This window comes from Moorena sp. SIO3E8 (assembly GCF_010692445.1).
GTDB classification, from domain to species: Bacteria; Cyanobacteriota; Cyanobacteriia; order Cyanobacteriales; family Coleofasciculaceae; genus Moorena; species Moorena bouillonii.
Window position 1 is genome coordinate 1 of record NZ_JAAHHM010000010.1, and the last position, 57671, is coordinate 57671.

46 protein-coding genes are annotated in these 57671 nt (G+C 43.6%); 26 read left to right on the forward strand and 20 right to left on the reverse strand.

Annotated elements, in window-relative coordinates:
- Positions 1 to 39: 39 nt before the first annotated feature.
- Positions 40 to 1086 (reverse strand): hypothetical protein, encoded by a 1047-nt coding sequence (locus F6K46_RS06315; protein ID WP_293054910.1) that lies wholly within the window; start codon positions 1084 to 1086, stop codon positions 40 to 42.
- A 545-nt stretch (positions 1087 to 1631) separates the two neighbouring features.
- Between F6K46_RS06315 and F6K46_RS06320 the strand changes: the two genes are divergently transcribed.
- A complete protein-coding gene (locus F6K46_RS06320) occupies positions 1632 to 1856 on the forward strand; it encodes a hypothetical protein (RefSeq protein WP_293054912.1) in 225 nt (74 codons plus the stop codon).
- On the forward strand, positions 1857 to 3755 hold the full coding sequence (locus F6K46_RS06325; RefSeq protein WP_293054914.1) for a DUF4157 domain-containing protein: 1899 nt from the start codon (positions 1857 to 1859) through the stop codon (positions 3753 to 3755).
- Positions 3756 to 4443: 688 nt separating this feature from the next.
- On the opposite strand, the gene F6K46_RS06330 is transcribed toward F6K46_RS06325, so the two are convergent.
- Positions 4444 to 4863, reverse strand: coding sequence for a transposase (locus F6K46_RS06330; RefSeq protein ID WP_293054916.1), 420 nt, complete (start codon positions 4861 to 4863; stop codon positions 4444 to 4446).
- Between the two features lie 70 nt (positions 4864 to 4933).
- Here F6K46_RS06330 and F6K46_RS06335 point away from each other — a divergent pair, with 70 nt between their 5' ends.
- The 8 genes from F6K46_RS06335 (at position 4934) to F6K46_RS06370 (ending at position 7728) form a co-directional block, all read left to right on the forward strand.
- Positions 4934 to 5152: a hypothetical protein gene (locus F6K46_RS06335; RefSeq protein ID WP_293054918.1), complete on the forward strand. Its 219-nt coding sequence runs from the start codon at positions 4934 to 4936 to the stop codon at positions 5150 to 5152.
- A 128-nt stretch (positions 5153 to 5280) separates the two neighbouring features.
- Complete coding sequence (locus F6K46_RS06340; protein ID WP_075899552.1) at positions 5281 to 5553, forward strand: BrnT family toxin; 273 nt, start codon at positions 5281 to 5283, stop codon at positions 5551 to 5553.
- A complete protein-coding gene (locus tag F6K46_RS06345) occupies positions 5537 to 5812 on the forward strand; it encodes a BrnA antitoxin family protein (protein WP_293054921.1) in 276 nt (91 codons plus the stop codon). The genes F6K46_RS06340 and F6K46_RS06345 overlap by 17 nt, the downstream gene beginning before the upstream one ends.
- The gene (locus F6K46_RS06350) at positions 5799 to 5945 is read left to right on the forward strand and encodes a hypothetical protein (RefSeq protein ID WP_293054923.1); all 147 of its coding nucleotides are present in this window, start codon (positions 5799 to 5801) and stop codon (positions 5943 to 5945) included. Before F6K46_RS06345 ends, F6K46_RS06350 begins: the two co-directional genes overlap by 14 nt.
- Positions 5945 to 6316 carry a XisH family protein gene (locus tag F6K46_RS06355; RefSeq protein ID WP_293054925.1) on the forward strand — a complete coding sequence of 124 codons (372 nt, stop codon included), beginning with the start codon at positions 5945 to 5947 and terminating at the stop codon, positions 6314 to 6316. Before F6K46_RS06350 ends, F6K46_RS06355 begins: the two co-directional genes overlap by 1 nt.
- Positions 6317 to 6514: 198 nt before the next feature.
- Positions 6515 to 6859: a XisI protein gene (locus F6K46_RS06360; protein ID WP_075899546.1), complete on the forward strand. Its 345-nt coding sequence runs from the start codon at positions 6515 to 6517 to the stop codon at positions 6857 to 6859.
- A 282-nt stretch (positions 6860 to 7141) separates the two neighbouring features.
- The gene (locus F6K46_RS06365; protein WP_229415303.1) at positions 7142 to 7450 is read left to right on the forward strand and encodes a Uma2 family endonuclease; all 309 of its coding nucleotides are present in this window, start codon (positions 7142 to 7144) and stop codon (positions 7448 to 7450) included.
- Positions 7451 to 7554: 104 nt separating this feature from the next.
- Complete coding sequence (locus F6K46_RS06370; protein ID WP_229415302.1) at positions 7555 to 7728, forward strand: hypothetical protein; 174 nt, start codon at positions 7555 to 7557, stop codon at positions 7726 to 7728.
- A gap of 190 nt (positions 7729 to 7918) precedes the next feature.
- Here F6K46_RS06370 and F6K46_RS06375 read toward each other — a convergent pair whose 3' ends face one another.
- Positions 7919 to 8200, reverse strand: coding sequence for a hypothetical protein (locus F6K46_RS06375; RefSeq protein WP_293054930.1), 282 nt, complete (start codon positions 8198 to 8200; stop codon positions 7919 to 7921).
- 246 nt (positions 8201 to 8446) lie between these two features.
- Here F6K46_RS06375 and F6K46_RS06380 point away from each other — a divergent pair, with 246 nt between their 5' ends.
- The 3 genes from F6K46_RS06380 to F6K46_RS06390 are packed head-to-tail and all read left to right on the forward strand — an operon-like array spanning position 8447 to position 11144.
- On the forward strand, positions 8447 to 8644 hold the full coding sequence (locus F6K46_RS06380; RefSeq protein WP_293054932.1) for a hypothetical protein: 198 nt from the start codon (positions 8447 to 8449) through the stop codon (positions 8642 to 8644).
- Positions 8644 to 10119 (forward strand): mechanosensitive ion channel domain-containing protein, encoded by a 1476-nt coding sequence (locus F6K46_RS06385; protein WP_293054934.1) that lies wholly within the window; start codon positions 8644 to 8646, stop codon positions 10117 to 10119. Before F6K46_RS06380 ends, F6K46_RS06385 begins: the two co-directional genes overlap by 1 nt.
- Positions 10120 to 10133: 14 nt before the next feature.
- Positions 10134 to 11144: a hypothetical protein gene (locus tag F6K46_RS06390; RefSeq protein ID WP_293054936.1), complete on the forward strand. Its 1011-nt coding sequence runs from the start codon at positions 10134 to 10136 to the stop codon at positions 11142 to 11144.
- A gap of 110 nt (positions 11145 to 11254) precedes the next feature.
- On the opposite strand, the gene F6K46_RS06395 is transcribed toward F6K46_RS06390, so the two are convergent.
- Complete coding sequence (locus F6K46_RS06395) at positions 11255 to 12163, reverse strand: ion transporter (RefSeq protein WP_293055370.1); 909 nt, start codon at positions 12161 to 12163, stop codon at positions 11255 to 11257.
- Between the two features lie 289 nt (positions 12164 to 12452).
- Here F6K46_RS06395 and F6K46_RS06400 point away from each other — a divergent pair, with 289 nt between their 5' ends.
- Positions 12453 to 12800, forward strand: a complete 348-nt coding sequence (locus F6K46_RS06400; protein WP_293054938.1) for a hypothetical protein — start codon at positions 12453 to 12455, stop codon at positions 12798 to 12800.
- 10 nt (positions 12801 to 12810) lie between these two features.
- On the opposite strand, the gene F6K46_RS06405 is transcribed toward F6K46_RS06400, so the two are convergent.
- The 9 genes from F6K46_RS06405 to F6K46_RS06445 form a co-directional block, all read right to left on the reverse strand.
- On the reverse strand, positions 12811 to 14328 hold the full coding sequence (locus F6K46_RS06405; RefSeq protein WP_075901044.1) for an adenylate/guanylate cyclase domain-containing protein: 1518 nt from the start codon (positions 14326 to 14328) through the stop codon (positions 12811 to 12813).
- A gap of 226 nt (positions 14329 to 14554) precedes the next feature.
- Complete coding sequence (locus tag F6K46_RS06410; protein WP_075901042.1) at positions 14555 to 15565, reverse strand: chemotaxis response regulator protein-glutamate methylesterase; 1011 nt, start codon at positions 15563 to 15565, stop codon at positions 14555 to 14557.
- A 243-nt stretch (positions 15566 to 15808) separates the two neighbouring features.
- Positions 15809 to 18379: a hybrid sensor histidine kinase/response regulator gene (locus F6K46_RS06415; protein WP_293054942.1), complete on the reverse strand. Its 2571-nt coding sequence runs from the start codon at positions 18377 to 18379 to the stop codon at positions 15809 to 15811.
- Positions 18380 to 18485: 106 nt separating this feature from the next.
- Positions 18486 to 18620: a hypothetical protein gene (locus F6K46_RS06420; protein WP_293116844.1), complete on the reverse strand. Its 135-nt coding sequence runs from the start codon at positions 18618 to 18620 to the stop codon at positions 18486 to 18488.
- Between the two features lie 12 nt (positions 18621 to 18632).
- A complete protein-coding gene (locus F6K46_RS06425; protein ID WP_075899532.1) occupies positions 18633 to 19385 on the reverse strand; it encodes a chemotaxis protein CheW in 753 nt (250 codons plus the stop codon).
- 762 nt (positions 19386 to 20147) lie between these two features.
- Positions 20148 to 20801, reverse strand: coding sequence for an ABC transporter substrate-binding protein (locus tag F6K46_RS06430; protein ID WP_075899528.1), 654 nt, complete (start codon positions 20799 to 20801; stop codon positions 20148 to 20150).
- Positions 20802 to 21064: 263 nt separating this feature from the next.
- Entirely contained in the window at positions 21065 to 22738 is a 1674-nt protein-coding gene (locus F6K46_RS06435; RefSeq protein ID WP_075899526.1) for a methyl-accepting chemotaxis protein, read from the reverse strand.
- A 23-nt stretch (positions 22739 to 22761) separates the two neighbouring features.
- Complete coding sequence (locus F6K46_RS06440) at positions 22762 to 24114, reverse strand: CheR family methyltransferase (protein WP_293054946.1); 1353 nt, start codon at positions 24112 to 24114, stop codon at positions 22762 to 22764.
- 38 nt (positions 24115 to 24152) lie between these two features.
- Entirely contained in the window at positions 24153 to 24611 is a 459-nt protein-coding gene (locus tag F6K46_RS06445) for a chemotaxis protein CheW (RefSeq protein ID WP_366510686.1), read from the reverse strand.
- A gap of 170 nt (positions 24612 to 24781) precedes the next feature.
- Here F6K46_RS06445 and F6K46_RS06450 point away from each other — a divergent pair, with 170 nt between their 5' ends.
- Positions 24782 to 24913 carry a hypothetical protein gene (locus tag F6K46_RS06450; protein ID WP_293054948.1) on the forward strand — a complete coding sequence of 44 codons (132 nt, stop codon included), beginning with the start codon at positions 24782 to 24784 and terminating at the stop codon, positions 24911 to 24913.
- 645 nt (positions 24914 to 25558) lie between these two features.
- Complete coding sequence (locus tag F6K46_RS06455; RefSeq protein ID WP_293054950.1) at positions 25559 to 27061, forward strand: mechanosensitive ion channel domain-containing protein; 1503 nt, start codon at positions 25559 to 25561, stop codon at positions 27059 to 27061.
- Positions 27062 to 27227: 166 nt separating this feature from the next.
- Here the strand turns inward: F6K46_RS06455 and F6K46_RS06460 are convergent, their stop codons facing one another.
- The 3 genes from F6K46_RS06460 to F6K46_RS06470 form a co-directional block, all read right to left on the reverse strand.
- Positions 27228 to 29366 carry a CHASE2 domain-containing protein gene (locus tag F6K46_RS06460; protein WP_293054952.1) on the reverse strand — a complete coding sequence of 713 codons (2139 nt, stop codon included), beginning with the start codon at positions 29364 to 29366 and terminating at the stop codon, positions 27228 to 27230.
- 130 nt (positions 29367 to 29496) lie between these two features.
- Complete coding sequence (locus tag F6K46_RS06465) at positions 29497 to 30504, reverse strand: DUF928 domain-containing protein (RefSeq protein WP_293116847.1); 1008 nt, start codon at positions 30502 to 30504, stop codon at positions 29497 to 29499.
- Positions 30505 to 30531: 27 nt separating this feature from the next.
- Positions 30532 to 33222, reverse strand: coding sequence for a CHAT domain-containing protein (locus tag F6K46_RS06470; RefSeq protein ID WP_293116850.1), 2691 nt, complete (start codon positions 33220 to 33222; stop codon positions 30532 to 30534).
- A 330-nt stretch (positions 33223 to 33552) separates the two neighbouring features.
- On the opposite strand from F6K46_RS06470, the gene F6K46_RS06475 reads away from it, so the two are divergent.
- The 5 genes from F6K46_RS06475 (at position 33553) to F6K46_RS06495 (ending at position 44856) form a co-directional block, all read left to right on the forward strand.
- On the forward strand, positions 33553 to 37755 hold the full coding sequence (locus tag F6K46_RS06475; RefSeq protein ID WP_293116853.1) for a filamentous hemagglutinin N-terminal domain-containing protein: 4203 nt from the start codon (positions 33553 to 33555) through the stop codon (positions 37753 to 37755).
- Positions 37756 to 38184: 429 nt separating this feature from the next.
- Positions 38185 to 38346: a hypothetical protein gene (locus tag F6K46_RS06480; RefSeq protein WP_158069483.1), complete on the forward strand. Its 162-nt coding sequence runs from the start codon at positions 38185 to 38187 to the stop codon at positions 38344 to 38346.
- Between the two features lie 761 nt (positions 38347 to 39107).
- Positions 39108 to 39305, forward strand: coding sequence for a hypothetical protein (locus F6K46_RS06485; RefSeq protein ID WP_293066673.1), 198 nt, complete (start codon positions 39108 to 39110; stop codon positions 39303 to 39305).
- Positions 39306 to 39976: 671 nt separating this feature from the next.
- A complete protein-coding gene (locus F6K46_RS06490; protein ID WP_143727514.1) occupies positions 39977 to 40177 on the forward strand; it encodes a hypothetical protein in 201 nt (66 codons plus the stop codon).
- A gap of 581 nt (positions 40178 to 40758) precedes the next feature.
- Positions 40759 to 44856 carry a filamentous hemagglutinin N-terminal domain-containing protein gene (locus F6K46_RS06495; protein ID WP_293066670.1) on the forward strand — a complete coding sequence of 1366 codons (4098 nt, stop codon included), beginning with the start codon at positions 40759 to 40761 and terminating at the stop codon, positions 44854 to 44856.
- Between the two features lie 234 nt (positions 44857 to 45090).
- Here the strand turns inward: F6K46_RS06495 and F6K46_RS06500 are convergent, their stop codons facing one another.
- Positions 45091 to 46059: a carbohydrate kinase gene (locus F6K46_RS06500; RefSeq protein ID WP_293066668.1), complete on the reverse strand. Its 969-nt coding sequence runs from the start codon at positions 46057 to 46059 to the stop codon at positions 45091 to 45093.
- 614 nt (positions 46060 to 46673) lie between these two features.
- Here F6K46_RS06500 and F6K46_RS06505 point away from each other — a divergent pair.
- From F6K46_RS06505 to iscB, 4 genes are all read left to right on the forward strand, one after another.
- Positions 46674 to 47387: a hypothetical protein gene (locus F6K46_RS06505; RefSeq protein ID WP_293066665.1), complete on the forward strand. Its 714-nt coding sequence runs from the start codon at positions 46674 to 46676 to the stop codon at positions 47385 to 47387.
- Positions 47388 to 47991: 604 nt separating this feature from the next.
- On the forward strand, positions 47992 to 48273 hold the full coding sequence (locus F6K46_RS06510) for a transposase (RefSeq protein WP_293116857.1): 282 nt from the start codon (positions 47992 to 47994) through the stop codon (positions 48271 to 48273).
- Positions 48274 to 48698: 425 nt separating this feature from the next.
- Complete coding sequence (bchH, locus tag F6K46_RS06515) at positions 48699 to 52592, forward strand: magnesium chelatase subunit H (protein WP_293051336.1); 3894 nt, start codon at positions 48699 to 48701, stop codon at positions 52590 to 52592.
- Positions 52593 to 52794: 202 nt separating this feature from the next.
- A complete protein-coding gene (gene iscB, locus F6K46_RS06520; RefSeq protein WP_293051333.1) occupies positions 52795 to 54069 on the forward strand; it encodes an RNA-guided endonuclease IscB in 1275 nt (424 codons plus the stop codon).
- 294 nt (positions 54070 to 54363) lie between these two features.
- Here the strand turns inward: iscB and F6K46_RS06525 are convergent, their stop codons facing one another.
- Positions 54364 to 54513 (reverse strand): hypothetical protein, encoded by a 150-nt coding sequence (locus F6K46_RS06525; RefSeq protein ID WP_293051330.1) that lies wholly within the window; start codon positions 54511 to 54513, stop codon positions 54364 to 54366.
- A gap of 330 nt (positions 54514 to 54843) precedes the next feature.
- Here F6K46_RS06525 and F6K46_RS06530 point away from each other — a divergent pair, with 330 nt between their 5' ends.
- Entirely contained in the window at positions 54844 to 55320 is a 477-nt protein-coding gene (locus F6K46_RS06530; RefSeq protein WP_293051327.1) for a CYTH domain-containing protein, read from the forward strand.
- A 64-nt stretch (positions 55321 to 55384) separates the two neighbouring features.
- Here the strand turns inward: F6K46_RS06530 and F6K46_RS06535 are convergent, their stop codons facing one another.
- Together F6K46_RS06535 and F6K46_RS06540 are read right to left on the reverse strand one after the other, a co-directional pair.
- Entirely contained in the window at positions 55385 to 56371 is a 987-nt protein-coding gene (locus tag F6K46_RS06535; protein ID WP_293116860.1) for a DUF4351 domain-containing protein, read from the reverse strand.
- A 138-nt stretch (positions 56372 to 56509) separates the two neighbouring features.
- Entirely contained in the window at positions 56510 to 57484 is a 975-nt protein-coding gene (locus tag F6K46_RS06540) for a DUF4351 domain-containing protein (RefSeq protein WP_293116864.1), read from the reverse strand.
- Between the last annotated feature and the right edge of the window lie 187 nt (positions 57485 to 57671).

The following is a 57671-nucleotide window of genomic DNA, read 5'->3' on the forward strand; positions in this document are numbered from 1 at the left end:
GCAACTCCTCAGTTTGACAACTAATACAATTGTTTCAACTTATAGTTCCACACCAACGACAAACAAAGGATATTTTCCACATCTGCTCACTATTTTGTAAACAAATATTAAGTTCGCCAGCGGTATCAATTCTGGGGGACTTTGAAATCTGTCTCCCCCAGGTTCCCCTCCTGGGAGGGGGTAGGGGTGGGTTAGGGCGCTAGGGGGGCTAGATCCGGGATTTTGTGGGAATTTTGAATTTTTAATTTTGAATTGATCACAAGCGGCTTGAATAGTAGCAGTATTGAGGTTAAACTGTACGGCGATGCGCTCAATTTGACCGTTAAGTTCTGCGGCTGCTGACCCTATATGGTATTCCCACAGGTCATATTGTTCCTGGTGGCTCAATGGGGGGATGTCTAGGTTAACAACAGTCCGCTGACAGTCAATTTTTCGGTCATAGCAGCTGAGGATTAAACGAGTATTGTTACTATCAATAAATTGGATCAGAGCATACTCCCGCCCTGGCTCAGAAAAATTATAACTATCGCAGTCAATAAACAGGACACTATTGCTCAGAAGGGCTTCCCTTTGCCAACGCTTCGCGAGTTGGTACACTTCCTGGGGCTTGGTGGTCAGAGCGGCAGGCGAGAGAGTGTGTAACTTTTTCCCCAAATCCTGACAAGTGGCGGAGGCAATTTGGTATTTAGTGGTTCGATCCGAGCCAGATAATTGCACCACGGGATAGCTATTTCTCCCCTCGCCGCCAGACCAAATGCTTATCAATTGCGACCCTATACTTAACTGAGAGGGAGGCAAAAAAACCGGGTTAGTCTGAGGCGGTTGGGGTATGATCTTGCCTGCTAATTCCTGGTCTGTGGCATATTCTCCTAACAGAAAGCAGAGGATTTGCTGGTCAATATGGAGGGGGGACTTGGTTAGGATTCTTCCTGGTTCAATGTGGAGCAGTTGCCAGTATTGTAAAGGGCTATGGGGAGAAAGGACATCCCAACTGGCTCCGGGCAGGGCGTCCATAGCTAAACTTATTGTAGGATAGTTTTTGTGAGGATGATTTTTTTGGGCAATGGCCACCAAAGACTGGAACATAGGTTCTATTTCCTGGCCCACGCACATGAGCAGGATATCCCTTTCAATTGGGGTTAGATTGAATAGGAGACAAAGTTGAGCCAGGGCAGAAGTATCGTCAACAAATTCAGTAACGATTTGTTGATTTTATTTCCCTTCTATGTAGTTTTATAAATAGTTACGAACTCGATCGATTTCTTGTAACAAAGAACTAAAATTAGTGTGATACCAGTTGGTTAGAGAAAGGGGTGCCATGTCGCGCTCCATTAAGACGGTGGGTACGACTGATATTGTTTTCTAATAGGGTACAAGGTAAGTAAGCAATCAGCCGTCAGCAATCAGCTATCAGCGGTCGGGGGGAGGCGTCACAGCGTCGAAGCCGGTGCCATGCCTAATTTTGTGCTCGCTGGCTCTATTACGGCCTAGGTCGTACTTTTTAAGACGAGCATGCTTGGATTTTCAACCAGGCGTACCAGCACCCCCCAGCTTGTTTTCTACCTCCCATTGATTAGCTGACGGCTGACAGCTGATAGCTGAATACTTACTAGAGAAAAAAGGAACTAGCTATGCGCACTACTCATACCTATAAACCGAAATATTCTCACTCTACTTCTAGGACAATTGCTCAAAAAAAGAAAGACGAAAGACGGAATGGTTTAAGAGAAATTTTGGATGCAGAGGAAAGGGAGTGGAACGCGGAAGAGGCGGTCGGGGAATGGGGAAGTATGAGTGCGAAGGTGATGCGCACCTTAGAATCAGGAGTAACCCAACCGGAAAGGGGAAGGAGATAAATGGGGCTGCAACCAAAGCTAACTATAGGAAAGCCGGGTGATAAATACGAGCAAGAGGCAGATCGAGTAGCGCGTCAGGTTGTACAGCAGATTAATTCACCACAGAAAGGTACGATTGAGGGTGAGGAGAAGGGTACGCCACAACAAGAAATACAGAGGAAAGCATTAACAGGGGGATTAAATGCACCGAACAATTTAGAAGGTGCCATAAAGGAAGCAAGAGGAAGGGGAAAGCCACTGGAAGAAAGGATGAGAATACCGATGGAGAGGGCGATGGGGGCGGATTTTAGTGGGGTGCGGGTGCATACGGATGCTCAGTCAGACCAGTTGAATAAATCGATTCAGGCCAAGGCGTTTACGACGGGGCAGGATGTGTTTTTTAGGCAGGGGGCGTATGAGCCGGGGAGTAGAAGAGGGCAGGAGTTGATCGCTCATGAGTTGACCCATGTGGTACAGCAGAATGGAGGGGCAGTGCAGCGTAGGCCAATACAACCGCAGCAGTTACACCATCGACCCGCATGCGAAACCCCATCGGCATCGGTGTGCGATAGCGCTAACAAGCCAAATGCAGAAAACACCGGGACGCGCATAGAGACAACTGAGGAGCCGCAAAACCCAACCGGCACGCGCTATCACCTTAAAACAGGCATTGAAAACCTCACAGGCCATGGGTGGGATGAAAAAACATGTCCTTATAATTTTGATAAACCAGGGGCGGTCAAAGCCCAAGCGTTCACACAGGGAAAGGTTTTTAACGTCGCCCCCGTACGAGAAATAAAACTACCACTTGGAACCGGGCATGTAGTCGAACAAAAACATGGCAGGGTGAAAGCAGATCAAAAACCAATAGACCAGATAATGATGAGCGTGGAGCATGGACGGGAGTATGAATCTCCAGTGTTGGGAATCCAAGCCACGCACAGGGCTATTACTTGTGCGGAAACCCGTACTAAAGGAATTCCACAATTACCAACAACACAAACCGAATTCACTCACCAATACTTTGGCTTGCCCCACGACAAGTCAACGGTAAAATCAAAGCAAATACAACGCACCAAAGATGATCAGCCCAAACCTCAGCCGAAAGGAACGGTGCAACAAGGAAAATTTATTATATGGCATAAAAATGACGCGATCCCAGGAATGACCACTATCGGTGCAGGACCATGTATTGTTATCTCACTAACATGGAAGGAAGAAGGGATTTGCGGATTAGCGCATCTGGACAGTGATTGCGACGTGGATGCGACAATAGAATATATGCTACTCAGTGCATATGAACGTGCATATATTGTAGCATATAGAGAGAATAATTCGACGCCTGGATACGTTAAATTTATTAGCAAATGCGAGGCCAAGTTAGCAGCTGGGCAAGGACAAGAGGGTACCGGATTAATAGGAATGAGAGGGTCAAGGGAAAGCGAAAAAATACTGCAGGAAGGGCAAATACTGCATCAGAAAGCCCGAGAATATCTAAATTTAGTTGGGGTAAGTAGCATTGAAAAGTTAACAAATAAGGGGCGAAAAGTTGCTACAGATTTCTTGACTATGGATACCAAACCATATGATTTAAAACCAATGATGAAGCTAGAGTCACGGCTAAAGTTTGACCCGTTGACTATTTGCTCAGATCAACCGGTAGAGGAAATTTCTAAAATTGAGGATATAGACCAGCTTAATTCACTCCTTCAAGCAGTAATATATAGTTATATAAATCAAAAAGAGCAAGTGCAATTGCCCCATACGAATAAAGTACAAACAATATGCCTGTACAATTTAGCGTATATCATTGCGCATCGCGTCAAACAGCTCCAGCATCCGGCACTTGAAAGCAGGTTGATGGATGTGGTGACAAAGGAATATATAAATTTCTGGATAAGAAGCCTAGGCGAAAAGTGATGATTGTCCCCGTAAAGGCGGGATGGCGTAAGTGCGATCGCTGATAAAGTAGGTGCGGCTCGTTCCTAGGAGGAGCTTCCTGAAACAGGAAGGGTATAACTAGGGGGAATCGCGGGGAATAGCCCGAATTCCTAACTATTTGCTGGATGGTGGTGAAAGTCCACCCCTTTAAGAGATAAGTGACTGTGCGATTCGTTGACTAGAAACCACACCCTATAAAGGTATGGGAGATTAGCTGATCTTGTAGATCTTGTAGGGTGGGCAAATTGAGATGATAACTGTACTAATTGGCAAACTATCATTATTTGCCCACCCTACCCGACTACTTAATTTAGTAGGGTGGGCAAATTGAGATGATAACTGTACTAATTGGCAAACTATCATTATTTGCCCACCCTACCCGACTATTTTGTTGCTTAATAATGGTTATATTGATGAAGTAGTAGGGTGGGCAAATGGACATGATTGGTGATCAATTGGTAATACGTAGAATATTAGCCCACCCTACCCCACATTCATAATTTGCCCACCCTACTCCCCTGCAAAATCTTCTAAATCGCTAAAATCTAGAACTTGTGGTAAATTCCTGCCACAACAACACCCCCAATCGGGTCGATACTTGCCTCGCTCCACCCATTTGTGAAAACTGGAATATTCCCACAAATGAGGACAAGACACCAAACCATGTTTAACTGGATGTAGCGTGAATATAATCTAAATGTCGGTGTAAATCATGGTCATTACGAATTGTATGCTCCCAAAACCGACGTTGCCAGACATTGCTTTCTCGATGCTTACGACGAGAAGCAGAAACATCTACCTCAAATGAGCGTTTTCCCCGTAAAGAGCGGGTAAATAACACCTTAAACCGAGAGACTCGCATAGAATAATTAGAATCATCCGGTGGTAACGACCAGATAAAATGAAGATGATCCGGTAAAACAACCGCTGCTGTGATGTCAAAGGGTTTTTCTGTCCGCATTTTTGCGATCGCCTTCCGTAACAGAAATATATTCTCAACATCTGAAAATAGAGGAATACGGCGATAAGTGACTATTGTCAGAAAAAATACTCCTCCTGGCACATAAGAACGACGATAGTTCGACATATTGAGATTTTGATGGTGGCGAGCATCCTCTGTTTCAGTTTAATCCCGATTCAGAGTGCGTACGCGGATCTTGAATGGTTATGCAAATGGTCAAGCGGTTCGAGATGAAATTGCCTTCCGTTTAGTATTTGCCCACCCTACCCGTTCCGAATGCGATCGCACTCTTGTAGTTTGGTGGGCAAATGGTCAAGCGGTTCGTGATCAAATTGCCTTCCGTTTAGTATTTGCCCACCCTACCCGTTCCGAATGGTCAAGTTTGGTGGGCAAATGGTCAAGCGGTTCGAGATGAAATTGCCTTCCGTTTAGTATTTGCCCACCCTACCGAACCGAATGCGATCGCACTAAAGCAACATTTAAGGCTTGCCACGCCACACCATGAATCTTGACTAGACTTTCAGTTATACATATAATATATGTATGACCTTGGAATATGATCCAAGAATTGCAAAAACCAATTGGCAAAAGCATGGTGTTTCCTTTGCGGAAGCTGAAATGGTGTTTTTCGATCCCCAAGCCATTCATGACATTGATCCAGATTCGATTAGTGAAGAACGTTTCATCGCAGTGGGAATAGGAAACTCTGGATTACCATTGGTCGTTGTATATACCATGCGCGGTGAGGTGATTCGATTAATTTCTGCTCGTCGCGCCACAAAACAGGAGACAAAAGCTTATGAGAAAGGAATATGATTTTTCTAAAGGAAAACGAGGAGCCGTAATTCCTTCTAAAGGAAAAACACGCATTACTATTTATCTCGATGATGAAATTCTAGCCAATTTTCGAGAACAGGCCGAAACGGCTGGAATTGGTTATCAGACTCTGATAAATGAAGCTTTAAAAAAACATCTTCTACTGCCAAATGAGCAACCTCTGACCCAAGGGGATCTACGCCGTATTCTTCGTGAAGAATTATCAGATAAAGTAGGGTGGGCAAATGGACATGATTGATGATGAAATTGCCAAGCTCTCAGAATTTGCCGACCCTACCCTAAGGAATGCTCGCTTTACCCCCTACTTCATTCGTCACCTCCGCCAACACTTTAAATACCACAGGTTTTGTGATGCAAGGGAGCAAGAGTAATGGCAAAAGACTTATTTCATGATGTTGTCAAAAATGCCTTAATTAAAGATGGTTGGCAAATTACCGATGATCCGTTTTTTTTGAAAGTCGGCGGAGTAGAATTTTTTATTGATCTGGGGGCCGAAAAACTAATAGCGGCAGAAAGAAATGGTCAGCGGATCGCAGTGGAAATCAAAAGTTTTATTAATCCCTCCTCTATTACAGACTTCCACCTTGCCATTGGTCAATTCATTAACTATCGAGTAGCCTTAAAGGTAAAAGATCCAGAACGACAATTATTTTTGGCGGTTCCAGATACCACCTACCAAAGGTTTTTTCATAAGGATTTTCCTCAAATGGTTATTCAATATTACCAACTTAAACTATTATAGCGTTTCTCATACCTTTGAGGTACACATTATTTTTTTTCTATTCCCTATTCCCTATTCCCTATTCCCTATTCCCTATTCCCTATTCCCTATTCCCTATTCCCTGCTCCCTGCTCCCTGCTCCCTAAAACCCAGAGATTTGTACCTCATGGGTATAATACTTGCTATAAGTTATGACATTGATAATGAGGTAATTGTATCATGGAAAAGCTAGAAAAGCTTCAAACTTATCGCAGCATAATCAAGCAACTACTCAGTCAATATGCCAGTTACAAACCCTCTCATGGTGACCTTGAAATTCATAGCATTTTTGATACGGAAAACGACCATTATCAAGTAATGGCCATCGGCTGGGACAAGAAAGAAAGAGTTTATGGCTGTTCAGTTCATTTAGAGATAAAAAATGGCAAGATCTGGATTCAGAATAACAATACTGAATGGGATATTGGTCAAGATATGGTTAATATGAACGTTCCCAAAAATGATATTGTTATTGGGTTTCAGCCACCTTCTATGCGGCAATACTCAGGCTATGGCACAAAGTAAGCATATGCGCTACGCGCACGCTGCGCGAACAGCGGTCAGCGGTCAGCCGTCAGTGCCTACGCGTAGCGTGGCCGTAGGCCAATCGCTCTTGTAGGGTGCTTCGCGGTGAAATGTAACGCACCATCTATATACAAATTGAAACCAAAATATCCTTAACCAATACAATGGTGCGTTACGGCTTAAACTATGGCAATATCATCTATTTTTATCAACCAAACCGCCTAACGCACCCTACAAAATCTACCTGGAATATTGCTAAGCATTCTTCTGCTAACAAAATTCATGCAATCACCCAGCATTACTAACTCCTTAAACGCTTTTCTCCAACAACCGAATATAGAAGCATCTCCTGCTTGGGAATTCATCCATGGACACCCGAAGCAAAAGCCTATGCCAACATTGTTTCATTCCCGCCTCCAACGCAACCTCGTAAACGCCATCAACAATCAAACCCATGCTTGCGTTGCGATTCAAGAACTCCGGTGCATCATTCCTCCCTTATCCCCTGTACCAGATATTGTCGTTGTTAAAAGCGATCGCCTCAGGGATCAAGATGGCCCCCGGTCAGGTTCACGCCTTCTGGTTAATTGAAATTCGTTCCCCTGACCAAAGCACATTAGACCTACAGAACAAAATTTTGCACTTTAGGTGCGCTTTCCGCATCTAATTATTAAATTCGCCACGGGTCGCACCTCTTGAGCAACGGGACTCAGCTGGCTTGGCTAATCGATATTCAGCGACAGCAAATCTGGGTTTGGGAAAACCAGGAACTACCACTGGTGTTTGCCGGAACTGACATACTCCCCACCCTTGACAATATCTCAGACTTTACAGTAGACGCAATAATTGGAATGACCCGACAGCGATAATGTAAGTATTCAGCTATCAGGTATCAGCTATACCAAAGGGAACAGCGGATCTGGGAACAGATCTTGTAGGGTGGGCAAATGGACATGATTCTTTATCAAATTGCCTTCCGTACAGAATTTGCCCACCCTACCGAACCGAATGCGATCGCACTGATGCTATTTGATCAATCAACATACAGCGGTTTGCACTTCAGTTAGGTACAAAGTTTTGGGTTTTTAGGGAGCAGGGACTTCGGAGCAGGGACTTCGGAGCAGGGAGCAGGGAAGAGGGAAGAGGGAAGAGGAGAAACAATGTGTACCTGATAGTTATGTAATCCGCCGTAAGAGGAATTATATCAGTAGTAGGGTGGGCAAATGGACATGATTGATCATGAAATTGCCAAGGGATCAGAATTTGCCCACCCGAGCCTACGGAATGCGTACGCACTACTGCTGGTTGTAGGGTGGGCAAATAGATATGATTGGTGATCAATTGGTATTACTAGGATAATTTGCCCACCCTAAACTAGTAGCGTACGCACTTTGGGAACAGTAGTAGGGTGGGCAAATGGACATGATTGGTGATGAAATTGTATTAATTTGATATATTGCCCACCCAAAGCCTATCTTTGGGAACAGTAGTAGGGTGGGCAAATGGACATGATTGGTGATCAATTGGTATTACTAGGATAATTTGCCCACCCTACACTAGTAGCGTACGCACTGGTCGGGGTTAGGGGTGGGTCCCGATTCCCGATTCCCGATTCCCGATTCCCGATTCCCGATTCCCCATTCCCGATTCCCGATTCCCGATTCCCGATTCCCGATTCCCCATTCCCGATTCCCCATTACCTATCTCCAAAGTAAAAAACCTACCCCTGAAAGCCCCGCGCCCCCGCTCCAAACTCTTCCCCTGTTCCCTGTTAAACACTTCTGATGACTTGGATTATTACACAGATACAAAAATTCGGGAATGCCATCTCTAAGGTGTTTACCGCCAAGCTATTTGAATTTGGTGGCCAAGCCTTTTCTCTGAGTTTCTTAGGCAAATTCCTGTTTTTATGTATCATCGCTATTCTGATATCCCGTACCATCAAAGCTCTGATTAAACATTGGTTACTGAGCCGTTTCAGGATGGATCGGGGTACTCGGGAAGCCCTCGCTTCTATTATCGGTTACATTCTAAGTATCTTAGGGTTTTTAATCGTTCTACAAACGTCAGGGATTAACCTAAGTTCTTTAGCAATCTTTGCTGGTGCTCTCGGTATTGGCTTTGGAATTGGACTACAAGATCTAGCTAGCAATTTTATCAGTGGTCTGACTATCCTGCTTGATCAACCGATTAAAGTGGGAGACTATATAGAAATCGATAATCTGTCAGGAACTGTGGAAAAAATATCGATTCGCTCTACAGTAATACGAACCATTCACAACGTTTGTGTTATTATTCCCAATAACAGTTTTGTCCAAAACAATGTCATTAACTGGAGCTACGAAAACCCTACAAGTCGTCTCCAAATTCCCATCAATTTTCCCGATGAATTAGATCCCCTTGTGATCACAGAGCTGCTGTTAGCGGCTGCCCGCCAAGAACCTCGAGTTTTATCTTCTCCCTCTCCCCAAGTTTGGTTCAAGGGGTATGGAGAGGAAGGGATGGATTTTGAACTTTTGGTTTGGATCGATAAACCAGCAGAGAGCCAAGGGATTAAAAGTGCTTTGTATTATCTGATTGATACTGAATTGCGATCGCGCCACATCGAACCCGGCCACCCTGAGCGAAACTTGCGTATTCACAATCCAGAAGCCTTAGTCTCCCTGTTTCGGCAATTACAAACCCCCGGGGTGACTAATGGCTCCTCCTCAACCCACAAGCAATCAGCTACAGCTAAACGCAAACCCAAGTCTAAATCCGCTAAAGCCTGGAAGCTGGCAGATCTATTGCGGCAAGTAAGTTATTTTCAAAACTGCAGCGATATCGAACTGCGACATATCATTGAAGAGGGCTATCGGAAAACTCTCCCAGCTTACGAAACCATCTGTCGGGAAAACGATCCAGGGGACTCATTTTATATTATCCTATCTGGAAAAGTGGAAGTGTTTGTAGAATCGATTGGAAAACGAGTCGCTACCCGTAAGTCTGGGGAATTTATCGGGGAGATGTCTCTGCTGATGGGTACTCCCCGTACTGCTACTCTTCGTACCCTAGAAGAGACGATGCTGTTTGTGGTGGATCGAGACAATTTACAAAGTCTATTGGCTAAGCACGAAGAATTAGCTGACCGAATTTCTGAAGAATTATCCAAACGTCAAGAGACATTGGAACGCTTAGGAATAACTGTTAGTAGCACAGAGGAAGACGAAACTCCTTTCGCGGAAATTCGCAAACGTATTCAATCAATTTTTGGTATTTAAAACCGATAGTTATCATGAATAAAATAAATCAGGATAATCAGTATCTATTACACCCATCAATTGATGATTTAGCTCAGCTTCCTAGCTCCTTTATCGAAGCAGTCACTAGGGTGAAAACCTTTGCTCTGTTGGAAATGGAAAAAGAAACGGAGCGAAAACAGCTTTACTATCATAATTGTGACCATGTTAAGGGAGTGCAGCGTAGGGCTGATCGGATTTTCCAAGCCATCAGACCCTATTGGGAAGCCTGTCTGGACAATGATATAGCAGCAGACTATCTGAGCAGAATGAAACAGTTAATCGATCTGTGCGCCATTGCTCACGATATGGTACAAGAGTTTCTCCCTCAAATCAAACCCCATACTTCTAGACGGCGAGAAAATGGTGTGAGCGAAGCCGCTACAATTACTAAGCTTTTGGATTACATCAAAAATCAGAATGAATGGATAAGCAAGCAAACTTCTAACCATCTGACCTTGTTTACCGATTCAGATTTACAAATCATTACAGAAGCCATTAATGCTACCATTTGTTGGTATGATAGTTTAGACAATACAATTTACCAACCTGACCTCTACTCTTCTGATAAAAACTTATCTCTGGTAGCTCGGATTATTGCTTTGGCTGATTTAGGCACTTTGGGAATGGAAGGAATTGAAGCATTTAACCAGGAAGGCAGTCTGCTATTTCTAGAAGAAAATCCTGATATTATCCCAATACTTTTGAATCACGATCTTCCATATTATGAAGCTATCGATAAACAAACGCTTTATGAAAATCTTAGACAACGGCTCCTGAAAAGGACTCGCTTTCAAGTCAATTTTGCTAAGGGACGAATGGCGAGATTTGCTCGTGAACTTAAAGGGTTGACCGCCGAAGCAATTTCGGTTTTAACCCAGGATGTTTTTAAGTATTTGAATCCAGCCATAATTCAAGAAATTGAATTATTAACTCCTACCGCTAATGACACTAATTTTGAGGAATTGATTGAGTTTTTTAAGCTCGAAAACTATGTAGAAAAGTAGGTGATATCAGCTTAACAACAAGATCAAAAAGGCAATCAATGATAGTGTTGCCGAATCAACTAAAAACTACTAAAATCGATTAAACGCGATTAAACGTGATCAATAATACCTCAATAATCGGAAATATCTGTTCGGATACGCTCTAAGGAACTATTCATATCTTTCAATTGTTTTTGAATTGCTAATAACTGACCTTCAAGTCTGGAAACTTTGCTAAATTGATTCTGCTCCTTGAGCACCTTGTCGAACTTTTCCTCCTGCTCCTGCTTGAATTCATCGACACTATCACTGATATTGCTGGTGATAATTCCAACAAACAGATTGATAGTAATCATCGCCCCCAACATCACAAAGCTTACAAAAAAAAGGACACCAATCAGGGGTAAAGCTGAGGGATTTGTGCAAAGTGCTTCTATACCATCGTAACCATAGCTTTCGCAGCCATACATTTGGATGTACATCAAATCTGTCCAACCTTCTAGGGTTACTACTTGAAATAGAGACAAGATAGATTTGGGTAAGGAAGAAAAGTGCATCGGATCGTTTTCAGCAAATAAAAAGGTTCCGGCTACCCCATAAATATAGAACAAAATACAGAGAAGTAAAAATACATATCCCATGGAGGGTAGGCTTTTGAGTAGAGCTCGGACGAGTATTTGTAAGCGAGGCAAAGCAGATATTAGCCTAAATACTCTCAGCAGCCTAAGCATACGTAGCACTATAAAATATTGATTATCAATGGGCAATAGTAACGCCACAACAATGAATAAATCAAATAGATTCCAGCCATTTTTAAAGTAGTTCCATGGATGACTAGCTTCAGCACCTATCTTAATAAAAATTTCAGCAATAAAAAACCCTAATATTAGATGTTCTATAAAAGTGACAATAGTGCCGTACTTTGCTGTAAATGATGGATAAGTTTCCAGACCTACTATAATGCTAGCCAAGATTATTACGCTCAAAACTGTATTCTGAAAGAGTTCAGAATTAGAAATTTTTTGGAGTGCTACCTGCATAAAAAAAATTAGATAAACAATTACAGTGGGCAACTTGTGATATCATTATATCCCGATGAATACTTATCATTCCGGGTGCTTGGTCATTGGTAATTAGTCATTAGTCCTTAGAAATCACTAATGAATAAACTATAGTACCACTATCCTTAGGCAATTATTACTATACTATATATCGCATTTATCAATTCGGTGAGGTACAAAGTTCTGGGTTTTAGGGAGCCTCGGAGCAGGGAGCCTCGGAGCAGGGAACAGGGAACAGGGAGAAAATCCAGCGTTGCTTAATAATGGAATGATTTTAAGAGTAGGTGCGCTTTCCAATGGGCGAGTAAATCGCCCTTGGGTCGCACCTCTGGAATGGGCATCAGGCGTGGAATGGGCATCAGGCGTGGAACTGGCATCTTGCCAGTTTCAATGTCTTGATGCAGTCGCTCATGGGGGAAACCCCCGCAGGTCGGCGCTGCATCGCTATATTTTCGAGCGGGCAGGATGCCCACTCTACTCCTATTCATTCCTCAATTCAGCAACGCCGAAAATCCCTCCCTACTCCCTACTCCCTACTCCCTACTCCCTACTCCCTACTCCCTACTCCCTACTCCCTACTCCCTACTCCCTACTCCCTACTCCCTACTCCCCTTAACCCAGATAGCTTACTTCTTGGTAAACCGCCAAACTCCATCCCAATTCTGTGGCACTCCTTGAGCGATCAACTGGTTAATTCGCTCCACATATAAGGCAGCGGTCTTATCCAAAGGATTCACCATTAACACGTGATTAAAATACTTTAAAGCCTTGTCAAATCCTTGAGTGCAATAACACTCTAAACCTTGTTCAAAATCCAGTTGCGTTTTTAACTTCAATTCCCTAACTGCTTCAGTATCACCATCCAACACTTCATAGATGGCAAGAGGTTCATTTCTCCCTTTAACAATTGCTCGATCTATAAACCGAATTTGATAGTGATTCCGATTGCTCAATTTATCTAAGGTTTGCTGAGAAATTAATAAAGAAACCCCATAGAACTTGGTCAACCCTTCCAAACGAGCGGTCAAGTTAACATTATCAGAAAAAGCATCCCCCTGCATTCGGAATGTTTCTCCAACCATCCCCACCATCATGTGACCATAGTGGATGCCAATCCCTACTTGAATTGGTAAATAACCCTTGGCTTCACGTTTTTGATTGTATTGGTGGACTTTTTTGAGCTTGGCAATTCCAGCACAGACAGCATCATCAGCGCCATCAGGGAAAATTGCCATCATGCCATCCCCTAGAAATTTGACAATAAAGCCATCGTGATTGCGAATTTCAGGACTGACACGCTTAAGATAGGCATTGACGAAGTCAAAGTTTTCCTTTGGTGTCATACTCTCAGAAATGGTAGTGAAGGAGCGAATATCACTGAACATTACCGCCATTTCTTTACTAACATGGTCCCCTAATTGGACATGAATCACATTTTCCTTGTGCAGAAAATTTAGATATTCAAATGGGAAAAACCGAGCAAAGGAATTTTTTAGGGTTTCCAGAGTTTCATTGGCTTGAGTCAATTCTTGCTCACGGGCTTTTACAGTTTGAACCATGTGTCGGAAAACTCGTGCTAGTCGTCCTAACTCGTCGCTCCGAGCGGCTACTTCCTCCAAACTTTCTGGCTCAAATGTATCATTTTCCACAGCAGCGGCTGCTACTGTCACCTTTTCTACCTGTTTTATATACTTTGACTGGCGCAGATTTTCAGCTTTAAGACGCTCTTCAGCTTCGGTTCGTTTCAGAAAGTTCAGATAGGCTTTAGAATGGTAACGAATACGAGCAATTAGTTCTACCCGATCTGGCAGTTTTACTAAGTAATCATTTGCTCCAAATCCAAAGGCTTTAGCTTTAATTACTGGTTCTTCTTTACTTGAGAGTACAATCAGGGGAATAAGTCGAGTCGGGGAATCTTTAGAGCGCAGAAAACGCACTAACAACAAGCCATCTATCTCCGGCATGACCAAATCTTGTAGAATGACCGTTGGTTGGTACTCCTTAGCTACCTTTAAGGTTTCAGTTGGATCCTGACAATAGCGGAAGATAATATCCTTTTCCGGAGCTAACATGCGGCGGATGGCTTCGCTGATCATGGGCTGATCATCGATAAGTAGGACTTTAATTGGCTCTTGAATCACCATTTTGATTTTAATGTCCTTGTCAAGCTTTGGCTATCAATTAGATCAGGTACAGCATAGATAAATAACCTAGGGTTAGCTAATTCGTTTAGCAGTTTATCAAATTTTGTTAAATACTCTGGGTAAACTGGGAAAACTATGTCATGCCAATTGTGATTAATAGTCAGCTATTGTTAAGAATTATTATAAGGGAGCAGTGTTGTGGAATAAAAGTGATATTGGAATTTAGCTAAGGCTTAAACGCGAATCCTTTGATTAGGGCAGGTGCGATCGCGTCTAGGGGCAAAATTTCCACCGCCGCCTTCAACTCTGCTGCTGCTTTCGGCATCCCATAAACCACGCAACTGCTTTTATCTTGGGCAATCGTATGCCAACCTTTAGAGCGCAACAGTTTTAGCCCTTCAGCTCCATCTCTACCCATGCCAGTTAACAAGACAGCCGTGCCCTTGCGCTTCCAGTACTCGGCTACACTTTTGAAAAAAACATCCACGGAGGGGCGGTAGGGATAATTACTGGGTTTGCTGGTGTAGGTTAACCTCAAATTCGATGTTAAACACAGGTGGTCTTTGGTTCCAGCAATCAATACTTTCCCTACTTCAGGACGGCTACCGTCAGACGCTAGTTGGACTACCAAGGGTGTCTGATGATTCAACCAGTCCACTAAACCTGAAGCAAACTGCAGATCCACATGCTGGACAATCACAATTGCTGCACTGAAACTTGCTGGTATGTTGGAGAGAATCGTTGCTAGAGCCTTTGGTCCTCCAGTAGAAGCACCAATTGCGATTAAGGGCGGAAGATGGAGTTGGGAATTTCGGGCTGGGGATTTTGAATTTCGGGTGGAAATTCCTATCAGTTTACCAATGGTAGCAATTTTAGTAAGTAGTTCTTGGGCAGCGTCTGGGTTACCGCGAGTGCCCAACACTGGCAGGCTGACAGCATCTAAGGCTCCATATCCAAGGGCTTCAAATACTTTAGATGAATTCTGCTGGATGCTAGCGGTTACCACTAAAATCGCACAGGGAGAATGTTTCATGATCTGGCGAGTTGCCTCAACCCCATCTATTACTGGCATGGTCAAATTCATCAAAATTAAATCTGGGAGGTCTTTGGCACATTTGGTAATAGCTTCGGCACCATCACTAGCAACCCAAGCTACTTTATAGTCTGGAACCGCCATCAAGACACGCCGCAGAGTCTCTACTGCCATCATTGAATCATTAACAATTGCTATTTTCATGTCATAAAAATGCTGATTACTTTTTTATAAGGGAGTAGGGAGTAGGGAGTAGGGAGTAGGGAGTAGGGAGTAGGGAGTAGAAAACTAAATGTACTTCATAATTATGATCAACATAAGTATGATTAACGCTATAGTCGATTTTATTGATTGCTGAATTCCACCTTAGTAATTCATAAGCTTGGCTTCAAACTTTACTATTTAAAATTAACAAGCAAGCCATCCAAAATCACCAATGAATACTCCCTACTCCCCAATTAAGTCAATCACCGCATTCAACAACGAATCATCATGGAAACTACTCTTGGTTAGATAATAATCTGCTCCAGCTTCCAAACCTTGAAGACGGTCTTGTTCGCGGTCTTTATAGGAAATAATAATCACAGGGATTGATTTTAATTTATCATGGCTTTTAATATGGCTGACTAGCTCAATGCCGTTCATGCGGGGCATATCAATATCACTGATCACTAAATCATAAGGGTTGGTGCGAACAGCGTTCCAACCATCCATGCCATTAACAGCTACTTCCACCTCATAACCTTGGTTTTCCAGTAACTTACGTTCCATTTGCCGCACGGTAATGGAATCATCAACTACTAGAATGCGTTTCGGCTGTTGGATATCAGTATCATCAGTATCACCACTGACTTGGCTCAACTGGCGGCTATTGAGTAGGTTATCAATGGAGCGCACTAAATCTGACACATCCAAAATTAGAATCGGGGAACCGTCTCCCATCAAAGCAGCAGCACTGATATCCTGAACTTTGCCCAGCCTCGGATCTAATGGTCGAACCACTAAATCCCGTTCACCTAAAAATTTATCAACTACTAATCCAAAACGGTTCGATTGGTCACTGATGATCACCACTGGTAGGGTTTTAGATGTGATATAAGAGTCATCTAATTCCAACACTTGATGGGCAGCTACCAGTCCAATGTTTTCATCATTAAGGGTAAAATATTGCCGCTTTTCTACTACAGAAATTTCGGTTTTATCTACCATGACAATTTTGTCAATTCGTGCTAACGGGAACGCATAAGGTTCACCATATATATCCACTAATAGGGTACGAATAACTGATAGAGTCAAAGGCAATTGGAAGTGGAAACTCGTTCCTTGCCCTAGTTTAGAGGTAGCTCGTAGGGTGCCACCTACCTGTTGTGCCATAGTCTTGGCAATATCTAAACCAACGCCACGACCAGAAATTTCGGTTACCTGCTTAGCGGTAGAAAATCCCGGCAAAAATAGAAACTCCATCAGCTCATGTTCAGCCAGCTGGCTTGCGATGTCTGGGGTGATCATTTTTTGGCGGACAATTTTTTTCCGCAATTTCTCTGGATCTATGCCTTTGCCATCGTCAGCAACAGTAATCGATAACATCCCACCACGATGAAGGGCTTCCAGTCGCACGGTACCTTGGGCTGCTTTCCCCATTGCTACACGCTCTTGGGGAGGTTCAATACCATGGTCTACAGAGTTACGCAAAATATGAGTTAGTGGTGCTTCTAGTTTCTGTAAAATATCTCGATCTACTGCGGTAGATTTGCCGATAATTTCTAATTTAACTTGTTTATTCAGCTTTCTGGCTATATCCCGAATCATCCGAGGAAAACTCTGTACCCCATCAGCAAAAGGACGCATGTGAGACGCAATCACTTCTCGGTAAAGACGATCCGAAAGATTAGCAGTGCGACGTGCATACAGTTCTAGTTCACTCATGCGATCGCCCAAAATTTCCCGACATTCCTGTTCCTTTTGTCGAGCAACTTTTAGATATTCATCCCCCACTTGATTCACCTGGGATATTGCTAAAGAATCCTGTAATTTTTCTAGGATCTTCGATAATTCCATTTGATGTTTCTTGAGAGTCATCAAAGAATCAGCAAATGGTTGTAGCCAATTCGCCTCCACTAGGGATTCACCGGCTAAACCCATTAAGCTATTTAAGTTTTCAGCACTGACTCGCACAACTCTCTCTTTAGCTTCCGGCTTTTTGGCACTATCCAAAGCAATCAATGGTGGCTTGGTTAAATCATTCCCTGGGCTAGATGAGGATTGATTGTCTTTGGCAGCCACTTCAGGTTGAGGGTTGTGGCTCACAGCCTGCTTCAAGGGTTGACTTTCAATCTCTATCGTGCTATGGTCAGACTCCTGACTAGGTACTTGAGGGGGAGAATCGGTTTGAGCCTGGTGAGTTACTACCTGATCACGATTTTGCTGATTAACAGTTTGCTGATCAACAGTTTGATCTTGAGTCTCTATGGCTGTATTCGTACTATCGAGAGTGGAAACTTCAGAAGGATCATCTATAGCGCTTAGTTTTTCCGAGTTCTGTGACCCCGAGGTACTAGGGGCAGCAGATGGAGATGGCTGTTGTGGGGAGGAGGGTGCAGATTCTGGTGCGAGAATTTTAGCGATCGCAATACTCTGATGTTCAATGGCTTGCCCATGTTCAGACAGCCATTGCTCTAAATTCATTTCACCAACTTGGCTGATTTGTTGGAGGAAATCGACACCTTGTAGCAAGACATCGATGTGAGCTGCTTTGAGGGTAATGGTTTTATTCATAGCTGCCACAAAGCAATCCTCCATGGTATGAGCAATGTTAACAGCAGCATCAATTTGGACAATGCGGGCAGCACCTTTAATGGAATGGGCAGCACGCATTAGGGATTCCAATTCTTGGCTGGAGGAAGGATTACTTTCCAGAGCCAATAACTTGTCATTTAATATCGCTGCTTGGCTTTCCACCTCCATGCGGAATAAATCCAACATGGAGAAATTGCTCATATCTTGTCCGCTGTCTGTCATAGGATTTTAGAGTTTAGAGTTTAGATTGATGATCTTTTGTAAGCATTCAGCGGTCAGCTGTCAGCGGTCAGCCGTCAGTTTATTTTATTCAAAAGCTGTTCGCACCTCAAGTAGCGTGGCCATAGACCCAAAGCTGTTCGCGTAGCGTGCGCGTAGCGCTAATCGCTGTTCGCTGATGACTGATAGCTGATGACTGATAGCTGATAGCTGAATGCTTACATAGATAGCACTTTCCACTCATCACCCCATCGGGTTACGTAATCTTCCGATTTAGGGTGTAAAACAATAACTCATCGTCCAAGTAATTCACCTTTTTATCTTGCCAGTTAATTATCCATTTTGTATAAGTATATGTAGCGTTAGAAATAACCGCTGGTGCATCGAGTAATTCATTAGCATGAAACCGTTGAACAGTAAAAATTTCATCAACGGGAAAGACCCATCGGTTGCCCTCAATTTCCACAACCACCATCCGTTGATACATCACACTACTCACATTGGTTTTGGATTTTAGAGTTAAGGGCTGTTGGATTTTGGATTGCTCGGAATCTGAGTTAGCAGGATTATCTTCCAAACCAAGGAGATGGCTGAGGGAAACGCACATTAGGATTTCCCCACGAATATTCACAATTCCCAGTAAGATCTCGTTGCTGCGGTGGGGGATAGTGTGGATAACACAAGGCTGGGTTACTTCTTTGAATAACTTTGCAGACAATGCCAACCATTCTACTCCTAGCCTAAAGATAATTACGGATATGGTTTCCCCTAGTTGTGTCAGAGCACTTTCCCGTTGCGGCACAGATTGGGAAACCAGTAAGTTAGTCCATTCATTAATGTAACCTGGAGGCGGTTCACGTTCAAGCAAGCCGCGCCCTGCTAAGGAATAAACCGGACAGTTGCGGCAATGAATGAAGGTTTTTAGTTCTGGGCAGGAGCGATCGCCTGTCACTCCGATTTGGTTCCAACAATCGTTAAAAATTGGTTGATTACTTGTTTTATATTGCATTACTTCAGGAGTATATTAAACGTTAATATCAAACCAATTTGTGCTAGTTGTTTAACTAGAAAAAAAATTGATATTTTTGTAAATTTTAATTCACGTATTTATTGAATAAACGCTAAGATTTCGATAGTATTATCCGAATATACACTATTTCCAATACTATCCCTCCAATTCCCATTTCATCCAATCCTTAATCCTTGATCCTTCATTTGCTAGATATAACGTTTTTCGTCGTTATGAGGTACAGTATTCTTTGATGTTGATTCCCTGTTAGGTGCGCTCTTACCATTAAGAATTAAATTCGCCACGGGTCGCACCTCTTGATGCAGTGATCGCTATTCCCTATTCTCTCTTCCCAGATCCGCTGTTCCCAGATCCGCTGTTCCCTATTACCTATTACCTACTTATAGCGTTTCTAGGAGGGTGCATCTCCTAAAAGTTGTTTGACAAGGTGGTGCGTTACGGGGCGGGCTGTCTAAACCCTGGCGCTTGAGCGGAAAATGAGACCCCCCCTGAAGCACCACTAGCAACTTTTTTACAAATATGAGATGCACCCCATTGACCTTGCTCAACAGTAGTGTAATAGACATTATTGAGTCCCTGATTTCTAAAAGCACTAAATGAGACTGGCGCATTAATCCCTAGGGGGTGCATCTCCTAAAAGCTGTTTGATTCGGTGGTGCGTTACGGGGCGGACTTTCCCAAAGCTGGCTACGAGCTGGAAAATGACGGCGAGCCGCCCCTAACGCACCCTACGTAATATTTTCAAATATGAGATGCACCCATCCCTAGGTCAAGGTTTTTGACCTTCTCAAGCGCCTGTCTGAGCCGAGCCTTGTCAACCTTATCCCCCATCATTTGTAGAATCACAACTAGGAGTTTTGCATTCAGAAACCCTTCCAGACTAACAAAACTATACCTAAGGGGTTTGTATTCTGCCGAGCTGAAATTCTTCGGAGGCATCGGGTTATATTGATCCATCAATGCTCGATAGTCACTTACAGCAGCTAGGGAGGTGTCATTGTAACTGGGTACCACTTGCGAATTAATCAAATTTGTAGTATAATCTATCCCAGTATCAAAGAGTAGAAATACATCATCATTTTCAATCAAATTAATGGTGTTTTTAATCGCCCTAGTGGGATTGTATCCATCATCATAAGCCTGAATCACAATTTGTTTGCCATTGATACCGCCTTGGCGATTAATATCTTCTATATAAGCCATTGAACCTCTATACAATTCAATGCCTAAACTTCTAGATGCTCCTGTAAATGCAGCAGACATTCCCAACACAATATCATCCTCTTGGCTCTTCCCTGAGAAACCTGATACCAAAACAAGCAATAGAGATAAAAATAGAGATAAAATAATTAGACCCAGAAGCTTTAACTGATTGGAAATGTGTTTGCTTAACATATAGCGGTTTGCGTGTAGGTTAAGTTAAGTTAGGATACTAACTACTAACTACTGACTACTAACTACTGACTACTTCTTCTTATTGTAATTAGCGCGGGTGGCAAACCGCTATATCCGATTGTCCTATGCGATCGCTATTCTTAAACTATCAGCGATCAGCATCTTTACGGTTGTCCAGAACTACTTATATCTTCGTCTCCAGAGCCTTTTTCGTAAGTTTTACGTGATTAAAAAGCTGAAGGCTGACGGCTGACAGCTTACGTCTAAACTTGGAACACCGAAACTTCTGTTTGTAATCCTTGGGCAGTATCATCCAATCGTTCCAGAGCATTATTCGTATCTCTTAGAGAGTCAGCCGTTTGTTGTGAGGCTTCGCTTAATTGAACCATCGCCTCGCTAATTTGTTGAGCACTTTTTGATTGGTCTTCAACACTTTGATTCACCATCTCAAACCGGGGAGTCAGGCTCTGCACTTGCTCAATTACTTTAGCAATTTGTTCACTAATCTTGCCGACATTTTCGACACTAGTACTGACATCCTTGCTAAATTTATCCATTTCCATCACCCCAGTTGACACTGCTGATTGCATCTCTTTTACCATAGTCTCAATTTCTAGGGTAGCCACTGCCGTTTGGTCAGCTAGCCGCCGAATTTCCCGAGCCACAACCGCAAAACCAGCCCCATACTCTCCTGCTTTCTCCGCTTCAATGGCAGCGTTGAGGGATAGTAAATTAGTCTGATCGGCTACTTTAGTAATAGTGGTGACAACGCTACTGATATTATTGGCTTTTTCATTCATCACCCCCAGTTTGGCAGAAATAGAACTAGTAGCATTGGCTAAGTGACGCATGGTACTTTCCATACGCATCAGGTCTTGTTGACCATGGCTAGCAGCATCAGCAGTAATTTGAGACAGCTGAGCGAGTTGCTCCATAGTTTGAACTAATTCCCCAGAGGTATTGGCAATTTCTTGAGCTGTGCTTGTCACCTCGTTGGTGGAGGCTAATTGTTCGGTCATGGTTGCTTCTAATTGCTTACCAGAGGCAGCAATTTGGGTGGTGGAGCTAGTCATTTGGATACCAGACTGCTGCACCTTATAGATCAATGAATTAAGGTTTTCAGTCATCTTTTTGAGAGATTCCAGTAATTGTCCAATCTCATCCGTTGAGGTAATTTCCACCTTGGTACTCAGATTACCAGCCGAAACTTCTTCTGCTATATCTACTGCTTTGTTTAACGAATTAACAATATCGCGGGTGACAAAAATTCCAAAACCTAGAGTAGTACCAATGATTAAAATGAAAGCAATCAGTACGATGTTGATGGTACGCTTTTGGTCTTCTTTCGCAAGATTGGCTGAGTTTTGAGATAATGTAATAGCTCGCCGCAATAGACTCCTCATTTCTGCTTTCAGTTCTTCTGCGGACTTTTGCATCCGTTCTGCAGCAAATTCCGCTTGATCGGGTTGATTATCAACAACTAAACTGAACGCTTCTTCAGATTTATCACCATAACGATCATGCATTCTTTTATATAACTCTAATTCAGATTTAAAATCTGACCAGTAGTCTTTTTGCTGATTACTTAAGGCTTTTTTGATTTCACGTTTGAGGATGTTATCAACTTTTATAAGAGCGTCGTCCACTAATCCATCCCTTCGGTTGAACTCCGCTCTGGCTTCACTAAATGTGTTTCTAGCAGTGGTGCTTTCTGCATATCGGTAATTAAATCGAAAAGCTCGTTCAAAATTAACCCTCTGAGCAAGTTGACTTTCTTGCATTTCCGTCATGTGCTGGATAAGGGGAAGATCCTCTTCAGCTATCTTACCGATTTCATTCGCTAACTTTGACAGTCCTATCCAGCTAATTCCCCCCCCTAAAAGTATGGTCAAACTAGAGAAGATTAGTAGACCTAGTAGTTTAGTTGCAATTTTCATTTAATTCCAAGTAGCCCCTGTTGCTATTGACTTTTTAGGTTTTGTAGTCGTTGAATTCGCTGTCGGATTACCGTAGCTTTAGCCAGATCCCCACGATTTTCTTGAAGTAAAGCCAGATGAAAGAGTGCTTCGTAGGAATTCGGTTTCAGGTAAACCGCTTTCTGGAAGCATTGCTCAGCCTGCTCGTCATTGCCCAAGGCCTGATGGACTTCTCCGAGTAACACATAAGCCTCAGCACTAGTCAAATTTTGACTTAGGTAAGTTTGGCACAGTGTCACCGCTTCCTCCAAATTTCCTTGATTAGCTAATCTCCTAGCTTTTTCAAGCAAGGATTCTTGTCCCTTTTCAAGCTCCCTTTGTAAGCAGGATTGTTTGATTCCTTTAGACTGTCGATTAACCAGAGCAGAGGGGGAAGATGATCTTGTTTGGTATTCCTGGTCTTGCTCCTGGTCCTGGTTTTGCCCTTGTATTGGATAGAGAGAATGGATCAGCGTCACTGGGGACTTATGACTCGGGAGTGACGATGAGGTTTCCCAATTTCTCCTGCGCCCCTGTTGAGAGTTCCTGGTCTGGGGTTGTCTAAGATCTTTCACCTTCTGATAGGCAAAAGCAAAGGGATAGCGAACTGACACAAATCGATTGGTAGTTCTTACTCCTGTTTCAGCAGACCCCACAAACAGCAAACCTTTAGGCATTAATAAGCGATCTAAGAGTTGTATAGCACGGAACCGGGAAGATTTATCCAAATAAATCAATAAATTGCGGCAGAATATAATGTCATAGTTGTTCTGAGCCAAGCCCAAGGGGTCTAGAATATTACCATGCTTAAAATTAACGGTATTGCGCACCAACTGACATAATTCATAACCATCTGCTGTTTGCTTAAAATAGCGTTTTTGTTGCTGTAGTTGGTTGCCCCGAAAGGAATTCCTGCTGTAGAGAGCACGTCGAGCTTTGTGCAATGCTTCCTTGCTGATATCAATAGCATCGACTCGAAACTGATTAGGAGTCAAACCCGCATCCAGCAAGGTCATAGCAATGGAGTAAGGTTCTTCTCCTGTAGAACAGGGTATACTTAACACCCGCAGCATGGAGTGGTTGGGGTTGGGCAACCACTCAGATATGACGTAACGACTCAGAAACCCAAAGGGTTTTCTGTCCCGGAAAAACCAAGTCTCTAAGACAACGACCGTTTCAATCAGTGATTCGAGTTCTTGAGGTGAGGTTTGCAGTTGTTGCAGATACGTTTGCTGATCCGGTAAGCCACAAGCCAATCGTCTGGTTTCTATCGCTCTAGCAATCTGCCTAGAACCAATAGTACTGCCATCCAAACCGATTTTCTTTCTTAGTAAAGCCTCAATAGTCGCCTGAATCATTACTATTAGTTAGTTAGTTGTTAGTTAATTGGTAGTTTTTAATTTTCTGCTCCAGGTAATAAGTATATCTGTTGGGACTCCGATAACAAATACTCTAGCCGAATTCGTTGGATCATGCCTTTTTCATCCATAATCATTTCTCCTAAATAAGGAGCGTCATTTATTTTTACTCCGGCATCGACCCACTCAGTATCTGGTTTGTTTAAGGTTTCTGTGATTCTTTCTGACATCAAACCGATGCAGTAATGAGTATTATTTTTGGCAATATAATTGACCATTATAATCCGTGTGCTTAAGTGGGAGCAGCTGGGAGTACCTTGAATTAAATGGCACAGATCGATGACTGGCACAATTGCACCTCGGTAGTTAAACAAACCAGCCACATAGTCAGGAGCTTGGTGTATTTTTCGGAGGTTGACTCTGGGAATTACCTCCACGACCTGAGAACTATCCAGGGCATAAAGGTCATTTCCTACATAAAAAATCAACATTAACATCGGTTAATTGATGGGAAAATTAGTGGGAATTGATATAACGATATTTAACATCATTTAGCCTCTAAATTTCTGAGTGCTCAAACCCCTAATTAGCTTTTATACCAATCCTAAATGAATTGTGAGAATTTTTGTTCCCAGATCCGCTGTTCCCGTCTTGATGCAAAGCGCGAGTGGGGGAAACCACGGCAGTCGCTCATGGGGGAGACCCCCAAGACCGCGCTGCCTTCCCAAGACCGCGCTGCATCGCTACTCCCTACTCCCTGTTCCCAGATCCGCTGTTCCCTGTTCCCTTTGGTATATGAACTAGATTATGAAGTAAATGTGAAGCTATGGTCATAGTGTGAAGATAATCTGGTTTTTATGAAAAAAATATGAAATTTATATGAATATAATGTGAACTAAACCAGGCTCATCGCAATTCGGGAAATTACGGCTACACATCAATTTGATCCATCTCGCCAGAGGCTAGACCGGCTTTTGCACAAGTTGCTCCGTTGGACTTGGAGCAAGCAGATTGACCCTAGGGCGTGTTTTCTTGCCTCGGAGATCCCCCATTATCCCCCTTAAAAAAGGGGGACGAGCGAGTATGGCTCCCCCCTTTTTTAAGGGGGGCTGGGGGGGATCATAATCTTGCGGAAAACTTTGAAAACACGCCCTAGCCTGCTACAGGGGATCTACTGAGTATCCAAGACCTTCACTGTTAGTTCACGCTTCTAGGGGCTATAAGAATTGGGGTGCAATGGTTTCAGGAATTGGGCGTAGTTCCACCCCCTCTTACCTGAAATCCATATCTGTCAAGGGATTTGAGCTCTTAATATTTACTTTATAAATTAGCTCTTAAGTGCTTTAATTATATTAAACTTAACAGCTGTTCGCGTAGCGTGCGCGTAGCGCATTAGCTGACCGCTGCATGGTGACAATTTGATTGAGTAATAAATAACTGAATTATGGCTGTGATTTTTGAATGGCTTAGCAAAGTCTGGAACATCGTCTCGAAAGTCTTTACCACCAAGCTGTTTCAGCTGGGCACCCAAGAGTTGTCTCTGATTATGATAGTCCAACTCATAGTAATGGCTATCGTTACCTTATATATAGCTCGTAAACTTCAGGACCTGATTAAGCGTCGGGTGCTAACTCGCTTGGGGTTAGATCGTGGGACTCGCGAAGCATTGTCCTCCCTGATCGGCTATGTTCTAACTGTCATAGGATTTTTTATTGTTCTGCAAACGGCTGGGATTAACCTCAGTTCCCTGATTGTTTTTGCAGGGGCAATGGGTATTGGTTTAGGCTTCGGACTTCAGAATTTAACCGCCAACTTTATCAGTGGTCTGGCGATTCTGTTTGAAAAACCAATTAAGGTGGGAGACTATGTCAAAGTTGATGAACTTTCAGGAACTGTAGAAAAAATCTCGATTCGTTCCAGCACTATCCGCACTAATGATGGGGTATTTGTTATTGTTCCGAATACTAGTTTCCTGGAAAACAATGTAGTTAACTGGACTTATCAAGATCCTAGAGCTAGGCTCAGAATTCCTGTTGATGTTCCCGATGAAAGCGATCCAGTCATGGTCACAGAGGTACTGTTAAAAGCGGCTCGCAAAGAACCAGAAGTTTTACCATCCCCTGCTCCTGAAGTATATTTTAAAGGGTTTGGAGACGGCATGGATTTTGAACTCTTAGTATGGATCGACAATCCACCAAATATGGAATCAATTCAGAGTAGTTTGTATTATCTGATAGAAGAACAACTTCGTGAGCAGGGAATCGAGCACGCCGAGCCTCAGAGAGACCTGTATATCCGAAATCTGAAGGACTTAGAATTTCTGGTACAAAAACCTCAACAAACACCTCAACAAACTGGTGCTGCTAACGGCTCATATTCTCAAGAAGAATACCTCTATAACAAAGCTGTAGCCGCTGCCAAAAAAAACAAAGTAAAAGCTAACTCTAGAGGAAAATTGACCCTGCGGGATCTCTTGCGGAAGGTGAGTTACTTTGAAAAGTGTAGCGATAGCGAGCTGCGACATATAATTCAGCAAGGATATCGTCAAATGCTCAAAGCAGAGGATATAATCTGTGAAGAAAACGACCCAGGGGATTCATTTTATATTATTCTATCTGGCTTAGTTGAAGTCTTTGTGGAATCAAGGGGAAAACGGATTGCCATCCGCAAGCCAGGGGAATTTATTGGAGAGATGTCTTTGCTTCTGGGTACCCCCCGTACCGCTACTCTTCGCGCCCTAGAAGACACGATTCTGTTTGTGGTAGACAGGGAAAATTTAAAGAGTCTTTTGGTAAAGCACAAAGATTTAGCTGACCAAATTTCCGAAGAATTATTCAAACGTAAGGAGACCCTAGAGAAATTAGGAATAACGGTAGGTGTAACAGAGGAAAAAGAGAGTGGAACCAATCAGATTCGCCAACGCATTCAATCACTATTTGGGATTTGATAGGTTTGTTGGTAATGATTTGACAACTTGGTTTCTAAGTTTGGGTGCATCGCGCTGTATCGCTTTTGCAATTAGGCAAAAATTCTAAGAAAATTCCAAGACTTCCAACACTTCCAAGACTTTCAACACTTCGCCTTCTTTGTTACAAATATGAGATGCACCCTTGCTATTTCTGGGTAAACCGCCACACCCCATCCCAATTCTGCGGTACCCCTTGCACCATTAATTGATTAATTCGGTCTACATACAATAATGCTGTCTTATCGTTAGGATTGACAGCTAACACTTGATTAAAACACGCTTTAGCTTTTTCAAATTCTTGAGTTCGGTAGTACTCTATAGCGAGCTCAAATTCTGACTGGGTTGTTAACTTTAATTCCCTAACTTGTTCAGGCTCTCCTTCCAAGATTTCATAAACAGCAATTGGTTCATTTTTTCCTTTAACAATTGCTCGATCAAGAAACCGAATCTGGTATTGACTAGGATTACTCAATTGCTCTAAAGCTTGCTCGGAGATTAACAAAGACACGCCATAAAATTTAGTTAACCCTTCTAAACGAGCAGTTAAGTTAACATTATCAGAGAAAGCATCCCCTTGCATCCGAAATGTCTCTCCTACCATTCCCACCATCATCTGACCCACATGAATGCCAATCCCTACTTTAATTGGTAGATAGCCTTTGGCAATACGTCTGTGATTGTATTCTTCCACTCTGATTTGCTTGGCAATTCCCGCTGCTACTGCCTCATCGGTGCCATCAGGGAAAACAGCCATTATACCATCTCCGAGAAACTTGACGATAAAGCCGTTTTGATTGCGAATCTCGGGACTGACACGCTTGAGGTAAGCATTAACAAAGTCGAAGTTTTCCTTCGGGGTCATGGTTTCTGAAAGGGTAGTGAAAGAGCGAATATCTGAGAACATGACCGCCATTTCTTTACTGACGTGGTTCCCCAGATATACATCAAGAATAGTGTCTTTTTGAAGAAAGTTAAGATATTCAAAGGGAACAAATCTGCTATAGGACGTATTGGTTTTTTCTAATTGCCGGTGAGCTTCTTGCAATAGTTTATGTTGTTTTTCTAATTCCCGATAGGACTGTTTGAGGTTGTTCCAAAGTGTGGTACTAATACTGACAACTGCAGCACTGATAACGGTAAACAAGGGTGTAAATATTGGAATCAACCAGCCAAATAAAAAGGCAATATAGGAACTGGTAATAATAATAACTCCGGCTATAAGGGTGCCAACTCCAGTTACCCATCGCCTACGGACATACATGGCTCCAAGGGTAGCACTATATCCAGACCAGAACACTATCCATAGCCAATTCAGGGATTTGACTGATGCTCGAAGCATGGGACGACCTTCATTAGCTGCACTCAAAATCTGGCTGCTGATATTGGCGTGAATTGCTATACCTGGTATTAATTCAGTGGGAGTTAGTAAGGTACTATTGTAGGGAGTGAGGTGATTGTCATTGAGACTTGGGGCTTTTGCCCCTAACAAGACAATGCGATCGCTCATCAAATTTGGGGGAATGCGATTGTCGAGAACATCAGTCATGGAGATAGTCAAAAAGCTCTCCTCACCGCCCCGATAGTTCAATAAGATTTGGTATCCTCCCATCTCTGCTTTGCTGTACTCTCCATCATTACTGGAGAGGGGGAAAAACTTGGCTTTACCTAAACCGTATATCTTTTTATCGGGATTGATCGGCTCAAGTTTAATACCGTCTTGTGCCAAATACATTAGCGCTAGTTTCACACCAAATCCTTGCTTACGGGTACCATCAGGTTTGCCCAGGAGAATGATCCCTCGCCGGATTTTGCTATCCCCATCGAGCAGGACGTCGTTAGCTGCTACCTGACTCAATTTATCCAGCACTGGTGGCGCTGCAATGGGGTTGCCAGCAATTTTCTCAATTCCGATCACATTTGGGGTAGAGTTGAAAACTTCTACCAGTTCATCATGTCCAGGTTCAACCACTAGGTCTCGATAAATATCAATTCCAATCGCTCTTGGTTGCTGGGCTTTGATATTCCGAATTAGCTGAGCCATAACCCGATCTGACATCGGCCATTGCTTAACATATTTGATATCGGGTTCATCAATGGTGACCAGGACAATGCGCTCGTCAACAGATTCTTTTGGACGCAGCCGAAATAATTGGTCTTGGCTTGCCCATTCCAGCATCCGAAACAGTCCAGCATTGCTTCCTAAAATCACCAATCCTGCTATACTCGGCGCGATTAATAGGACTGTTCCCCACTGTTGAATCTGTTGTTTTACGGTTTGCCACATTTGGCTTTAATGTTGGTTATTTTGTTGAGGTTGTGTTTTTATAGTATTCCCTCAAAGGTTGCTGAGAATTGCTATATCAAATGGCGATTAGTTTCCTAGCTAATCCCTTAAACTGACAACTTCTCAAGAATTACAACTGCTCTCCCATCGGCTGAGATGCGATCGCATCTAGTCCCACTTGTTCGAGTAAATCTTTCCACTCATTGGCCAGGGTTGTATTGTCAGGATCCAACCGTTGAGCAGTCACTAAAACCTCTAGGGTATCGTACCATATTCCCGCCTTAGCATATTCAGTAGCCAACGCGATCGCGGACTTGGATGACCCTTGGTCACTCACCGTTGATTTTACCCGTTTAACCCACCCACTTACTGAATAATTATCAGGTCGCAGGATACCGTCTGGTTCAATGGGTGCCAAGTACCAGAGGTAGTTTTGACCAATCTTTAATTCTGGTGCTGCTTCTGGTAGGGTAATACTAATCACTCCTTCCTGGCCAGAACTTTTGAGGGTTGTGTGATATTGGGAATTACCCTGTTCATCTTGCAAACTGAAAAAAACCTCAGTTGCTCCCAGGGCGGGCATATAAACAAATAGAGTTGGACGGGGTGATACGGTGTACCCGTGTTTTGTGGGTGGAAGCAATGCGGTTAGGGGGAGTTTACTACCTCTCGAACCCCCACCGATGCTAGTTCTGGGGCTAGCCGAGTCTCCGGGTAGGTCAAATTCTACATCCCCTCTCGAACCCCCACCGATGCTAGTTCTGGGGCTGGCGGATTCTCCGGGTAGGTCAAATTCTACATTTCCTCTCGAACCCCCACCGATGCTAGTTCTGGGGCTAGCCGAGTCTCCGGGTAGCTCAAATTCTACATTTCCTCTCGAACCCCCACCGATGCTAGTTCTGGGGCTAGCCGAGTCTCCGGGTAGCTCAAATTCTACATTTCCTCGCACCCCTCCACCGACACTGGTTTTGGGAACTTCCTCATCTGAGGGGAAATCAAATTCCAGACTGATGCGATAATCTCGGGGTAGAATTTCCCCTTCTTTAACTGATGGAGTTGCCTGGAGTGCAGTTGATGCCAAGATCAATGCTCCAGTTACTGTTGCTGATAAGAGAGTTTTACAAATAAACTTATTCATGTTATAATATACCTCTAAATTATTCTTCTATAACCAATTCCCTACTAATACAAAGGATGCCCAAAAATAGGGATGTTTATATAATGGATCTTGACGCAATTTCAGTTGTGCTTGTTGCAGCGCTTCAGCCTTAGTCATGGACGGCTTAGTCTGAATCAGGCCCTGATAAAATTCTTTCATTAAGTTAGTGGTTGATTCGTCGCTGACTGACCAGAGACTACCTAAAGTGCTGTGAGCTCCTGAACGTAACGCAAATCCTGCTAATCCTAGGGTGGCACGATTATCCCCTGCTGCAGTTTGACAGGCACTCATTACCAGTAATTCTATAGGTTCGAGAATTCCTAATCGTCTTTTTTGGAATAGTAAATCGAAATCTTTAATGCCAATTCGGTCATTCCAGGTGAGTAGGAATGTTTCCTTTGGGTTAGAACTGAATTGACCGTGAGTAGCTAGGTGAACAATGGGAAAGGGGGTGCTATCAATTGCAGTTTGGAAGGTAGTGCGGGTAAATTCCTGATTGAGTAAAACGTCTGTAGTAACTTTATCCGTAATTTCTTGGACTTCTCCAGCCACACCAGGTAAACCAGTATAGCCTTGGCGAGCTTCGGTCAACCCAGCCACTAAGACGTTCAGTTCAACTCTCTGAAGTCTTTGAGGAAAAAGTTGTAACCCAGGAGAGATAGCAATACTATAGTTTTCGATCAGATACTGTTTACCATCGTAGAGAGCTGCCATGGGCAAATTTCGCAAGAACCCATCTGGCACGAATACCAAGGTTTTAATGTTACTGTTTGCCAGTTCTACTTCTGCCGGTCGGATCAGCCAGTCATATATTTGCTCAGACAGTCGCAACCGCTCATTATTGGGATAACCAGGAGACATAGATGAGTAAACTTGTCTTAGTCTAGCTTTGACTTTGTCCTCTGGTAGAAGAGTAGTGTAGTGGCTTAGAGGTTGATTGGGGAGCGAAAGGATGACTTCTATGCGATCGCTTAAAATAATTGGATAAATTACAGCAGCTTCGACATCAATTTCATCAATGACAATCGGCTCAGTGTCTAAACAAGCATCTCGAAAATAGTTATCTAACTCTGCCAGTTGCAACGCTTCAATCACTTCACGAGCTTTTTTGAGGTTAGACTGGCTAACCGCCCCTTTTTTGAGCCCAGCTTGAGAGGGAGTTAATAACAGGCTGACTAAATCTCGATAAATCGGTTCGATACTTTCTTGGAATTTAAATTGCACATCAGGATTAATGGCAACTAAGTCACTCCTTAGGGATTGAAGGTTATTGTAGGCAGTTTCATAAGCCGCGATCGCGCCAGGGATATCCCCTTGCTGTTTCAGAATCTGCCCCAGTTGTGTTGCCGCAAGAGCAATAATATCTCCTGCATTAATAGTTTGAGCTATCTGTAGAGCTTTCTCTGTCAGACTTTGAGCATCCTCCCACTGCTGATTTTGTTGATAAAGCTTAGCCAGTTGATTCAGAGAATAAGCTTCAGCGCGGGCATCTTGGAGTTGTCTAGCTTCTTGAATGGCTATTGCCAATACGTTAGCAATTTTTTGGGTAATTTTTTGGGCAATTTTTGGAGCAATTTTAGAGGTATATGATAGTTGAATAGCTTCCTTTTCGCTATTTTTTAGCTTAATCATACTTTCTGCTAGATTCACTCTAGCATAGATTGCCAATCGACTAGGAGGTAGCTTGGAGAGGTTTGACTCAATAGTTGGAATTAACGACAGTGCCTTATCCCATTTTTTTACCGTAACTAAAAGACTGAGTTGATTGAGTTGTGCCTGCACTTGGGTAATGCCATCTGGTGCTAATTTAGCCGCCTCTTGGTAGTATGTCCAAGCCACATCATATCGTTGTAAGTCTCTAGCAACATTGCCAATACTAAGGAGAGTAGGGCTAGTATCCTCAGGGGAATTAAATTGCTTGCTAATTGCCCAACTTTGTTCTAATAGTTTCTTTGATTGGAGTAAATCACCAGCAACTTGTAGTGCAATGCCCAAACTTCTCAAGCCATCAGCTTTCAGTAGGGTATCCGGTTGATTTTCAAGGTCTGTGACCAGTTGCTCTAAGAGATTTCTTGCCCGTCGATACTGCCCTAAAAATTGCCAGGCTTGGGCTTGATTGATTTGGCTGATTATTTTTCCCGTTTCATCCTTAGCCCTAGCATAAGTAGCTTCCGCTTGCTCCCAGGTTTCCAAAGCAGTTTTGGTTTGTCCTTGTGCCAGTTGCAGGCTTCCTTGGGTATTCAAGGCTTGAGCCAGAAGCAGAATGCCCTTTGAATCTAGTTTCTCAACACTTTGCAGTATGGTTAGACTTTCCGCGATCGCGACTTGAGCTTGCTCCCATTGTCCCAATTCTTGCTGAGCTAAGGATAAATAGTTAAGGGCTTGGGCTTGGTTAAAACTTGCTCCATTGGATGCATAAGCTCTTGCGGCTTGTTGCCAGAGGGTAGCAGCTTCAAAGAATTGTCCAGCTTGATAGTGTTCTTTTCCCTGTTGCAGCAGTGCTGACGGATTGGACGAGTATTGGACAACTGCTCCTGGTGAGGAGGTTGGGGAATTGGACTGATAGGCAATAGCAGGTAGATTTGTGATTAGTAGCCAAAGGGCTAGAGGGAGATGGCAAGGAATCACTAGCCATCCCTTAAGGAATAGTCGCTGTTGTTGAGTGTTTTGGTAAATTATCGCCATAGCTTTGCTCATCCTGTCGTGGAAGTCCTTCAGCGCTGATTGAGGAAAAAAGACTTTCGCTGGTTTTGTGTACCTAAACGTTTAATGTGAAGTTAAGATGAATTTATTATCATTTATATTAAAAATACTTTAAAAAATTAATTTAACACATTAATTTGTTTGTGTCTTTGGTAAAGTTTTGTTGAATAACCTTGTTATTGTGTTAATTAATCATAATTGTCTACTTTATTTTTTTTAATTATGAGTTAATATCGGTATAATTATTAGGTAATAGCTAACCCTTTTCTCACACAAAAATAACCCCTAAAGTCATGAATAGCAGCCCTCTACGGTACAGCAAAAATGTTTTTTTGGTACTCAAAACTCCCAATCTTATTAATATCTAGCACAGCTTGGGCAGTTTTTCATACTGCTGCTCACTCCCAGATTATACGCGATGAGACCTTGGGGGTAGAACACTCAATTGTTACTCCCCAAGAATTTCGAGACTTAATCGAAGGCGGAGCTATTCGAGGCAGTAACCTGTTCCACAGTTTCCTGGAATTTAATGTCAATGAAGGACAAAACGTCTACTTTGCCAACCCCAATGGTATAGCTAATATCCTCACTCGTGTCACAGGAGGGAGTCGATCACAGATATTCGGCACCTTGGGAGTAGATGGCCCAGCAAATCTCTACTTAATTAATCCCAATGGCATTCACTTTGGCAACAATGCTCGATTGGATGTAGCTGGCTCATTTATTGCTACCACAGCTGATGGCATTAAATTGGGTCAACAGGGACTGTTCAGTGCCACAGAACCAGAAAAAAGTAACTTACTGACTATCCAACCTGGTGCGTTCTTTACTAATGCCCTACGTCAACATCAAGCTCAAATACGGAATCAGGGTAACTTAGCTGTTGGTAGTGGGCAAGGGTTAGTGTTGTCGGGAGATTTAGTTACTAGCACAGGTTCGTTAGTAGCACCGGGGGGAATAGTTAAGATTAATGGCTCTCAAATTGGCTTATGGAATAATTCCACTATCGATGTATCCTCCCCAAACGGTGGAGGGACGGTTTTAATTGGTAGTCAACAGACTAACCGAAGCTACATTGCCCCTAATGTCGAGATTAGTGCCAATGCGATCGCAAAAGGCAATGGCGGTAGAGTTATCCTCCAAGCAGATCAGATCACAGGATTTTACGGCACCATCAGCGCTCGTGGGGGAACAATTTCCGGCAACGGCGGCTTTATCGAAGTCTCTGGTAAGGAAAACCTGATTTTTCGGGGGAATGTGGATACCAGTGCCGTGAATGGCTTTCCTGGCACCTTATTACTAGACCCTAGAGATATTATTATTGCTAGTGGGACAGGGAATCAAACAGTAGATGACCTTGATTCCTTGAGCCAGTTGACTGATGGAGGAACCACCACTATCTATGAGTCAACCTTAGAGCAGTTGTCTGGGAATACCAATATTGTCTTAGAAGCTACCAATGATATTCTCCTAGAAGACCTAGCCGATGACTCCCTAGACTTAGCATCAGGCATTGGGGCAGTAGTATTTACAGCTGATGCTGACAGGGATGGGGTAGGAAACTTTGTGATGGCAGATACTGTCTCGGACACTATCCGTACCAATGGACGCAGCATTGCTATATCTGGTGCGAATTTAACCATCGGGAATATTGATACATCTATTCCCCAAGTAGCAGATGCCGGACAGTCGATCACGAATGCCAAAATCGTCAGTAATTCCCCCGGTGTTCCCTTAGAGAGTATATCAGGAACCATCGCCAACGTCGCTGATGTAGATATCTACCAAATTTTCCTAACCGGGGGGGAAACTTTCTCAGCTACTACCGTTGAGGGGACAGAGGTAGCTACTCAGTTATTTTTATTTGATGCAGGTGGTTTCGGGATTTATAGCAATGATAATGATGCCAATTGTGGAGGTTGCTTGCAATCGACCTTACCCGCTGGTAATCCCTCATCCCCCACTGCACCAGGGATTTATTATTTAGCCATCAGTGGCTTCGGAATAGAACCAGTGAGCGAGGGAGGACAGATTTTTTCAAATCCAATCTTCCCATTTTCTCTTTTTGTGGATGGATCTACCAGTGTAGATCAAGCAACACCAACAGGCGGGAGTTTTCCTTTAAGTAATTGGGACAATATTAGGGGATTTGACCTGGGTAACTATACCATTGCTCTGACTGGTGTGGAAGCGCCCTCGGCTACCTTTACTGAATCAGCTAGCTTACCGGAAACTGTCAATAGTGGTTCGATTACCTTAAATGCGACTAATGGTGGCATTACAGCCGGTAATCTGAATACTGCTGCTGTTGATGGTGAAGGAGGAAACCTTACCCTAACCGCTAAAGACAATATTACCTTTGAGGATAGCTCGATTACTACAGCAGGGAGTTTTGGCAGTGGCAATATCAATTTCTCCAGTCGCAACCTATTCTTAACAAACGGTACTATCCTAGATGCTAGTACTTCCGGAAGCAAGGACGGAGGGAATGTAACGATTACCGCTACAGATACTGTAGCTATTGAATCGTTGAGTTTATTACAATCTAATGCCAAGCAGGGAGCCACTGGAGATGGAGGAATCATCACCATTGATACCGAAGCATTGAGGGTACGGGATGGGGTACTGATAATTAGTGACACCTTTGGTCAGGGGGATGGAGGTACCCTAAGAATACAAGCTACTGATGTAGAGGTTAGGGAAACTTCACTGTTGTCTGTGAATGTTAACTCATCAGCAACAGGCAATGGTGGAGATTTAACTATTGATACCCAAAGCCTGAGGGTAAGGGATGGGGCGCAGATCAGCAGTTCTACCAATAGTTCAGGCAACGGTGGTACAGTAAGAGTACGGGCTACTGAGGTAGAGGTTAGTGGAAGTGCTATTGGGTTCAGTAGCGGCTTGTTTAGTAGCGTTATCCCAAACGCTACAGGGAATGGGGGGACGTTGACCATTGATACCCAACGGCTGACAGTGAGGGATGGAGCACAGATAAGTAGTGCTACCTTTGGTCAAGGCAATGGCGGTACCCTAACGGTAAGGGCTACTGATGTAGAGCTGATGGGGATTTCAGCGGATGGCCAGGCTACTAGCGGCTTGTTTAGCAGTGTTCAACCAGAAGCTATAGGGGATGGGGGACTTTTGACCGTTGATACCCAGAAGCTGACGATCTCCGATGGTGCGGAGGTACGGAGTGCTACCTTTGGCAACGGAGATGCTGGTAATCTCGAGATTAAGGCTACTGAGAGCATTACCCTCTCTGGGGTTAGTCCCGTCGGTGGTCGCAGAGGTGGTCAATCCAGTCGCATCTCTGCCAACACCGAATCTATGGCTACAGGGAGTGGTGGGGATATTACGATTAATACCCCTACTACACGCCTAGATAATGGGGCAGTTATTAGCGCTAGAAGCCGTAGTAACTTTCCTGGTGGTGAAATTACTGTGAATGGAGACACTCTATCATTAACCGATGGAGCTCAAATTCTCACCTCTGGCTCCAGTGGCGGTGATGCTGGCAGTATTACCATCAATGCAACTGATACAATCACCCTCTCTGGCATTGACCCTACCTACAATGACCGATTAGCAATATTGGGAGCAGACAGAGTTGACCCAGATGGGGAAGCCAGTGCGATCGCATCGAGAGCAATAGGAGATGGGCAAGCGGGTTCGATTAACCTCAATACCAAGACATTTATCCTTCGCGATCAAGCCCTAGCAACGGTCAGTAGTACTGGTACCGGTGTTGCTGGCACCTTGGAAGTAAATGCCAATTCCATCCAACTCGATAATGGTTCCCTCAATGCCGAAACTACTGCTGGAGACGAAGGAAATATTACCCTGTCTGATGCCCAGCTTGTAGTCTTACGCAACAACAGTACCATCACTACCAACGCCCGTGAGAGTGCCACTGGTGGGAATATCACCATCACTACCGACTTTTTGGTAACCCTAGAGAATAGTGATATTACTGCCAATGCCATATTGGGACGCGGGGGAAATATTACTATTACTGCCATTGGAATTTTTAGCGATCGCACTAGTGAGATTACCGCTTCTTCTCAACTCGGTATTGATGGCACCGTCAACCTTAATACCCCAGATGTCAATCCTGCCCAAGCCCTAGCCAAGCTTCCTGGAGATGTGGTAGATACCAGCAATCAAATTGTGACTAGTTGTGCAGCCGTAGATGGGAATAGTTTTGTGGTCACTGGAGGAGGAGGACTCCCGGCTGACCCAACTGGGGTGTTGCGGGGTCAGGTGGTGGTACCCGATTTACGGTTAATGGTCGATGAAGGAAATACACAAGGCAATACACAACCAGTCAAGAGGAGGAAAACCCGGAGTTCCCTCAGAAGAAGACTACAGTATCACCACGACCGTGATCAAACAGCCATGACGAATCAGAAATTACCGATCATTGAAGCCCAAGGGTGGATCATTAATGACCAGGGAATTGTCGAGTTGGTGGCCTATCCTACCCAAATTAGCCATGGGAGTTGGTTTAATCATCAGGGCTGCTTGTAAGTAGTCAGACACAACTAAAACTGAATCAAAATTTACCCTAAGTCTAGGATAATTTCAACTAGTTTTGAGGTGCGACCCTAGGCCGGGGAACCCGGCCTAGGGCGTGTTTTCAAAGTTTTCCGCAAGATTATGATCCCCCCCAGCCCCCCTTAAAAAAGGGGGGAGCCATACTCGCTCGTCCCCCTTTTTTAAGGGGGATAATGGGGGATCTCCGAGGCAAGAAAACAGGCCCTAGGAGGCGCGCACCTAAACGGAAAATTAATTTCTATTAGCGATGCAGCGCGGTCTTGGGGGTTCCCCCCACTCGCGCTTTGCATCAAGAAACGAAAAAACTTGTTCAGGTAATCTCTGCTAAACTAGTAGATGGTTAAGCCAAGCAATTAATTGAATTTAACGATGGCTATGAATACCGAACAAACCAAGAATTCAATGAACAAAAACAACGGGTCAACAGACCAGTTGGTGTCAGAAAACGCTGACTTGAGAACTCTAACGGATCAGGAAATAAAACTAACCGATGACGACCTTGAACTAACCGATGAAAAGCTTGAAGAAGCAGTGGGTGGATACTTTAATCCTCCCGCTTTCTAGAAGGTAAGCTAATGGGCTACGCCCACGCTACGCGAACAGCTAATGCGCTACGCCCACGCTGCTTGAGGTGCCGTCAGCCGTTGGCCACCCTAGGCCAATTGTGAGGCTACTGTTTGCGCAGCGTGGGCGTAGTGCAATCGGTGATGCGCGAATAAGCGATGCAGCAAGGGAACAGGGGAGGCAGTTCCCCAGACTTTCAATTCTCATTAATCTTGAACTCTTAAATTCTCCCAAATGAGGTTTATTTTAAGCTAACCGCTGACAGCATTAGGCTGGCTGATTACGTTTAATTAATTATCACGTCTGCAATAGCAAAGTGGGGCAGGGTAGGCTCTTTACATACAGCCTACCCTGCTTTGTATTAGAATTATCATTAATTATGATTATCACCTGAGTTCGACATCAGCAACTTTATCCAGGAGATTTTCCAGTTAATTAGGGCTCTAAAGAACTTGCTGTGTAAAAATGTTATGAAATAATTAACATAAATTTTGATCACTGTATTAATAAATATTACTTATACTAAAACCCTTACTGCTCCCTGGTCTGTCGTCCTCACAATTAAGTTTAATTTTGTCCGACTACTTACAATGATGGCATCCTTGTAAGTATATAGGTCTTATTGAAAACTATTTATCTTTATTTTACCATAATTCTATCAAATTATTACCCCACATTATTTTTGGAATCCTTGTATCCGCATCAGGTAATCTCTGCTAAACTAGTAGATATTGAAGTCAAGCAATTAATTGAATTTAACGATGGCTATGAATACCGAAGCAACCAATAATTCACTGAAAAAAAACAACGATTCAACAGACCAGTTGGTGTCAGAAAACTCTGACTTTGAAAGTCTAACGGATCAGGAAAACAAACTAACAGATGGCGACCTTGAACTAACCGATGACAACCTTGAAGAAGCAGTTGGTGGCATAAGATTCTTTGTCCCTTCAGCTTAATCATCAGCATTGAATCCCATGGCTCCATGTATTTCTCTAAGGTCTATTAATCACCCGAGTTAGACTTAGGCATAGACACTTTGCCTTCTAGAGTTTAATTAATTATTACCTCGGCAATAGAAAACTTTTGTAGGGTAGTCTCTTTACATAAAGGCTAGCCTACTTTTTAGTATAATTATGATTAATTATGATAAGAAACTGAGTTTGACCTAACCAACTTTATTCAATATTCAGGAGCCAGTCTTTATAAGAAGTTAATTGGCAAGTTAATTAGCAATTAATCAGAGTTTTATCAACCCTAAATAAGGAAACAATCTGGATTTATATCAGAACAATACTATCCGAAATTACCGATCATTGAAGCTCAAGGTGGATCATTAATGGGTAATTATGGAGTTATTAGCCGATATTATCCAAATTAGCCATGGAAGTTAGTTTAATCATCAGGGCTGCTTGTAAGTATTCGGACAAAATTTAAAGTTAAAGTAAAGTTGAGGTGCGACCCGTGGCGAATTTAATTACGGGTCAAGGGCACCTAAAGCGAAAATCATAGGATAATTTCAGCGAATCTTCCGGAAAAATAATTTCTATTTAGGAAAATAATAATCAGGGAATATCTGCTAAACTAGTAGATAATTGAGTTAATCAATCAATTCAACTTCAGGATGACCATGAATACCCAACAAATCAAAAATTCACTGAAAAAAAACAACGGCTCTGTTGACCAGTTGGTGTCAGACAAGGCTGGCTTTAGAAGTCTAAGGGATCAGGAACTTAAACTAAACGATGACGACCTGGAACTAACTGATGACAACCTTGAAGAAGTAGTTGGCGGTTTTATGCCAGTGGGATTCTTTACTCCTAGTGCTTAATTCTCAGCATTGAATTCCATTTTCCGATGTATTCCTAGAAGGTAAGCATATGCGCTAAGCGCACGCTACTTGAGGTGCTATCAGTCGTTACGTCACAGGCTTGAAGCCTGTGACGTAAAGCACCGGGTGCATCTCATATTTGTAAATTTGCGTAGGGTGCGTTACATACATCCTACCCTGCTTTTGTATATTATTAAAAATAAACGTAGTTGATTTAAAACTTAAAAATTACCAAATTAAAAATTAACGACATCGAGGACTTGACTGGGATGCTAAACTAAAAAAGAACGTAGACATTATGACAACTATACAGGCTTCTATAGTGCTGCCCGCTATAGCTTAGTTAAAAGTATTTACGACTACCGCTGATCAACCTAGATTCTCCAAGTCGATCCTGGGTAATTTCCACGAGGGCAAGACGGGAAGACTGTGCCAGAATTAGGCCGAAGCATCAGTAATATCACGAAAAAAAAGATTTGTCAGTGATTCCATCGAGCGTCAAAGTATCTGGATGATTTTTTCACAAAGCTGGTGCATCAAAGACAGACATTGGTCTAGCCCTCTAAGGTACAGGAGCAAGGATGTTATCTTGGTACTCAAAACTCCCTATTGTTTTATTAGCCAGCATCGCTTGGATAGTTGATCACCAGGCGGCTTATGCCCAGATTACCCCCGATCAAACCTTAGGAGTAGAACAGTCCAAGTTCACTCCCCAAGAATTTCGAGACTTAATTGAAGGTGGTGCCATTCGAGGCAGTAATCTGTTCCATAGTTTCCTGGAATTTAATGTTAATGAGGGACAAAACGTTTATTTTGCTAACCCGAATGGGATTGCTAACATTATTACTCGTGTAACAGGTAGCAATATCTCACAAATATTCGGGACTCTGGGGGTAGAGGGAACAGCAAATCTTTATTTAATCAATCCCAATGGTATTAATTTTGGCAACAACGCTCGGTTAGATATCCGTGGCTCATTTATTGCTACTACAGCCGATGGGATTAGGTTAGGTGAGCAAGGACTATTTAGCGCCACAGAGCCGGAAACCAGTGACTTACTGACTATTCAACCTGGTGCTTTCTTTACCAATGCTCTACGTCAACATCAAGCTCAGATCAGGAATCAGGGAAACTTAGCTGTTGGTGGTGGGCAACGTCTCATCCTATCAGCAGATACCATCACTAGCACCGGTTCTTTGACAGCACAGGCAGGAACAGTAGAAGTCAGTGGTTCCCTGATTAGCTTATTAGATAATACCGAGATTAATGTGTCTGGCCCGAACGGTGGGGGGAGCATTATCATTGGGAACCAACAGACTAGCCGCACCTTCATTGGTCCTAATGTGGAGATTCGTGCTAATGCGATCGCACAAGGCAATGGCGGTAGAGTAATTATTTCAGGGAATGAGATTACTGGATTTTACGGCAACATCAGGGCTCGTGGTGGGGAAATTTCTGGTAACGGTGGCTATGTAGAAATATCAGGGCAAGAATACCTAACGTTTCGGGGAAATGTGGATACTAGTGCCATCAATGGTTTTGCGGGAACCTTATTACTCGATTCCACAGATATCATCATTGCTAATGGTCCTGAACAGGATGCCATAGATGAAATTAATTCTGAAATTATAAATAATTCCGACACAGCGGATGCTATTCTAACTACTCCATTAAGTCAGCTTGAGGATGTCGCAGCTACCACTATCTACGAGACCCTAATGGAGGATTTGTCAGAAACTAACAATTTTGTTCTACAAGCAACCAATGATATTGTAATAAACGACTTAGAGGATAACTCCCTAAACTTAACACCAGGGAGTGAACTAATGGTGTTTACTGCTGATGCAGATCGGGATGGGGTAGGGGACTTTCGGATGGAAGATACCTCCTTTGACACCATCCGCACCCATGGAAGGAACATAGCGATTACCGGTGCGAATATCACCGTTGGTAACATTGATACATCAATTCCCCCGGTTGGAGATACCGGAGAATTGCTTGAGACAGCTACAGTTATTAGTGATTCTCCGGGAGTGCCATTTGAGTTCATATTCATATCTGGCGCGATTAGCGAAGAAAGTGATGTAGACCTGTACCAAATCTTTCTGACTGGAGGGGGGACTTTTTCGGCTCGCACCACTGAGGGGACTGAGCTAGACACCCAGTTATTCTTATTTGATGAAGAGGGTATAGGAATTTATGCTAATGATGATGACGCTGACTGTGGCGGTTGTGCTCAATCATTCTTACCAGCAGGAACTCCCCTCACCCCAACGGAGCCAGGAATTTACTATCTGGCCATTAGTGGTTTTGGTGTAGAACCAGTCAGTGAGGCAGGAGACATATTTCCCGATGGAGACGATACGGGGGATTTTACCAGTATTGATGAAGCAGATGAGCTTGGCAGTGAGTCGCCTCTGGTAGGTTGGGAAGATAGAAGTGGTTTTGATATCGGTGAATATAACATTATTCTAACTGGTGTTGAAGCACCATTTAGTACATTTACGGAATTTAATGAATCAGCCCAGATTGCTGATAGTGGCTCCATCTCCCTGAATGCAACCAATGGCACCATTAGGACAAACGATCTCAAGACTATTTCTACTTCTGGTGAGGGAGGAAGTATAAGCTTACAGGCAACAGAGGATATTGTTTTTGACGAGAGCTTGGTTAGGACTTACGGTGTCAGGGGCGGTGGGGATATCACACTTACCAGTCGTAACTTGTCGATGAATGACGCAGACATCTTAGCGGTTGCGGCACGGACAGGAAATGCTGGAGATGTAACTATCACAGTTACGGATACCGTTGATGTATCCCAAAGTGTTTTGTCCACTGGTGTCATACCAGAGGCGACCGGCAATGGGGGAGATTTGACTATCGATACCCAGCGTCTGATCATACGGGATGGGTCACAGGTAGGCTCTGGAACCTTGGGGGATGGGGATGGGGGTACTGTGACAATTCGGGCGACTGAGGTAGATGTGGTTGGAATCGGGGAGGTTGAGTTATTAATTGAAACCTCAAACAATAACTCATCCTTTAGTGGCTTGTTTACTGATGTCCTACCCAGAGCTACAGGGAACGGAGGAACTATATTCATTGATACAGAACGTCTGAGAGTACGAGAAGGAGCAAGTATCAACACCTCTACTTCTGGTGAGGGTGATGGGGGGTTTATATCGATACAGGCTAAAGAAATAGAGGTGATTGGGACATCACCTGATGGTCAGTTTCGCAGCAACTTAATCGCAGGGGTGAACCGAAGAGCTACGGGGAATGGGGGTAATTTGACCATAGAAACTGAGGGCTTGACGGTAGTGGATGGAGCGGAATTACGGGCTTCTACTTCTGGTCAAGGTAATGCTGGTAATGTTGAGATTTATGCTACAGAAAGGGTTACTCTGTCTGGCTTCAGTCCCGACCTTGGCTCCTCTAGCGCTATCTCTGCTAACACCGAATCTAACGCAACTGGGATTGGTGGTGAAATTTTCATTCAAACTCCTACCCTCGGTCTGGATAATGGGGCAGTGATCACCGCTATAAGTCAGACTGATGCTTCAGCTGGTCAAATTAGCTTAGATGTGGACACCCTGGCATTAATCGATGGCGCTCAGATTTTTACTTCTAGCTTCAAGGGTGGTGATGCCGGTAATATTACTATCAATGCTTCTGAGAAGATCACTCTGTCTGGTATAGACCCTACCTACAACGAGCGATTAGCGAGAGTTGGACGAAACAGCGTTGACCCAGATGGGCCAGCTAGTGCGATCGCATCTCGGGCAACCCAAACAGGGAAAGCGGGTTCTCTTAACCTGAATACCAAGACATTTAGCGCTAGCGGACGCGCATTGGTAACGGTGAGCAGTACAGGTACCGGTGTTGCTGGAACCTTGAACATCTCTGCTGATACCATCCAACTCGACAATGGTTTCCTCAATGCTAAAACCTCTGCTGGAGACCAAGGGAATATTACCCTCTCTAATGCCAAACTAATTTTCTTACGGAACAACAGTGGGATAACGACTAATGCCAGGGATACTGCTACTGGTGGGAATATCACTATCACCACTGACTTTTTGGTGACATCAAAGGGTAGTAACATCAGTGCCAATGCCATTTTGGGACGTGGGGGAAATATCAATATTACGGCCATTGGAATTTTTAGCGATCGCAGTAGTAAGATTACCGCTTCCTCCCAACTTGGTATTGATGGTAGCGTTACTCTCAATACTCCAGAGGTTAACCCCGCCCAAGCCTTAGATAAGCTACCTGTAGATGTAGTGGATACCAGCAATCAAATCATCACCGATTGTGCAGCAAGCAGCGGGAATAGTTTTTTAGTTACCGGAAAAGGAGGAATCCCCGCTAACCCAGCTGGGGTATTGCGGGGTCAAGTCGTAGTACCCGATTTGCGGCTGATGGTTGATCAAGGGACTACACAATTAAGCAATAGGACAATAAGCAATAGGAGAAGAAGCCGGAGTTGGAGAAAAAGGACATTAGGGTATAACAGGCCAGATCAGGAACAACCAATCACTAAAAAGAAATCACCTATCATTGAAGCCCAAGGATGGATAATTAATCAGCAGGGCATTGTAGAGTTGGTCCCTTATCCTGCCCAAGGTAACTATAGTAGTTGGAATAGTAGTTTTAATTATCGATGTTTTAGGCAGTAGGCAGTCGGGAGTCGGGAGTCGGGAGTCGGGAGTCGGGAGTCGGGAGTCGGGTGAAGAGTGTGGCAAGTGTGGAGAGGGTAACTTAAGTGTACAAAAACTAACTATAGCGAGCTTTTATCATAGCTATGAGGTACACATAATTTTTTACCTATTGCCTATTGCCTATTGCCTATTGCCTCTTGCCTATTGCCTATTGCCTCTTGCCTCTCCTCACCAAAACTTTTTCAGCAAGCCCTAACTAGAGACAAAAGCTTCCACCTCAGCTAATGTAGGTTGAGCAGCGATCGCACCAGGCTTGAGTGTGGTCAGTGCCCCTACTGCACTGGCATAGGTAACCACATCTTTGGCAACAGTTGGATCACTCAGACTCGACCGGTCACGGTGGCATAGTTGATAAATAATGCCACCAGTAAAGCCATCCCCGGCACCGGTTGTATCCTGGACTGCTACAGAAAATGCTGGTAACTTCCCTTCGTTTCCTCCCAGATAGTAGGCGCAGCCTCGTTCCCCGGCTGTGACTAATACCCCTTTGACTTTATCCAACCGTTGTGCGATCGCTTTTGGATCAGCAGTGCCAAACAAAAACTCTCCTTCCTCATCAGTCAGTTTCAGGAAGTCCGCTTGTTGGATCATGTCTTGAATAATTTCAATGGCAGTATTGGCATCATTCCAAAAGACCGGTCGCCAGTTCACATCTATAAAGATAGAGACCTGGTGTTGTTGTGCCAACTTAACTGCTTGATTAATTGCTGCCTTACTGTCGGGATAGGCTAATTCCAGAGTCCCCAATACCAGAAATTTAGCTTCTTTAAATAGTTCAGTGGGCAAGTGATCCGCTTGAAGTCGTGTATCAGCGAATTCTGTGGTATCGATATCACCAAATCCAGCAAAACTGCGATCGCCTGAGGCATCTCGCACTACATAGACTATCCGTGTGGGAGCTGTACCATGACGCTGTACTCCCGTACCATCGACACCAACATCCTTTAACAACTCTACCAGTGTTTCTCCTGGCTGATCTTGACCAATACAACCGATAAATGCAGTGGGTATACCCAGCTTTACTAAAGCACAAGCAGTATTCGCTGGTGCGCCACCGGGATAGTCTGTCCAAGACTCCACCTGTTCTAGGGGTTTTCCTGGCTGATTAGACAAACGGTCAAACAACATTTCACCAGCACAGATCACCTGGGGACTTGTCATGAGGCTATTCCTTACCTACCAAATGTAATTGAACGGTGATTCGGGTAGTCTATCGCCCATCTTCTAAGAAGGAAGTGGCGCGCAAGCATTTCACCCAAACTGACATCAAATTATACTGTAGGTTTATTATTATCTCCCGAGTAATTAACATAACCGGGATTATCAGTACTTCAGTTCCCCTATATGCGCAATAGTTTTAAGGAATAGTTTTAACTCTGGTGGGAAGTAGTTCTATTAGTGGAAATGGCAGGTATTTGATGGGATCACCTACGGTGCCTCTCTGTCCAACGCCGGGAAGTCTGTGAGGTGTACCTTAACTCTACCTAGTTTTCCGGAAAACGAATAAAACAAGGAGAAAAGTGGGCAAGCATAACGTCGCCCATTTCTCTCCTTGGGCAAAGTAAGCTATTTTTACTCGTAAATAAAGACGATAAAAATCGATTAATTCAGCGTTTTTATGAACGGAACACCTAAAAGCGATTGGCCTAAGCCGGGGCACTATACATTACTGGCTTGCAGTGATCATTGATTTTCCTGTCGTCTATTGTTAACGTTTTGAGGCGACAAAGATAACAAAAGCAATATTTGCCGATGACGATCAAATAGGTATACTTATGAATAAGCGATCGCATTCCCGGTCAATGGTGCGATCGCTAAGTGGAGGATTACTCCAGTTCAATGTCATATTCATTCTAACCATGGAAAATAAGCAATACGTAACTCACTGTCCTTTCTACATTGGGGACATTAAGGCTGATGGTTTCAAGACGGAGTCTGGAGATTACTTGATGTCTCAGACTGGTTCTGCTGAAACCATCGGAGAAGATGAATCTTACGCCCGGCGTTTTTTGCGCTCAAAAGCATTCAAAGATATATGGGGCAAGGGTTTTACGCCCGGCACTTTTGAGGTTTTAAACCCAGAGCAACTAAAAGGGCAGACTCGTATCAGTGGATGGCCTCCGGTCATAGTTGGGCTTTACTGGCATAGTCGTGGAAACAAAGGCAACAAAAGGGCTTTTGCATTGACTAACGGATTGATCATAGATGCATTAGAGGAAAGGATTCGTGAAGCTTTCGGTGATACGACTACAATCACCGAAAGAAATGAAAAGCTTTCTGAATACGTGAGTCTCTTAGAAGCTGAGAACACCGATCTAAGAAACAATAGCGAATGCTGGAAGTATATCAACCAGGAACTGAATCAGCAATTAGAAGACCTTTCGGAAGGTATGACTGAACCGGACCATCTAGAGGCAGAAAATGCTCGCCTATTACGAATACTGCGAGAACATGGAATCAATCCCTATTCCCCGCAGAACTACATTTAATCAATCGCATCCTACCATTGCACTCCACACCCCCGCAGTCGCTGGGGCAAGTCATTGGTACAGCGATCGCGGTAAGGAAAAAACCTTACCACCCAGTCCCAACAAGGCTACATAAACCCAACAAAGGTAGTGGCTAACCCCGACTACTTCCTTAGTTCCAATGATGGGTAGGTGACCCAACCAAGTCACCTACCCAGTACCAACGACAGACAGCGACCAATCGGTCGCTTAACCTAGTTCCACTTTCAGGCGGTAGTCCCAACGGACGACCTACCCACTTCCAACACAAGAATCAACAGATTTAAATTAATATTAAGTGCCGTTATCTTTTTGTTATTTCCTAACAGTAGTAAAAAAGATAATAAAAAGACGTCTTAATACCTGTAACGGGAGTTATTGGTACTTCCGTGGTGGGAAGTAGTTCTATTAGTAGAAATGCCTGTAATCGGATTTATTGGTATTTAAAAATTAGCTCTAATTCCCCCTGAAATTCACTTTTTATTATTTTTGATTTTGTTGGTAAAAATAACAGGAAGTTAAAGACTGACTGTAGGCGTAATGCTAGAGTAGTATTGTTGTAGATTCCCAGGGTCTGCTCATTGGGATGCTCGTCAGTGAAGCCAATGGCTCAGAACGTTTGGGTGCAGTGGTTGTTTTACATGAAGCTATTGCCCAACTCAAGAATGGTTGTAATTGGTGCGATTTACCTAAAGACTTACCTCCTTATTCCACAGTGTTTTGGTACTACAAACAGTGGCGAGAACAAGGAGTAATTGAAAACCTTAGGGACATCCTACATTCAAGACAATGCCTTGTCAACAAGCACAATCAGGCCGGGTTTATTGAGAACTATCCCCGGTTACCCAACAAGATGCGTTTACCCTAGGTATTCATTTAAGTATGACACGACTTTTTAAAATTGGTATGATAGCACCTCAAGTAGCATCTCAAGTAGCGCATTAGCTGATAGCTGAATGCTTACATCAGTTACCAAATAGTCCTGGTATTTTTGGTAATGGCTTATGGGGAATCGTCAACTACAGCATTGTTAGTTGAAATATAGAAATGAAACTAATAAAAATAGGCAACTTCGGCTCAGCAATGCAGCGCTTTTTGATACTGTTTTCGTCAAGTATTTTTCCCTTGTCCAAAGTTCTATTGTCCGCAGTTGCCGACAACTGCGCCGAAGTATAATTAGTAATAATTATCAATAATAGCACTACTGACGTAAGGCCACTGGGAGGGTTAGCCGATCAGTACGATTATGATCAAATATGATCGAAGTGTAAAGAATTATTTCGAGCTGGTTCCATGAAACGCATTGTACTGATAGCAGGATTTGAATCCTTCAACGCTGACTTGTACCGCAAAGCTGCTGAGTTAGCTAGCTCCCGCTGTCCGGAACTGGATATTAGAGTATTTAGCGATCACGAAATCACTGCCAACCCTGATACTGTAGACGCTGCCCTCCAAGATGCCCAAGTCTTCTTCGGGAGTCTACTATTCGATTATGACCAAGTGTTATGGTTACGCGATCGCATCCAACACATTCCCATCCGCTTGGTATTCGAGTCAGCTCTAGAACTGATCAGCCTGACTCAAATTGGTCAGTTCAAAATTGGGGATAAACCCAAGGGGATGCCCAAGCCAGTAAAATTCATCCTCGACAAATTCAGCAACGGACGAGAAGAAGACCGCTTAGCCGGTTATATCAGCTTTTTGAAAATTGGTCCGAAGCTGCTGAAATATATTCCTGCCAGAAAAGTCCAAGACTTGCGCAATTGGCTAATTATCTACGGTTACTGGAATGCTGGTGGCTCAGACAATGTGGCATCTATGTTCTGGACCTTGGCAGAGAAATACTTAGATCTGACAGTGGGAGAAATTCCGCCACCAGTGGAAACTCCAAACATGGGGCTACTCCATCCGGACTACGACGGGTATTTTGAATCCCCACGACAATACCTAGAATGGTACAAAAGCTTAAAAGTTAAACAATTAAACGTTATTGGGAAAAGCCCTACCAGCCCACTAGCTTCTCAACACAACCTTAGAGAAAACCCTGTTGTTGGTATTCTGCTTTATCGCAAACACGTAGTTACAAAACAACCTTATATTCCCCAGTTAATTCGCTACTTTGAGGAAGCTGGATTAACTCCTTTACCCATCTTTATCAATGGTGTAGAAGGTCATGTAGCCGTGCGGGATTGGATGACATCTGCTTATGAAACCCAACAGCGGCAACTGGATAACGTGGAAACTCCTTCCCTCTCTAAAGACGCTGTAGAAGTGGATGCCATTGTGTCTACCATCGGTTTCCCGTTGGTAGGGGGTCCAGCTGGTTCTATGGAGGCAGGAAGACAGGTTGCTGTAGCGAAACGTATTCTCACTGCTAAGAATGTCCCTTATACTATTGCTGCACCCCTACTGATTCAAGATATTTACTCTTGGACAAGACAAGGCATTGGGGGGTTGCAAAGTGTCGTTTTATATGCATTGCCGGAATTGGATGGAGCGATTGATACTGTACCCCTAGGTGGTTTAGTCGGAGAAAATATTTATCTGATTCCCGAACGAGTTAAACGACTGACTGGACGGGTCAAGCGTTGGATTCAACTCAGACAAACCCCACCAGACCAAAGACGAATTGCGATTATTCTCTATGGTTTCCCTCCTGGGTATGGAGCAACAGGAACAGCAGCCTTATTAAATGTACCGCGATCGCTTCTTAAATTCCTCCACGCTCTAAAGGAACAAGGTTACACTGTTGGGGAATTACCAGAAGATGGGGAAGAACTAATCCGCTGGGTGAAAGCAGCAGACGAGCGGTCGAATGGTAAATGTTCTAACCAGCAACCTTCAACCTTCAACTTTCAACCTTCAACCTTCAACTTTCAACCTTCAACTTTCAACCTTCAACCAGCAACTAGCAACCACCAACCAGCAACCACAGTTAACGTTAAAACCCTACAAGAATGGCTAGGCTACTTGCTAACTACCCGTATTGAAAAACAATGGCAATCCTTGACTGGTACAGGAATCAAAACCAATGGGGATGAGTTCGAGATTGGTGGGATTGAGTTAGGAAATGTCTGGATTGGGGTACAACCACCCCTGGGTATTTCTGGAGACCCGATGCGGCTGATGTTTGAGCGAGACATGACCCCACATCCCCAGTACACTGCCTTTTATAAGTGGTTACAGAATGATTTTGATGCCCATGCGGTGGTGCATTTTGGCATGCATGGCACCGTGGAATGGTTACCTGGTTCACCCCTGGGGAATACGGGGTATTCTTGGTCGGATATTTTGCTAGGAAATATCCCAAATCTATATATCTATGCAGCAAATAATCCTTCAGAGTCAATGTTGGCCAAGCGTCGGGGTTATGGGGTGTTGATTTCCCATAATGTACCCCCTTATGGTCGGGCTGGTTTGTATAAGGAGTTGGTCGTGCTACGGGATTTAATCTCGGAGTATCGGGAGGATCCTGAAAAGAACTATGCCTTGAAAGAAGCAATTTGTAAAAAGATTGTGGATAGTGGGTTGGATACCGATTGTCCCTTTGAGGATGCTAAGAGGTTGGGCATTACTTTCAGTCCAGAGAATGCCCAGATGTTTAGTGCTGATTCATTTAATCGCTATCTTGTCAAGTTGTACAACTACCTGCTAGTGGTCGAACAACGCTTGTTTTCCTCTGGGCTGCACACTCTAGGTCAAGTGCCTGATTCGGAACAGTTAGAGTCTTACCTCCGGGCGTATTTTGGGGAAGATGTCCCCCAAGGGATAATTCAGGCCATTGTCGATGGAGAATTTGAACCGCAAACACCAGAAGCACGTGAACAGGTCGAGGATGAGAAGGTTGAGGAGGCGTTACGGATTGGTGAGTTGTTGATGCAGACTGGGGAAGAGTTGACGAATTTGTTGCGGGGGTTGAATGGGGAGTATATTCCTCCAGCTCCTGGGGGGGATTTGTTGCGGGATGGTCCTGGGGTTTTGCCAACAGGACGGAATATTCACGCTTTGGATCCTTATCGGATGCCCTCTCCAGCAGCTTATGAACGGGGAAGGGAGGTGGCCAAGAAAATTATTACCCAGCATCTTGAGGAACATCAGGAGTATCCGGAAACTGTTGCGGTAATGCTATGGGGATTGGATGCGATCAAGACTCGTGGGGAGTCCTTGGGGATTTTATTGGAGTTAGTAGGTGCAGTACCTGTTAAAGAAGGAACGGGACGGATTGTACGGTATGATTTGATGCCCTTGGCTGAGGTGGGTCATCCTAGAATTGATGTGTTGGCAAATCTCTCAGGGATTTTTCGGGATAGTTTTGTCAATATTGTTGAGCTGCTCGATGATTTGTTCCGTAGGGCGACTGAGGCAGATGAACCGGAGGAAGAGAATTTTATCCGCAAGCATGGGTTAGCGTTGCGATCGCAAGGGGTAGATAATGTTTCTGCTCGGTTGTTTTCTAATCCAGCCGGGGATTATGGTTCTCTGGTCAATGACCAAGTAGTCGATGGTAATTGGGAATCGGGGGATGAATTGGCGAATACATGGCAAAGCCGCAATGTATTTAGTTATGGACGGCAAGATAAAGGTCAAGCCCGTCCGGAAGTGATGGAGCAGCTGCTAAAAAGTACTAGTCGTATAGTCCAGGAAATTGATTCGGTGGAATATGGTCTAACGGATATTCAAGAATACTATGCCAATACTGGAGGCTTGAAGCGAGCAGCCGAAAAGCAAGGGGGTAAGACCGTTAATGCCAGTTTTGTGGAAAGTTTCTCAAAGGATACTACACCCCGGAAGCTAGAGGATTTGTTGCGATTGGAGTATCGGACAAAGTTACTCAATCCCAAATGGGCTGAAGCGATGGCCAATCAGGGGTCTGGGGGAGCTTATGAGATTTCCCAACGGATGACAGCATTGATTGGTTGGGGGGGTACTGCTGATTTTCAAGATAACTGGGTGTATGACCAAGCAGCAGATACTTATGCCTTGGATGAAGAAATGGCCAAGAGGTTGCAACAGGCAAATCCTGAGGCATTTCGCAATATTGTAGGCCGGATGTTAGAGGCAAATGGGCGAGGATTCTGGGAACCGGATCAGGAAACCTTACAGAAGTTACGGGAGTTGTATGATCTAACCGATGAGGAGATTGAAGGCGTCAGGAACCCCACGGCTATAAGCCGGGGGCTTGAATAAAGCCCACCTGACCAGCCAAAGACCTAAAAAGTCTACGTTTAGAGCAAGAGTTTAAGTCCTACCTACGAATGCATGAACCAGTTTGTAGCTCTAGAACTTCAGCATTAAGTGTGGTGTACAAGGGTTAAGCCCGTGTGTTGAAGAAAGTACCGACTCTAAACATTGGCGAGGTTCACATTACCCCTAATGGGAGATTAAACTCATGTTTGTTTTTGTTTTGAACAGTTCAAGAAAACCTTTAAACCCAACTCATCCAGCTAGAGCCAGAAAATTGCTCAAAACGGGAAAAGCGGCTGTGTTTAAAAGGTATCCTTTTACGATTATATTGAAGGAGGAAGTTCCTGAACCAAATAATCAACAGCTCAGGATTAAAATCGACCCGGGAGCGAAGACTACAGGTATAGCTATCCTGAGAAATGAATCTGTGCTGTGGGGAGCAGAACTGACTCACAGAGGGGGTCAGATTCGATCCGCTCTGACCTGTAGAAGACAGTTAAGGCGTTCTCGCAGAAATCGCAAAACTCGTTATCGCCAACCTCGGTTTAACAATCGATGTCGTCAAGAGGGATGGTTGCCACCGTCATTAATCAGTAGAGTTGAAAACATATTGACTTGGGTAAAACGGCTTTGTAGGTTATCACCAATTGCTCACATTTCAACTGAATTGGTACGATTTGATCCCCAAATCATACAAAACCCAGAAATCTCGGGAATTGAATATCAACAAGGAACCCTAGCCGGTTATGAATTAAGGGAATATATGCTAGAAAAATGGCATCGTCGTTGTGTTTACTGCGGTGCTACGGACACTAAGCTAGAGATTGAGCATATTGTTGCCAAGTCAAAAGGAGGCTCTAATCGCGTATCAAACTTGACTTTGAGTTGTCGAAAATGCAACCAAAAGAAAGGAAATAAACCGATTGAGCAATTCTTAGAAAATAACCCCTTACTGCTCAAGTCAATTCTCTCTCAAGCGAAAAGATCACTAGCTGACACAGCCGCCGTTAATGCTACTCGATGGAAACTGTTTAATGGCCTCAAAGAGCTAGGAATACCTGTGGAAACGGGAACTGGTGGTAGGACTAAATACAACCGTTGTCGTCAAAATTTACCTAAAACTCATTGGTTGGACGCGGCCAATGTAGGCCACTCAACGCCAGATACCTTAAAAATTTTAGTGTCAAGACCAATGAGAATCAAAGCAACAGGACATGGCAACCGTCAAATGTGTGGAACAAATGCTTTTGGTTTTCCGATTCGACATCGGTCAAACACCAAGAAACACTTTGGATTTCAAACAGGGGATATTGTTAAAGCTGTTGTTACCAAAGGGAAAAAAGTTGGCTCTTATATTGGTCGAGTTTTATGTCGAGCAACCGGTAGCTTTGATATCACAACGGCTACAGGTCGAGTAGCCGGAATTTCACACAAATACTGTTCTTTTGTTCATCGCAGCGATGGTTATTCCTATCAATAAGGATTCCCTTACGCTCAGTTGTTTATGTAAGGGGGAAACTTTCCTCCCCATACGTGAACGACAGGGGCTTCCAGTTTCCCCCTTACCAACCCCGATTTATGGTGACGGCTGTAGGATAAGAGGGTGTGGGGTGACCGAGTGTGGTAATCGGGTGAAAATCTTGCTCGTAGTCATCCCAATTCCTAAACCTGAAAATCTTTAACTTACCCGTTCACCCTACACTCGTTTACCCTACATTAGTTTAGCCAATCAATAAGAGTGTGAGTATATTTCTTTTATCCTAACTATACTCGTTCACCAGATGTTATGGCCTTTGCCTGAATAGCCTTGTTCCCTAGACTCTTTGGTTTGTTTTTCTAACTCTTCAGCTAATTTGGCAAATTTTTTCATTTCATCAATTAATGCTGCTGCTCCACTATTTTCGGTTTTTGATTGTTGGTACATCGACGTTTATCCTAATAATTTTATGTACATTAGTTATTTACCTGAGCCGCACGGATGAGTTGATATATGAGTAACTCTATAAAATTGGATCTATTATTTTTATATTTCGTCGGACAATAAATGAATCCGGATTAACTCTGGTAGTTTCATATGAAGCGATCGCTAACTAAATAGGCAAGATTATAAAGTTTTTGATTACTATAGCAATAAGCAGAATGCTTCGGATTTACTCTGATTTTAAAATTCACAATCAACAATAGTCAATGAATAATGGTCAATTTTAAATTAACCAATCACTAATAATAGCTATTTACACTATACTTTGTACCCATGGCAACTGAAATTGAACGCAAATTCTTAGTTAAAGGCGAAGAGTGGCGGAAACTAGGCACTGGTAGTGTTTATCGCCAAGGTTACATTCGTACAACCAACCGCACTACTGTCCGGGTGCGCCTGGTGGGAGATCAAGGATATCTTACTATCAAAAGTCCCAAGGTGGGTTTTTCTAGAAAAGAGTATGAGTACCCTATCCCAGGCTCCGATGCTCAAGAAATGCTCGATACTTTGTGTCAGGGCCCCCTAATTGAGAAAACTCGTTATAAAATTGAACACGCTGGCTTGATTTGGGAAGTAGATGAGTTTGCTGGGGATAATCAAGGATTAATTTTGGCAGAAGTTGAACTAACTGATGAAAATCAGGACATTGAACTACCAGAATGGATTGGAATTGAAGTATCTGATGATCCGAGATACTTCAATTCCAATTTAGTTCAGCATCCCTATACTCAATGGTTACACAGAATCTAGGGTATAGGGTGTGGGGTGTGAGGTATTGGGCAAGAGAATTTGTACTTCTCTATCAGGAGTTATTTTAATTAGCGGCTTCGGGTGCTGGCAAATGGTCTGCTAATTGCTCAAGAGAGTCTACATCAATGGCCACATCCATTAAATGTTCTAACTTTTCGACACTCAACCCTTTCACACGAGCTTGAATTTCAGGGGATAGGTCTCCAAAGCGCCTTTGAAGCAATCGTAGCAGCAGTCGCTCAGCTCCTTCCTGACGACCTTCTAAAATACCTTCCTGACGACCTTCTTGACGACCTTGCTTAATGCCCAACCTTTCGATACTCGTGACATACTTCATGTTGACCTCCTGTTCGTACTGGTTAACTTCTTCACGAAAGGCTTGTTCTAGTGCTGAGGGTAAATGCATTACCCAGTCAATGAAATGATATAAGTTTAAAATGTCTTGTCGCTGATACCCTTGCTCGTACAATCGTCTGGTCAGAGCCATTTTCCAAATTTTTCGTTGCTGGCCATCACTGCGAGTATCAACTGCTTTCAGGTGAGCCATGATTACCGTGGCAAAGGGATTGGCACTTTGTTCTAATTCTGGCCACTGCTGTTTGTAGTCTAGCAGTTTCACCATCAAAAAATTGAACTGGATTTTACAGCCGAAGATTTCGCTACTGTATTGGGTTGGTCGCCACTGGGGGTTAGCATCACTCAAGACTGCTAAACTAGCAACCGGTCGATTGTAGCGTCCGCTAATCCGATGGTGGTAGGTGTACATCCGTTTAGCAAACTCCGTCTGTTTTTTCCCTTGGACTTCCACATGAATTAGAATCCAAGTTTCTTGACCATTGTTGAGCCAGACCTTAACCAGTTTGTCTGCCCATCGACGTCCTACTTCCGCGTCTCGCACCACCTTTTGCAGTTCTTTGTCGAGGAATTCACTTGGACGAGACCAATTGATTTGACTATGAATGTGGGCAAAGCACAGGGCAATGAAGGGCTCAAAGTACCATTCCAGGGTGTCTTTCCAGGGGGAATCATAGTCCGCTGCTGGGTTAATCATTAATTTCCTCTAGTTCGGCTGATTCATCTAATTAATCACCAAACCCTGTTTCCCTGGTCATCAAATAGTGAAGGATTAATTGTGATTAACCCTTCAGAATAGATACAGGACATATCAGTCCTGGTTTTAATCAGCGTTTTAATTAGCGGCTTCGGGTGCTGGCAAATGGTCTACTAATTGCTCAACAGATTCTACATCAATGGCCACATCCATTAACTGTTCTAACTTTTCGACACTCAACCCCTTCACACGAGCTTGAATCTCAGGGGATAACTCTCCAAAGCGCCTGTGAAGCAATCGTAGTAGCAGTCGCTCAGCTTCTTCCTGACGACCTTCTAAAATACCTTCCTGACGACCTTGCTTAATTCCCAACCTTTCGATACTCGTGACATACTTCATGTTGAGCTCCTGTTCGTAGTGGTTAAGTTCTTCACTAAATGCTTCTTCTAGTGCTTCAGGTAAGTGCATTACCCAGTCAATGAAGTGATATAAGTTTAGGATGTCTTGTCGCTGATACCCTTGCTGGTACAATCGTCTGGTCAGAGCCATTTTCCAGATTTTCCGTTGCTGGCCATCACTGCGAGTATCAACTGCTTTCAGGTGAGCCATGATCACCGTGGCAAAGGGATTGGCACTTTGTTCTAATTCTGGCCACTGCTGTTTGTAGTCTAACAGTTTCACCATCAAAAAATTGAACTGGATTTTACAGCCGAAGATTTCGCTACTGTATTGGGTTGGTCGCCACTGGGGGTTAGCATCACTCAAGACTGCTAAACTAGCAACCGGTCGATTGTAGCGTCCGCTAATCCGATGGTGGTAGGTGTACATCCGTTTAGCAAACTCCGTCTGTTTTTTCCCTTGGACTTCCACATGAATTAGAATCCAAGTTTCTTGACCATTGTTGAGCCAGACCTTAACCAGTTTGTCTGCCCATCGACGTCCTACTTCCGCGTCTCGCACCACCTTTTGCAGTTCTTTGTCGAGGAATTCACTTGGACGAGACCAATTGATTTGACTATGAATGTGGGCAAAGCACAGGGCAATGAAGGGCTCAAAGTACCATTCCAGGGTGTCTTTCCAGGGGGAATCATAGTCCGCTGCTGGGTTAATCATTAATTTCCTCTAGTTCGGCTGATTCATCTAATTAATCACCAAACCCTGTTTCCCTGCTCTGAAAATATCTCTGTCGTAAGTAAATATGGGGGCGGTGGGACTTGAACCCACACGACCGTTTAAGGTCAACGGATTTTCATTCTCCCGTAGCTTTCGCTACTGCCATAGCTGGCTCTTGAGAATTGGA

Excerpts from the sequence above, each read along its gene's own strand:
- F6K46_RS06315 (WP_293054910.1), bottom strand. The coding sequence starts at position 1,086 with ATGTTCCAGTCTTTGGTGGCCATTGCCCAAAAAAATCATCCTCACAAA.
- F6K46_RS06320 (WP_293054912.1), top strand. The coding sequence starts at position 1,632 with ATGCGCACTACTCATACCTATAAACCGAAATATTCTCACTCTACTTCT.
- F6K46_RS06325 (WP_293054914.1), top strand. The coding sequence starts at position 1,857 with ATGGGGCTGCAACCAAAGCTAACTATAGGAAAGCCGGGTGATAAATAC.
- F6K46_RS06330 (WP_293054916.1), bottom strand. The coding sequence starts at position 4,863 with ATGTCGAACTATCGTCGTTCTTATGTGCCAGGAGGAGTATTTTTTCTG.
- F6K46_RS06340 (WP_075899552.1), top strand. The coding sequence starts at position 5,281 with ATGACCTTGGAATATGATCCAAGAATTGCAAAAACCAATTGGCAAAAG.
- F6K46_RS06345 (WP_293054921.1), top strand. The coding sequence starts at position 5,537 with ATGAGAAAGGAATATGATTTTTCTAAAGGAAAACGAGGAGCCGTAATT.
- F6K46_RS06350 (WP_293054923.1), top strand. The coding sequence starts at position 5,799 with ATGGACATGATTGATGATGAAATTGCCAAGCTCTCAGAATTTGCCGAC.
- F6K46_RS06355 (WP_293054925.1), top strand. The coding sequence starts at position 5,945 with ATGGCAAAAGACTTATTTCATGATGTTGTCAAAAATGCCTTAATTAAA.
- F6K46_RS06360 (WP_075899546.1), top strand. The coding sequence starts at position 6,515 with ATGGAAAAGCTAGAAAAGCTTCAAACTTATCGCAGCATAATCAAGCAA.
- F6K46_RS06365 (WP_229415303.1), top strand. The coding sequence starts at position 7,142 with ATGCAATCACCCAGCATTACTAACTCCTTAAACGCTTTTCTCCAACAA.
- F6K46_RS06385 (WP_293054934.1), top strand. The coding sequence starts at position 8,644 with ATGACTTGGATTATTACACAGATACAAAAATTCGGGAATGCCATCTCT.
- F6K46_RS06390 (WP_293054936.1), top strand. The coding sequence starts at position 10,134 with ATGAATAAAATAAATCAGGATAATCAGTATCTATTACACCCATCAATT.
- F6K46_RS06395 (WP_293055370.1), bottom strand. The coding sequence starts at position 12,163 with ATGCAGGTAGCACTCCAAAAAATTTCTAATTCTGAACTCTTTCAGAAT.
- F6K46_RS06400 (WP_293054938.1), top strand. The coding sequence starts at position 12,453 with ATGATTTTAAGAGTAGGTGCGCTTTCCAATGGGCGAGTAAATCGCCCT.
- F6K46_RS06405 (WP_075901044.1), bottom strand. The coding sequence starts at position 14,328 with ATGGTGATTCAAGAGCCAATTAAAGTCCTACTTATCGATGATCAGCCC.
- F6K46_RS06410 (WP_075901042.1), bottom strand. The coding sequence starts at position 15,565 with ATGAAAATAGCAATTGTTAATGATTCAATGATGGCAGTAGAGACTCTG.
- F6K46_RS06415 (WP_293054942.1), bottom strand. The coding sequence starts at position 18,379 with ATGACAGACAGCGGACAAGATATGAGCAATTTCTCCATGTTGGATTTA.
- F6K46_RS06420 (WP_293116844.1), bottom strand. The coding sequence starts at position 18,620 with ATGAGTGGAAAGTGCTATCTATGTAAGCATTCAGCTATCAGCTATCAG.
- F6K46_RS06425 (WP_075899532.1), bottom strand. The coding sequence starts at position 19,385 with ATGCAATATAAAACAAGTAATCAACCAATTTTTAACGATTGTTGGAAC.
- F6K46_RS06430 (WP_075899528.1), bottom strand. The coding sequence starts at position 20,801 with ATGTTAAGCAAACACATTTCCAATCAGTTAAAGCTTCTGGGTCTAATT.
- F6K46_RS06435 (WP_075899526.1), bottom strand. The coding sequence starts at position 22,738 with ATGAAAATTGCAACTAAACTACTAGGTCTACTAATCTTCTCTAGTTTG.
- F6K46_RS06440 (WP_293054946.1), bottom strand. The coding sequence starts at position 24,114 with ATGATTCAGGCGACTATTGAGGCTTTACTAAGAAAGAAAATCGGTTTG.
- F6K46_RS06445 (WP_366510686.1), bottom strand. The coding sequence starts at position 24,611 with ATGTTAATGTTGATTTTTTATGTAGGAAATGACCTTTATGCCCTGGAT.
- F6K46_RS06455 (WP_293054950.1), top strand. The coding sequence starts at position 25,559 with ATGGCTGTGATTTTTGAATGGCTTAGCAAAGTCTGGAACATCGTCTCG.
- F6K46_RS06460 (WP_293054952.1), bottom strand. The coding sequence starts at position 29,366 with ATGTGGCAAACCGTAAAACAACAGATTCAACAGTGGGGAACAGTCCTA.
- F6K46_RS06465 (WP_293116847.1), bottom strand. The coding sequence starts at position 30,504 with ATGAATAAGTTTATTTGTAAAACTCTCTTATCAGCAACAGTAACTGGA.
- F6K46_RS06470 (WP_293116850.1), bottom strand. The coding sequence starts at position 33,222 with ATGAGCAAAGCTATGGCGATAATTTACCAAAACACTCAACAACAGCGA.
- F6K46_RS06475 (WP_293116853.1), top strand. The coding sequence starts at position 33,553 with ATGTTTTTTTGGTACTCAAAACTCCCAATCTTATTAATATCTAGCACA.
- F6K46_RS06480 (WP_158069483.1), top strand. The coding sequence starts at position 38,185 with ATGAACAAAAACAACGGGTCAACAGACCAGTTGGTGTCAGAAAACGCT.
- F6K46_RS06485 (WP_293066673.1), top strand. The coding sequence starts at position 39,108 with ATGGCTATGAATACCGAAGCAACCAATAATTCACTGAAAAAAAACAAC.
- F6K46_RS06490 (WP_143727514.1), top strand. The coding sequence starts at position 39,977 with ATGAATACCCAACAAATCAAAAATTCACTGAAAAAAAACAACGGCTCT.
- F6K46_RS06495 (WP_293066670.1), top strand. The coding sequence starts at position 40,759 with ATGTTATCTTGGTACTCAAAACTCCCTATTGTTTTATTAGCCAGCATC.
- F6K46_RS06500 (WP_293066668.1), bottom strand. The coding sequence starts at position 46,059 with ATGACAAGTCCCCAGGTGATCTGTGCTGGTGAAATGTTGTTTGACCGT.
- F6K46_RS06505 (WP_293066665.1), top strand. The coding sequence starts at position 46,674 with ATGAATAAGCGATCGCATTCCCGGTCAATGGTGCGATCGCTAAGTGGA.
- F6K46_RS06510 (WP_293116857.1), top strand. The coding sequence starts at position 47,992 with ATGCTCGTCAGTGAAGCCAATGGCTCAGAACGTTTGGGTGCAGTGGTT.
- bchH (WP_293051336.1), top strand. The coding sequence starts at position 48,699 with ATGAAACGCATTGTACTGATAGCAGGATTTGAATCCTTCAACGCTGAC.
- iscB (WP_293051333.1), top strand. The coding sequence starts at position 52,795 with ATGTTTGTTTTTGTTTTGAACAGTTCAAGAAAACCTTTAAACCCAACT.
- F6K46_RS06525 (WP_293051330.1), bottom strand. The coding sequence starts at position 54,513 with ATGTACCAACAATCAAAAACCGAAAATAGTGGAGCAGCAGCATTAATT.
- F6K46_RS06530 (WP_293051327.1), top strand. The coding sequence starts at position 54,844 with ATGGCAACTGAAATTGAACGCAAATTCTTAGTTAAAGGCGAAGAGTGG.
- F6K46_RS06535 (WP_293116860.1), bottom strand. The coding sequence starts at position 56,371 with ATGATTAACCCAGCAGCGGACTATGATTCCCCCTGGAAAGACACCCTG.
- F6K46_RS06540 (WP_293116864.1), bottom strand. The coding sequence starts at position 57,484 with ATGATTAACCCAGCAGCGGACTATGATTCCCCCTGGAAAGACACCCTG.